The following is a 56,204-nucleotide window of genomic DNA, read 5'->3' on the forward strand; positions in this document are numbered from 1 at the left end:
CCACCCCGACAATGCGTCTCAAGTCGGGGCTTCCAGAACACAAACCCGCTGAGGAGCTGCCAGAACTATTACAACTTGAGCGTGGTTTCCGATCCGAACGGGTTTGTTCTTACTGCCTCACCCGTCGCTCCCTTTGTCGATCCCGATTGTGGTGATCTTACGCTCGATCAACTCGGCACGAAGGGCATTACCGGGCCCGCCACCATTCGCCGCTGCTGGGGTGAATGAACAAACGTTCCCTCCACGCCAAACAACGTTTTTGAAAACACCGTTTTCAACCGCTTCTTAGCGACGCAAATCCCGCGGCAGAGAAAAGGTGACCGTTTCCCGATACTCGGCGTTTTCCGGGATCACGTCGGCGCCTTCCCGTTGCAGGCGGGCCACAACCGCCCGAACCAGCACTTCCGGTGCCGAGGCGCCGGCGGTGATGCCGATGCGGGTCTTGCCCTCCAGCCATTCGCTCTGAATGTCGTCGGCGCTGTCGATGAGGTGGGCCGGGGTGCCCTGGCGTTCGGCCACTTCCTTGAGGCGGTTGGAGTTTGAGCTGTTGGGGGAGCCGACCACCAGGACCAGGTCGACGTCGCGGGCCAGGCGTTTGACGGCATCCTGGCGGTTCTGGGTGGCGTAGCAGATGTCGTCCTTGCGCGGGCCTTCGATGGCGGGGAAACGCTGGCGCAGGGCGTCGATGACGGCGGCGGTGTCGTCCATGGAGAGGGTGGTCTGGGTGACGAAGGCGAGGTGGGCAGGGTCGCGGACCGCGAGCCGGGCCACGTCTTCGGGGGTTTCCACCAGGTGGATCTCGCCACCGCCGCTGCGCTCGAAGCGGCCCATGGTGCCCTCCACTTCCGGGTGGCCGGCATGGCCGATCAGGATCACTTCGCGGCCTTCCCGGCTGTAACGCAGCACTTCCATGTGCACCTTGGTCACCAGCGGGCAGGTGGCGTCGAACACCCGCAGGCCGCGGCGGTGAGCCTCTTCTTCCACGGCGCGGGAGACGCCGTGGGCGCTGAAGATCACGGTGGCCTCGTCCGGCACTTCATCCAGCTCGTCCACGAACACGGCGCCGCGGTTGCGCAGATCCTCGACCACGTAACGGTTGTGCACCACTTCATGGCGGACGTAGATGGGCGGGCCGAACAGTTCCAGGGCCCGGTCGACGATCTCGATGGCCCGATCCACGCCGGCGCAGAAGCCGCGCGGGTTGGCGAGCAGCACGTCCATCAGTTTTCCCCCTCCCCTTGCGGCGCTTCGATGGCCAGGATTTCCACGTCGAAACGGATCTCGTGACCGGCTAGGGGGTGGTTGAAGTCCACCGTCACTTCCCGCTCGTTTACCGACACGATTGCGCCGGGGACGTCCTCTCCCGACGGGGTGCTGAAGGCCACGATCTGGCCTTCTTGCGGGGTCATGTCCGCGGGAAATTCGCTGCGCGGCAAGGTGTGGACGTTTTCGGGATCGGGGAAGCCGAAGGTCTGGCGCGGCTCGAGGGTCACGGCCTGTTGCTCGCCGGCCTTGAGGCCGTAGAGGGCCAGCTCCAGGCCCTCGACGAGGGTGCCGTCGCCCATGGTGAACTCGATGGGCTCGACCTCGCGGGTGCTGTCGGCCACGGTGCCGTCGGCGAGGGTGATGGTGTAGTGCATCTTCACCCGGCAGCCGGGGGAGATGGTGAGGGCTTCGATTTCGGCGGTCATGTCGTTGATGCCTTTCCGGTTTTCAGTGGATGTCGGTGGATGTCGGCCTGAAGGCCGACCTGCGGGGGGCTTTAGCGACGCGGGCGCAGGCTGTCGATCAGCAACAATACCACACCGACGGTGATGGCCGAATCGGCGATGTTGAAGGCCGGCCAGTGGCATTCGCCGCCCACCGGCACGAACAGGGGCAGGCAGGTGTCGGCGCGGTAGTAGAAGTCCAGAAAGTCGATCACGTGGCCGTGCAGGAGGCGGTCGATCACGTTGCCCACCGCACCGCCCAGCACCAGCGACAGGCCCGCCGCTTCCAGGCGCTGGGCGGGCCCCAGACGCCGCAGCCAGAGGACGATGAACACGGAGATCCCGATGGCCAGGATCGTGAACAGCCAGCGCTGCCAGCCGCCGGCATCGCCCAGGAAGCTGAAGGCCGCGCCCTCGTTGAACATGAGGGTGAGGTTGAACAGGGGGAACAGCGGCCGCGGATGATGGGGCTGCAGGAGGGCATTGGCGAAGCCCTTGGTGAGCTGGTCCAGCAGGACGACGGTGGCGGAGAACCAGAGCCATTTCAGCATGGGGCGGGCACCATCGGGCAGGGGGGTATCGCGGCTTGCGCCGCTCCTACAGGGGTGCCGCCGGGCAGGGAGTTATCGCGGCTGGCGCCGCTCCTGCGGGGGGGAGGAGCGAGCGAGGGGAAGCAGCGGGCATGGGGTATCGCGGCTTGCGCCGCTCCTACAGCGGGGGTGCCGGGCAGGGGTCGCGGCGGGGGCGCCGCTCCTACGGGGGAGGTGCCGGTTCCCGGCGCGGGCTTGCCTCTTTTCACTTGCCGCTTTCCTCTGCCGTCTCGTCAGGCGTGTTGCCGGGTTTCGCCCGGGCCTTCCACGTTCTCGACGCAGCGGCCGCACAGTTCCGGGTGCTTCGGGTTGGCGCCGACGTCGGGGCGGTGGTGCCAGCAGCGGATGCACTTGGGATGGGGCGAGGGGGCGACGGCGACCCAGATCTCGTCGTTGCTGGAGAGGGTGTAGTGCTGGGCCTCCGGCGGCGGGGTGTCCACCAGGTACAGGCGGACGTCGGAAGTGATGAGCACGAAGCGCAGTTCGTCCCCCAGGGTTTCGAGCAGGTCGAGGATTTCGCGGCCGCAGTGCAGATCCACTTCGGCGTCGAGGCTGGAGCCGATGCCGCCGGCCACCCGCAGGGCTTCCAGTTCCTTGTTCACTGCATCGCGCACTTCGATGATCCGGTCCCAGTCGGCCAGGGCCCGATCGGCCTCTGCGGCATCGGCGAACACCGTGGGCAGCTCGTGCCAGGTGTTGAGCAGCACCGATTCGTTGCGCTTGCCGGGCAGGAACTGCCAGATGTCCTCGGCGGTGAAGCTGAGGATGGGCGCCAGCCAGCGCACCAGGGCCTCGGCCACGTGGTACAGAGCGGTCTGGGCCGAGCGCCGGGCACGGCTGTCGCGCTGGGTGGTGTACTGGCGATCCTTGATGATGTCCAGGTAGAAGCTGCCGAGTTCCACGGCGCAGAAGTTGTGCAGCTCCTGGTAGATGACGTGGAACTCGTAATCGGCATAGGCCAGGACGATCCGCTCCTGCAGGCGGCGGGTCTTCTCGAGGATCCAGCGATCCAGATCCAGCAGATCGGCGGGCGCCACGGCGTGCTTGCGGGGATCGAAGCCGTTGAGGTTGGCCAGCAGATAGCGGGCCGTGTTGCGGATCCGGCGGTAGGCGTCGGCGGTGCGCTTGAGGATCTCGTCGGAGACGGCCATCTCGGCCCGGTAGTCGGTAGCCGCCACCCACAGGCGCAGGATGTCGGCGCCCAGGCGATCCACCACCTTCTGCGGCGCCACCACGTTGCCGCGGGACTTGGACATCTTCTGCCCCTTGGCGTCCACGGTGAAGCCGTGGGTGAGCACGGAGCGGTAGGGCGCGCGGTCGTACATGGCCACGGCGGTCAGCAGGGAGGACTGGAACCAGCCCCGGTGCTGATCGGAGCCTTCCAGATAGAGGTTGGCCACCGGGTAGTGCGCCACGCCCTCGCGCCGGTGCAGCACGGCGTAGTGGCTGACGCCCGAATCGAACCACACGTCGAGGGTGTCGGTGATCTTGTCGTAGTCCGGCGCCTCGGGGCCCAGCAGTTCGGCCGGATCCAGCTCGAACCAGGCATCCACGCCGCCCTGCTCGATCCGCTGCGCCACCTGTTCGACGAGTTCCGCGGTGCGCGGATGCAGCTTGCCGCTCTCGCGATGCACGAACAGGGGAATGGGCACGCCCCAGGTGCGCTGGCGGGAGATGCACCAGTCGGGCCGGTTCTCGAGCATGGCGCGGATCCGCGCCTCGCCCCACTCGGGCAGCCAGCGGGTGCGGCCGACCTCGCGCAGGGCGGCGTCGCGCAGCCCCTGCTGATCCATGCTGATGAACCACTGGGGGGTGGCGCGGAAGATGATGGGCGTCTTGTGCCGCCAGCAGTGGGGATAGCTGTGGCGGATGCTCTCGGCATGCACGAGCTGGTTGCGGGCCTTGAGCACGTCGATGATCTCGTCGTTGGCGGTGAACACGCTCATGCCGGCGAACAGCGGGGTGTCGGGCAGAAACTTCCCGTCGGGCCCCACCGGGTTGTCCACCTTGAGGCGGTAGCGGTTGCCCACCGTGAAGTCTTCCTGGCCGTGGCCGGGGGCGGTGTGCACGGCGCCGGTGCCGGCCTCGGTGGTGACGTGCTCGCCGAGGATGATCGGTACCTCCCGCTCGTAGAAGGGGTGCATGAGTTTCAACCCTTCCAGATCGGCGCCCTTGCAGTAGGCCACCACACGGTAGTCCTGCACGTCCCAGCGGTTCATGGCATCGGCGAGCAGGGCCTCGGCCAGGATCAGGCGCTCGGGCACGTGATCGCCCACGCCCTCGCACTGTACCACGGCGTATTCCAGGTTGGGATTGACGGCCACGGCCTGATTGGCCGGCAGGGTCCAGGGCGTGGTGGTCCAGATCACCACCGAGACGGGGCCGTTGCCTTCGTGGCCTTCCACGTGATGACAGCGGGCCATCAGGGCCTCTTCGTCGAGCACCGCGAAACGCACGTCGATGGCGGGGGAGGTCTTGTCCTCGTATTCCACTTCGGCCTCGGCCAGGGCCGAGCCGCAGTCCACGCACCAGTGCACGGGCTTGGCGCCCTTGTGCAGATGGCCGCGTTCGATGATCCGCCCCAGGGCCCGCACGATGTCGGCCTCGTAGCGGAAGTCCATGGTCAGGTAGGGACGCTGCCAGTCCCCCAGCACGCCCAGGCGCAGGAAGTCCTGCTTCTGGGCCTCTACCTGGCTGGCGGCGTACTTGCGGCACTGGGCACGGAACTCGGCCGGCGTGAGATCCACGCCCGGCTTGCCGAAGGTCTTCTCCACCTGCAGCTCGATGGGCAGGCCGTGGCAGTCCCAGCCGGGGATGTAGGGGGCGTCGAACCCGCTCAGCCACTTGGACTTGACGATGAAGTCCTTGAGCACCTTGTTGACCGCATGGCCGATGTGGATCTCGCCATTGGCGTAGGGCGGGCCGTCGTGCAGCTCGAACACCGGCCGCCCTTCCTTGCGGGCCAGCTTGCGCAGCTTTCCATAGAGATCCAGCTTCGCCCAGCGGGCGAGAAATTCCGGCTCCCGCTTCGGCAGGTTGCCGCGCATGGGGAACTCGGTATGGGGAAGATTGAGGGTGTCTTTGTAGTCTGCCACGATGGTCCCTTGGGTTGTGCGTTGCTTGCGTCTCAGGCGGCCCTGGCGAACCAGGCGCGGGCCGCGTCCACGTCCCGTTCGATCTGCGCGACCAGGGCCTCGAGGGAATCGAACTTCGCCTGATCCCGCAGCTTGTGCAGGAAGCTCACCTGCAGGTGGCGGCCGTAGATCTGCTGGTCGAAATCGAAAATATACACCTCCAGCAGGGTGCGCGTGCCCTCCACCGTGGGCCGGTTGCCGAGGCTGGCCACCCCTTGCAGGGGCTCCTCGTCCAGGCCGTAGATCTCCACCACGAAGATCCCTTCCAGCGGCGTGGCCCGGCGGTGCAGAAACAGGTTGGCGGTAGGAAAGCCCAGTTGCCGGCCCAGCTTCTCGCCATGGGCCACCCGGCCGCTCATGCGGTAGTCGCGTCCCAGCAGGCGGCTGGCCTCCTCCATCTTACCCTGTTCCAGGGCCTGGCGGATGCGGGTGCTGCTGACCCGCGCGCCGTCAACATGGAAGGTGTGCATGTGCGCCACCTGAAAACCGTGGGCCTGGCCGGCGGCCTGAAGGGTGCCGAAGCTGCCCTCACGCCCCCGGCCGAAGCGGAAATCGTCGCCGACCACCAGGTATTTCACGCCCAGCCCCTGCACCAGCACCGTCTGCACGAATTCCTCCGCCGGCATCCGGGCCAACCGGTCGTTGAACGGCAGCACCAGCACCCGGCGCACGCCGTAGCGGCGCAGGGCCTCGAGCTTCTCGCGGAAGCGGGTCAGGCGCGGCGGCGCGGTGTCGGGCGCGAAATACTCCCGCGGCTGGGGCTCGAAGGTGATCACCACCGCCGGCAGACCGAGGGCGTCCGCCTTCTCGTTGAGCTGGCCGAGCACCGCCTGGTGGCCGAGATGCACGCCGTCGAAATTGCCGATGGTGGCCACGCAGCCGTGATGCTCGGGGCGCAGGTTGTGCAGGCCGCGGATCAGTTCCATGGGTTTGTCGGAGGCGTAAAATGACAGTATATCAGGAAGGCCGGGCGAAGCGCCGCCAGCGCCAGCCCAGCAGCACCAGCAGGCCGAAGTAACTGCTCACCCCTGCCGCCACCACGCCGGCCAGGCGAAGGGCCCGCTCGAAGGTGCCGGCGGCCAGCCACGATTCGATGCCGCCGGCCAGCCACCACAGCAGCAGGCCCATGCCCAGGGCCGCAAGGATCACCTGAACCAGCAGCGCGCCCCAGCCGGCGGCGGGCCGGTAGATGCCGCTGCGCCGCAGCCCCATCCACAACAGCAGGGCGTTGACGAAGGACGACAGTGCCGTGGCGATGGCCAGCCCCATGTGGGGACCGGGAAAGTCGATGGCCAGAAGCAGCAGCACCGCCAGGACGTTGAAAATCATGTTGGCGGCCATGGCCACCAGCGAGATGCGGACCGGGGTCTTCGTATCCTGGCGGGCGAAATAGCCGGGCACCAGGACCTTCACCAGCATGAAGCCGAGCAGGCCGAAGGCGTAGGCGAACAGGCTGTAGCCGGCCATGCTCACATCCGTGGGGGTGAAGGCGCCGCGATAGAACAGGGTCGCCAGCAGCGGGCCGGCCAGCACCCCGAGGGCCACCGCCGCCGGCAGGCCGATGATCACCACCCAGCGCACCGCCCAGTCGAGCATGCGGGTGAAGGCCTCGGGGCGGGTACGGGCATGCTGCTCGGAGAGCCCCGGCAGGATCACCGTAGCCAGGGCGATGCCGAACACGCCGAGGGGAAACTCCATCAGCCGATCCGAGTAATACAGCCAGGAGATGCTGCCCTCGGCCAGGAAGGAGGCGATGACGATGTCGAACAGCAGATTGATCTGCATGGCCGAGGAGCCGAGGATCCCCGGCAGCATCAGCCGGCCGATGCGCCGCACGCCCGGATCGCGGAAGCCCCAGCGCGGCCAGCGCAACAGGCCCAGGCGGGCCACGAAGGGCAACTGGAAGGCCAGCTGCGCCACGCCGGCGATGAACACCCCCCAGGCCAGGGCCATCACCGGCCGTTCCAGATGGGGCGAGAGCCACAGGGCGCAGCCGATGAGGCTCAGGTTGAGCAGCACCGGGGTGAAGGCCGGCACCGCAAACCGGCCCCAGGTGTTGAGGATGCCCCCGGCCAGGGCGGTGAGTGAGATGAACAGGATGTAGGGAAAGGTGATGCGCAGCATGTCGCTGGTCAGGGCGATCTTCTCCGGCTCGCCGATGTAGCCCCAGGCGATGAGCATCACGAACAGCGGCGTGGCCACCACCACCAGCAGCGTGAGACAAAACAGGACGGTGGCCAGGGTGCCGGCCACCCGCGCCACCAGCGCGGCGGTGGCCTCGGGATCCCCCTTGACCTTGTATTCGGCCAGCACCGGCACGAAGGCCTGGGAGAAGGCCCCCTCGGCGAACAGCCGGCGCAGGAAGTTGGGCAGCTTGAAGGCGATGAAGAAGGCATCGGTCCCCGCCCCCACCGGAAACACCCAGGCGAAGACCATGTCGCGGACCAGGCCGAAGACCCGCGACACCAGGGTCATGCCGCTGACCACGGCGGTGGATCTCAAAAGGCCCATCCGGCCCTCGCCTCGCAGGTTGCAAGCATTTGTTTTTGTTCGATTATTGCCCGGAAAGGGCGCAGCATAGCACGAGCCGCCAGGCCCTGCGGGAAAACCGCTCCGGATATTGACAAACGGGCCGGAAAGCCTGATTATACGCGGCTTTCCGAATCCACGCCGTCAGGAGAAACGACTTGGCCAACTCAGCTCAATCCCGCAAGCGCGCCCGCCAGGCGGAACGGCACCGCCAGCGCAACGCCAGCTACCGCTCCATGTTCCGCACCTTCATCAAGAAGGTGATTGCCGCCATCAACGAAGGCGACAGGGAAAAGGCGCAGAGCGCGTACCAGCAGGCCGTCTCCATCATCGACAAGACGGCCAACAAGGGCCTGATCCACAAGAACAAGGCCGCCCGCCACAAGAGCCGCCTGAACGCCCGCATCCGCGCGATGCAGTAAGGGCGCGCTTCGCGACCAGACCAAAAAGCCGGCCCCTGGGCCGGCTTTTTTGTGGCGCCTCTGCTTGACCAACCATGGTGGAAAAAACGCAGCCCCGTAGGCCGCGTTCGAATCCGGAGGTAGGTCGGCCTTCAGGCCGACGAACGTGTCGGGCTGAAGCCCGACCTGCTTTCCCTTTTCAGAACACCACCATGTCGTCCCGATGGATGAGTTCCGGCTCGGCCACGTAGCCGAGGATCTCCTCGATCCGGCCGCTGGGCTGGCCGAGGATCTGGCGGACTTCGTCGGCGTTGTAGTTGACCAGGCCGCGGGCGATTTCGTGGCCGGCTTCGTCCACGCAGGCGACCACTTCACCGCGGCGGAATTCGCCCGTCACGGCCTTCACGCCCACCGGCAGGAGGCTGCTGCCCTGCTCCCGGAGGGCCCGTACGGCGCCGGGATCGCAGGTGAGCCGGCCCTTGAGCTGCAGGTGGCCGGCCAGCCACTGCTTGTGGGCGGCGATGGGGGCCTGGTTGGCCCTGAGCAGGGTGCCCAGTTCCTCGCCCCGGCGCAGGCGCAGCAGCACGTCGGCCTCGCGGCCGGGGGCGATGAGGGTGCAGGTGCCGGAGCGGGCGGCCAGGCGGGCGGCGCGGATCTTGGTGGCCATGCCCCCCCGGCCCAGGGCGCCGCCGCGGGCCGCGGCCATGGCGTCCAGTTCGCGGTCGGCGGCGTTGGCTTCCGGGATCAGGCGGGCCTCGGGATCCTGGCGGGGATCGCGTTCGTAGAGCCCGGCCTGATCGGTGAGCAGGATCAGGTGATCGGCCTCCACCAGGTTGGCGGCCAGGGCGGCCAGGGTGTCGTTGTCGCCGAAGCGGATCTCGTCGGTGACCACCGTGTCGTTCTCGTTGATCACCGGCACCACGCCCAGCTCGAGGAGGCTGCGCACGGTGCTGCGGGCGTTCAGGTAGCGCTGGCGATCGGAGAGATCCTCATGGGTGAGGAGGATCTGGGCGGTGTGCAGGCCGTGCCGGCCGAAGGCCGACTCCCAGGCCTCCACCAGCCCCATCTGCCCCACCGCGGCGGCCGCCTGGAGCTGGTGCAGCGCATGGGGCCGTTGCGTCCAGCCGAGCCGGGCCATGCCCTCGGCCACCGCGCCCGAGGAGACCAGCAACAGTTCCATGCCCTCCTCCCGCAAACGGGCCATCTGCGCCACCCAGGCGGCGATGGCGTCGCGGTCGAGCCCCACCCCGTCGTTGGTCAACAGGGCGCTGCCGATCTTCACGACCCAGCGTCTGGCGGTGGTGAGGCGTTGGCGTTTGCTCATTGCAGATGAGGCTATTCGAACTCGGAACGGGGCAACCCCGATTGGCGGATGATGGACAGTAACGTGCCGGTTCGCAGCTCGGCATGATCGGGAACCGGCACGGTGATCGTGGTATCCGGCAATTTCTTCTGCATGACCATGTGGCTGCCTCGGCGGCGGACTTCGCGAAAACCGTGTTTCTCCGGAATCCGGCAGACCGCCTTTCCGGAGAGCACACCGAGCCTACCCAATCGCAACCTCCACCTGGGTGATCCAGATTTCGCCGTGCAGTCGCTGGCGGATTTCCTCGGGACTTGCCGTTTCGAAGAACAGCTCCAGGGCTTCCTTGAGGTTGTTCCGGGCCTCGTCCACCGTGGCGCCCTGGCTGGCCACGTCCACTTCCGGACACAGGGCAACATAGCCCCCGTCTTCCTTTTCGATGATGGCCGTCAGTTGTCTGTTCATGTGGTGGTCTCCTCCTCAGTCGCTTCCCGTTCCCCGGCCCTTCGCTCGTCGAGCGCATCCATGATCCGGCCGCACAGTTCGCGGGTGCCTTCCTGGCGGATGGCGCTGATCCGGAACACCGGCCCTTCCCAGCCGAGGCGGCGCACGATGTCGTCGCAACGGGCCTCCCGCTCGGCCGCCGGCAGCAGGTCGATCTTGTTCAGCACCAGCCAGCGTTCGTAGTCCAGCAGCGCGGGATCGAAGCGCTCCAGTTCCCGCTCGATGGTGCGCACATCTTCCACCGGATCCGCGCTCTCGTCCAGCGGCGCGGCGTCCACCAGGTGCAGCAGCAGGCGGGTGCGGGCGATGTGCTTGAGGAAGCGGATGCCGAGGCCGGCGCCCTCGGCGGCACCTTCGATGATGCCGGGGATGTCGGCCACCACGAAGCTGCGGTGGGACTCCACGCTCACCACGCCTAGGTTGGGATGCAGGGTGGTGAAGGGGTAGTCGGCCACCCTGGGCCGCGCGCCCGAGACGGCGCGGATGAAGGTCGACTTGCCGGCGTTGGGCAGGCCCAGCAGGCCCACGTCGGCCAGCACCTTGAGTTCCAGGCGCAGCTCGCGGGACTCGCCGGGGGTGCCCGGGGTGGACTGGCGCGGGGTGCGGTTGGTGCTGGACTTGAAACGGGTGTTGCCCACCCCGTGGGTGCCGCCCTTCGCCACCAGCAGGCGCTGGCCGTCTTCCACCACATCGCCGATCAGCTCGCCGGTATCCACGTCGTGGACGGTGGTGCCGAGGGGCACCTTGACGAACAGATCCGCCCCGCGCTTGCCGGTCTGGTTGCGGCCGCGGCCCGGCTCGCCGTTCTCGGCCCGGTAACGGCGGGTGAAGCGGAAGTCGGCCAGGGTATTGAGATTGCCGTCGCCCACCAGCCAGACGCTGCCGCCGTCGCCGCCGTCGCCACCGTCGGGGCCGCCGAACTCGATGTACTTCTCGCGCCGGAAGCTGACGCAGCCGTTGCCGCCCTTGCCGGCGTGGACCTGGATGGTGGCTTCATCGACGAATTTCATGGGAACGGGCGGCGGGGAAATCGCGGGGATGGCATTATATAAGGTGTGGGCGGACTGGCTTCAACCGCCACAAACGAAAAACCCCGTCGGTGACGGGGCTTCGGTGAGGCGGTGCGGCCGGCGGGGTCAGGCCGCCGGAATCACGCTCACCTGCTTGCGCTTCTTCGGGCCCTTGACCTCGAAGACCACGGTGCCGTCCACCTTGGCGAACAGGGTGTCGTCACCGCCACGCCCGACGTTGACGCCGGGATGCACGTGGGTGCCCCGCTGCCGGACCAGGATGTTGCCGGCGCGGACCTGCTCGCCGCCGTAGCGCTTGACGCCGAGGCGCTTGGAATGGGAATCGCGGCCGTTGCGCGTGCTGCCGCCTGCCTTCTTGTGTGCCATGAGTCTGTACCCTCTGTGCCGGGACGATCAGGCGTTGATCGCCGTGATTTCCAGTTCGGTGTAGGCCTGACGGTGGCCCTGGACCTTCTGATGGTGCTTGCGGCGGCGGAACTTGATGATCCGGATCTTCTTGCCGCGGCCATGGGCCCTGACGGTGGCGGTGACCTTGCCGCCCTCCACGTAGGGCTGGCCGATCTTGATGTCCTCGCCGTCGGCGATCATCAGCACCTTGTCCAGATCCAGGGAGGCGCCCTCCTCGGCGTCGAGCTTCTCGACCCGAATGCGCTGGCCGGGCTCCACCCGGTACTGCTTGCCGCCTGTTTCGATAACCGCGTACATGTTCTGTTTCTCCGAGATTCGGGTCGCCGGCACGGCCGACGAACCTGCTTGTGGCGTGAAAGGCCGGCAATTTTAGCCGCTCGGACGCCGTCGGTCAAAGGCTTTTTGACGCAGATCAGGAGGTTGTCCCGCCATTTCTTGACAGCCGGGGCGCTGCCCCCCTAGCATTCACAGCCCTTTGCCGGAGCCGTCCCCCGCCCCATGACCGCCGACGAGATCTACAGCCTCATCCAGCCCGACATGGACCGGGTCAACGCCCGAATCCAGGAGAAGCTGCACTCGGAGGTGGTGCTGATCAACCAGATCGGGGCCTATATCGTCAACAGCGGCGGCAAGCGCCTGCGGCCCATCATCCACCTGATCAGCGCCCGGGCCTTCGACTACGACGGGGACCGGCACATCGACCTGGCCGCCATCGTCGAGTTCATCCACACCGCCACCCTGCTCCACGACGACGTGGTGGACGCCTCCGAGCTGCGCCGGGGCGAGGCCACCGCCAACCACCTGTGGGGCAACGAGGCCAGCGTGCTGGTGGGGGATTTTCTCTACTCCCGGGCCTTCCAGATGATGGTGGACATCGGCAGCATGAAGGTCATGGACATCCTGGCCGACGCCACCAACACCATCGCCGAGGGCGAGGTGCTGCAACTGCTCAACTGCCACGATCCGGACACCACCGAGGAACGCTACCTGGAGGTGATCCACAACAAGACCGCCAAGCTGTTCGAGTCGGCGGCCCGGCTGGGCGCGGTGATCAGCGGCCGCGGCGAGGCCGAGGAAGCGGCCATGACCGCCTACGGCATGCACCTGGGCTGCGCCTTCCAGCTCATCGACGACGTGCTCGACTACACCGCCGAGAGCAGCGAACTGGGCAAGAACGTGGGCGACGATCTGGCCGAGGGCAAACCCACCCTGCCGCTGATCCACGCCATGCGCGAGGGCAGCCCCGCACAGCGGGATCTGATCCGCGGGGCCATCGAGGAAGGCGGGCTGGAACGGATCGACGACATCCTCGCGGCCATTGAATCCACGGGAGCCATCGACTACACTGCGCGCTGCGCGCGGGCGGAGGCGGACCAGGCCATCGAGGCCATCGCCGATCTGCCCGGTTCCCGGTACCGGGACGCGCTGGTCGGTCTGGCCCGTTTCGCCGTGGACCGGACCTACTGACAATCCATTCCAGCCCGGAAACGCCCACCTCCCGTCTGGGGTCGCTTCCATCCACGGGCAGATTCGCTCATCGGCGTGTAGCGCAGTCTGGTAGCGCACTTCCTTCGGGAGGAAGGGGTCGGGGGTTCGAATCCCTCCACGCCGACCAATTGTAAGGCAGAGGAAAGGGACAAGAGACAAGAGGAAAGCCCCTTGTATCTTGCCTCTTTTATCCCTGTTCCAGCAGATTGCGCAGGTCGATGACGGCGGCGTTGGCGCGGGAGATGTAGGAGGCCATGACCAGGGAGTGGTTGGCGACGAAGCCGAAGCCGCTGCCGTTGAGGATCATCGGGCTCCAGACGGTCTGCTGGGTGCCTTCCAGTTCGCGAATGATCTGGCGCAGGCTGGCGTGGGCGTTCTTCTTGGTCAGCACGCCGTCAAAATCCTTTTCCACCGCGCGCATCAGGTGAATCAGCGCCCAGGTGGCGCCGCGGGCCTCGTAGAAGACGTCGTCGATCTGCAGCCAGGGCGTGCGCACCACCTGGCGGCCAGCAGTCCGGGTGGACTGGGCAGCGCCGGGATCGCCGGCCAGATCGGTGTTCTCGCGCAACTGGCCCACGCTGGCTGAGAGCCGCTGGGAGAGGGAGCCGAGACGCTTTTCCACCATCGCCAGCCATTCGCGCAGGTTGTCGGCGCGGGCGTAGAACTGGGCGTCGGGCTGCTGCGGATCGCTCAGGCGCAACAGGTAGCGGCGCAGGGCCTCGATGGCCTGGCGGTATTCCCGCTCAGTGGGCGGGAACAGCCAGGATTCGGTATCGAAGTTGAGCTTGGGCTCGGCGACGATGAGATCCGGATCCTCGACCGACTGGGACTGGGAGCGGCTGAAATCGTTGCGCAGGGCGCGGGCCATGTCACGCAACTGGACGACCACCCCGAATTCCCAGTTGGGGATGTTGTCGAGCAGCACGCCGGGCGGGAACACGTCGTTGCTCAGATAGCCGCCGGGCTTGTCGAGCAGCACCTCGGCCTCGTGGATGGTGGTGGCCACCGTGTAGACCCCGGTCACCAAGCGCTGCGCGTCGTCCCCGACCGCCTGGCGGGCCACGGCGCTCACATCGAACAGATCCGGCTCCCGGCTCCAGTACCAGCCCAGGACCAGATTGAGGATCAGCAAGGTCAACAGCGCGACCCCGGTGCTCCACAGCAGACCCTTCTCCTTCCAGGTGCGGGGATGGTAGAGCGCCAGCAACTGCCGCCCCAGGCGCTGCAGCCGGCTGCCGCGGCGTGATTCGTTTGCGTCCATTGGCTTGCGTCTCTCCTCTCGTCTCTGTCCAGTGTACTCCATTCGCCGCAGGCGGATCGGCTGGCACTTCCCCGCGGGGCGAGTATACTTTGGCCATGCGCCGACAACCTCCCCTGTTCCGCCCCTTTCTCGCGCTGCTGGTCGCGGCCCTGCTCGTGGCCTGCGCCACCTCGCCCACCGGGCGCCGGCAGCTGATGCTGGTCTCCCCCCAGGAGGCCGTCAACGCCTCGAAACAGGCCTACGTGCAGATGCTGGCCCCGCTGGAGAAGGAAGGGAAGATCGACACCGATCCCGAACTCACCGCCCGAGTGCGGCGCATCACCCACCGGTTGGTGGCGGTGGCCGTGAAAAGGTTCCCCCAGACCCGCAACTGGGAATGGTCGGTGAAGGTGATCGACGATCCGAAGACGGTCAATGCCTGGTGCATGGCTGGCGGGCGGATGGCCGTGTACACCGGCCTCATCGAACGGATCAAACCCACCGACGACGAACTGGCCCAGGTGATGGGCCATGAAATCGCCCATGCCCTGGCCAACCACACGGCGGAGAAGATGTCGGTGGCCCTGGCGACCATGCTCGGCGTCACTGCCGTGGGCGTGGCCGCCGGCGAGGAGCACCGCGGCACGGCGCTGGCCGGTGCCGCCCTGGCCGCCAAGCTGGCGGTGGAACTGCCCAACAGCCGCACCGCCGAGGCCGAGGCCGACCGGATCGGGATCGAGCTGGCGGCCCGCGCTGGCTACGATCCGCGCGCGGCGATCACGTTGTGGCGGAAGATGGGCCGGCTCGGCGGCGGACGCCCTCCGGAATTCCTCAGCACCCATCCGGCGCCGGAAAACCGCAGCCGGGCGCTGCAGGCCCTGGTGCCGAAGATGCTGCCGCTGTACGAGACGGCACGCAAGCATCCCCCGGCCTCCTGAATCGGCGGATGCGGTTCACCGCGGGGAGGATCATGCCATGAACGTCTCTCCGGATCTGCCCCATCTCTATACGCTTGGCGTCTCCCTGGCGCTGGGGCTGCTCATCGGTCTGGAGCGGGGCTGGGAGACGCGGGAACGGGGCGAAGGCCGGCGCATCGCCGGCCTGCGCACCTATGGCCTCATCGGCCTGCTGGGCGGGGTCTGCGCGCTGCTCGCCGACAGGCTCGGCGCGGCGGTGCTCGGCTTCGGCTTCCTCGGGCTGGCGGCGTTGCTGGTGCCGGCCTGGTACCGGCGGTTCCGGATCTCCGGTGATCTTGGCACCACCAGCCTGGTGGCGGCCCTGCTGACCTTCGGCTTCGGCGCGCTGGCGGTCATGGAACACCTGTTCCTGGCCACCGCCGCGGCCGTGGTCACGGCCCTGCTGCTGGATCTGAAGCCGCAACTGCACGCCTGGCTGCGCAAGCTCACCCCCCAGGAACTCAATGCGTCCTTCGAGCTGCTGCTCATCTCGGTCGTGCTGCTGCCCATCCTGCCCAACCAGGGCTACGGCCCCTGGCAGGCGCTCAACCCCTACGCCATCTGGTGGATGGTGGTGCTGATCACCGGCATCGGCTTCGTCGGCTACTTCGCCATGAAGATCGGCGGGGCCCGCCATGGGGCCGTGCTCACCGGCGTCACCGGCGGACTGGTCTCCTCCACCGCGGTGACCCTGACCCTGTCGCGCTTCGCCCGGGAACAGCCCGCCCACCGGGCGGCCATGGCCAGCGGCATCCTCGCCGCCTGCGGCACCATGTTTCCCCGTATCCTGCTGCTGGCCACCGTCATCAATCCGGCCCTGTTCGCCCCCCTGGCGGCGCCCATCACCGTGGCCACCGTCATCATCTACGTGGCGGCCTGGGGGCTGTGGCGGGGCGCGGGGACGCAGCCCGGCCATGAACCGCCGCCGCTGAGCAACCCGTTCCAGATCGGCATGGCGATCCGCTTCAGCCTGCTGCTGGCGGCCATCCTGCTGCTCTCGGAAGCCCTGCGCGAGTGGCTGGGCGATGCCGGCCTCTATCTGCTGGCCGCCATCTCCGGCCTGACCGACGTGGACGCCATCACCCTCTCCGTCTCCCGTCTCGGCACCCAGGATCTGCCCTTGCACGTGGCGGTGCTGGCCATCTTCATCGCCGCGGCCAGCAATTCGATCGTCAAGAGCCTGCTGGCCCTGTACGTGGGCGGCCCGCGCCTGGGCTGGCAGGTGGGACTGCCCCAACTGCTCGCCATCACCCTGGGAGGGCTGGCGGCCTTCTGGCTCGGCAGTTGAAATCCCCCGATGCCGGCTCCATCTCGTTTCCGGGATGGCAGTTGAGAATTCCGGGGCAAGGGGCATTGACTTCGTCCCGACCACGCCCTTGAGGTCGGGGGTACGTTCCGTGACACGCCGTGAATACTTCCCTGTAGGCTCGACGGCCGCATCCCTGCGGCCGACGGTCACGGAACGTACCCCCGACCTCAAGGGCTCTGTGCCAAACCCGCACAATTGGCCAGCAACCCGGAACCGCCATTTCGCCGCAGGAGAATCAGAACGCAACAGCCTTTCAAGCATCACGGGGAAACATGAAATTCAGGGATTATTATGAAATCCTGGGGGTGTCGCGTGACGCCACCCAGGACGAGATCAAGCGTGCCTATCGCAAGCTGGCGCGCAAGTACCATCCGGACGTGAGCACCGAAGCCGATGCCGAGGCCAAGTTCAAGGAACTGGGCGAGGCCTACGAAGTGCTCAAGGATCCGGAAAAGCGCGCGGCCTACGATCAGTTCGGCGAGAACTGGAAACACGGCCAGGACTTCACCCCGCCGCCGGGCTGGGATGCCGGCTTCGAGTTCTCCGGGGGCGGCTTCACCGGGGCCGAGGCGGAACAGTTCAGCGATTTCTTCGAAAGCCTGTTCGGCGGGGGCGGTTTCCATCGCGCCGGCGCCGGCGGGCGCCGTTCGGGCTGGCGCATGAAAGGCGAGGATCACCACGCCAAGATCCTCATCGATCTGGAAGACGCCTACCACGGCACCGAGAAGTCCCTGACCCTGAAGGTGCCGGAGGTGGACGAATCGGGCCATGTGGTGACCCGCACCAAGACCCTGCACGTGAAGATCCCCAAGGGCATCACCCGCGGCAAGCGCATCCGCCTGCGCGGCCAGGGCGCGCCGGGCATCGGCGGCGGCGAGGCGGGCGATCTCTATCTGGAGGTGGACTTCAAGCCCCATCCCTTCTACCGCATCGAGGGCAGGGATCTGTACCTGGATCTGCCGGTTACGCCCTGGGAGGCGGCGCTCGGCGCCACCGTCAAGGTGCCCACGCCGGGGGGCATCGTGGATCTGAAGATCCCGCCCGGCTCGCAGAGCGGACGCAAGCTGCGCCTCAAGGGCCGCGGCCTGCCCGGCAATCCGCCCGGCGACGAATACGTGGTGCTGAAAATCGAGACGCCGGAGGCGAAGACCGACGAGCAGCGCCAGCTCTATGAGCGCATGGCCGAAGCGATGCCCTTCAACCCCCGCAGCCGGCTGGGAGTGTGACGATGAAGACGCCCTGTGACGAGATCATGGACATCCTGGACGAGGAATTCGAATTCACCCTCGGGGAACTGTGCCGGGCCAGCGCCACGCCCGCCGAGGTGATCATGGAGATGGTGGAGGAAGGCCTGCTCGAACCCCGGGGCCCGACCCCGCCCGAGTGGCGCTTCAGCGGGCCGGCCCTGCGCCGGGTGCAGGTGGCCCTGCATCTGCAACGGGATCTGCATGTGAACCTGGCCGGCGCGGCGCTGGTGCTGGATCTACTGGACGAGATCGCCCGCCTGCGGGAACGCCTGTCGCGGCTGGAATGACGGGGGCTCGAGGCGTTCGGCGGCGCCCGGCGCCGGGCGCCACAACAGCAGCACGGCATGCCCTTCGAGGGCATCCCAGGCCGGCGCGCTGATCAGCCGGGCACCGCACTGCAGCCACGCCTGCAGACGCGAGGGCAGCACCACGTCATCCACCGGCACCGGTGCGACCTGGCGCAACGGCACCCGCGGCCGGGCCCGTTCCCGGAACCCGTCCTGGCGCAGGGCATGAACGAGAGTCTGCACATAGCGATCCCCGCCGGCCAGCGGCAGGCGCAGCCGCACCAGCATGCCCGCGGCCGCCGCGTGGGGCGCGTCCAGCCACTCCAGAAAGCGCTGCAGCACCCGGGAGGCGGAGACGCCGGCCAGGGTGCAGGGACCGTCCACTTCCAGGCAGTAGCCATCCGGCGGCAGCAGGGCCGCGATATCGAACTCTTCGTCCAGCGCCCGGGGCAGGGATGCTCCCGCCAGCGCCGGCACGCGCCGAAAGGCCACGGTGGCCTGGGGCTGGCCGCTCAGCGCGTCCTCCAGCAGCAGATGCCGGAACCCCGCCGCCCGCAGACCGGGATGCCAGTCGGGGATCCGGTGCGCCATCGCGGAACGCTCCCGCAGGCGCAGGCAGGCAGCGCGATCGACCGGGCGCCGGGCCTCCCGCACCGTGGTGCGCCGTTGCGTTCGGTAATGATGTTCCTGTTTCATCAGCCTCTCCTCCACTGTCGTGCGCCGGTGGCCACGGGCAGCACGGCCGGCGCCTCTTCGGTGATGCCGCCGCCCGCCGCCTCGTCGGGCCGCATGGCGGCATAGATTTCGATCAGCCGCTCGGCCATGCGCGGGGCCGCCCACTCGCGCGCATAACGGCGACCACTGTCGGCCAGCTGGCGGCGCAGGCGGTTGTCCGCCAGGACCCGCTCCACCTTGCGGGCGAAGTCCGCCACGTCGTCACAAGCGATGCGGCAACCCTGCCCTTCCCGCAGCACGTCGCGGGTGCCCATCTCGGCCAGGGCCACCACCGGCAGGCCGGCGGCCATGGCCTCCAGCAGCACCAGGCCCTGGGTTTCGGTCTTCGAGGCGAACACGAACACGTCGGCCGCCTGGTAGCAGTCGGTCAGATCCCGCTCCCGATCCAGGTAGCCGAGAAACCGCACGTGCGCCGACAATCCTTCGGCGGCTACCCGCCGGGTCAGGTGCCGGCGCATGGGCCCTTCGCCGGCCATCAGGAACAGCACCCGGGGAATGCGCCGCCGCACCCGGGCCAGCACGTCGAGCAGGAAGTCCAGGTTCTTCTCGAAGGCCATGCGGCTGACGGTGAGCATCACGGGCCGATCCGGATCGATGCCCAGACGCCGCCGGAAGGCATGGCCGTCGCCCCGGCCGAAGCGTTCCAGGGGAATGCCGGTGGGCAGCACCGACAGGGGCGCCTCGACCCCGTAATCCCGCAGCACGTCGGCCATCGCCCGTGAGGGCACGATCACCCGATCCATCTGGTTGCACTGGCGGCGACTGATCCGCCGGGCCAGGGCCCGGGTGACGGCGGCCGGCACCAGGGGCAGGTAATGATGCAGATATTCCTCGAAGAAGGTGTGATAGGTGGCAAGCACCGGCACGCCCAGCGCGTCGGCCAGGTGGCGTCCCGCCCCGTGGGCCACGAAGGGGGTCTGCACGTGCACCCGATCCACGGCCTGCCCACGCAGCCACGGCAGCAGCCGGTCAATGGCCCAGCGGGACATGAAGCGATCTTCCGGATCGAAGGGCACCCGGCGCGCCGGAACCCGGATCAGGGCGTCCTCCGCTTCGCGGATCACCGCACGCCGGCCCCGGTAGTCGGGCACCACCAGGGTGAGGCGATGGCCCATCGCCAGCAGCGCCTCGCGAAAGGTCTCGATGGAGGTGGAAACGCCATTGACCCGGGGAAAGAAGACATCGGAAACCATCAGCACGTGCATGACAGGCGCCTTCAGAAGACCAGCACCAGGCCGGCCAGGGCGGCACCGAGGGCGGCGCCCGCCAGCACGTCGCTGGGGTAATGCAGCCCCAGCACCAGGCGCGAGAGCGCCACGCAGACGGCGAAGGGCACCGTGAGCCAGAACAGCCCGGGCAGGCTGGCGACGGCAACCAGGCTGAAGGCCGTGGCATGCAGGGTGTGCCCGGAAGGGAAGCTGTACTGATCGAGGGGCGGCATGCCGGGGGCGATCTGGTGACTGCGGGTGAAGGGCCGGGGCCGGGCAGTCCGGGCCTTGATCCACTTGTAGGCCAGCAGCCCCAACGCGCCCGTGACGGCCATGCGCAGGCTCACGGTCCAGGCCCCCGGGCCATACACGAAGGGGATGGCCAGGATCAGGGCATACCACCAGAGACCATCGCCCAGACGGCTCACCAGGGCGAAGAAGCGCCGCACCGGCCAGGCCCGGCACAGGCGGTTGCAGGCCCGGGTGATCTGCAGGTCCTGCAGACTGATCCATTCGATGAAGGGGGTTTGCGGATGCAGGCGTTGCATGGCGTCCTCCTCAGGCGGCATCCCGGCGGGGGGCGGTGGCGGAGGGCGCGAGACCGCCGAGCGCCGCTTGGCGATCGGACCAGTGCAGCAGCTCGAGGCGCCCGTCGACATGCTCCACCAGGGCGGTGCAGTTCTCCACCCAGTCGCCGGTGTTGGCGTAGAGCACCCCGCCGATGTGGCGCACACCGGGGTGGTGGATGTGGCCGCAGATCACGCCGTCGTAGCCACGGCTGCCGGCATCGTGGGCCACCAGATCCTCGAACTTCTCGATGTGGCGGCGGGCGTTGGGCACCTTGCGCTTGAGGAAAGCGGCCAGCGACCAGTGTCCGAACCCGAAACGCCGCCGCCAGGCGTGCACGTGCCGGTTCAGATACATGAGCAGGTCGTAGAGAAAGTTGCCCACCACATGCTGCAGACGGCCGCAGGCCATGAGGGCGTCGTAGCGATCGCCATGCACGATCCACAGGCGGCGGCCATCGGCGGTCACGTGCTCGGCCTCGCTCACCAGCCCCAGGCCGGCCAGGGCCCCGGTGTCGCGGCGCAGAGGGGCATCGTGGTTGCCCACCACGTACACCAGCCGGGTGCCGGCCTGCAGCTTGTCCAGCAGCAGGGTGACCACCCGCGTATGGGCCGCCGACCAGAAGGCCGAGCGCTGCAGCGCCCACAGATCGAGGATGTCGCCCACCAGGTAGATCACCTCCGCCTCCACCGTGGCGAGAAATTCGCCCAGGTCATCGGCCCGGCTGCCGGCATAGCCCAGGTGCACGTCCGACAGCCACAGGGCCCGGTAGTGGCGGGGCGGAAGCGAAGGGCAGGCGGGGCGGCGGTTTTCCATGGCATCAGCCTGCCCGCGGCGCATGACAGGACGAGGACGGGACGGTGAAAGGTTCATGACAGGGCCACCGCCGGCAGCACGCTCTCGAGCAGCCGCTCGAAGCGGATCACGATGCGCTGCCAGTCCAGATCGGCCGTGCCGAGCCGGGCCTGCGCGCGCACCCCGGCCAGATCGTCCAGGCCGCGGGCGGCCAGGGCCACGGCGGCTTCGAGGAAGGCGGCGCGGTCGCCGAACGGCACGACAAAGCCGTTCTCGCCATTGCGGATGTGCCGGTGAGCGGCGGCATAATCGAAGGCCAGTACCGCCAGGCCCGAGGCCAGGGCCTCGAGCACCACGTTGCCGAAGGTCTCGGTGAGGCTGGGAAACAGGAACAGATCCGCACTGGCGAAATGGGCCGCCAGATCCTCGCCGGTGCGGGCGCCGGCGAAATGCAGCCAGGGGTGGCGCCGCTGCAGCGCGGCCCGCAACGGCCCGTCGCCCACCACCACCGCGCGCAGATCCGGCACCGCCCGGCGCATGGCCTGCACCGCGGCGACGAACAGTTCCAGGTTCTTCTCGGGCGCGACGCGGCCCACGCAGAGCGCCACCGGATCCGCCGGCCCGGCCCCCCACTTCACGCGCAGCGCCGGATCGCGCCGCCGGGGGTCGAACAGCCTGGCGTCCACGCCCCGCGGCAGCACGGCAAGCCGGCCGAAGCCCTCGGCCTCGAGCCGGCGGCACAGATCGGCGTCGGGCACCAGGGTCAGCGCCGTGCGGCGGTGGAAGCGGCGCAGCCAGGCCATCACCAGCGGTTGCAGGAACCCGATCCGGTAATGGCGCGCATACTGCTGAAACTGGGTGTGGAAACCGCTGAGCACGGGGATCCCCCGGCGGCGCGCCGCCGTCAGCGCCGAGGCCCCGAGCGGCCCTTCGGTGGCCACGTAGAGCACATCGGGCCGGTACTGGTCGAAGTGCCGGCCCAGCCGGCGGCGGGCCGGCAGGCCGAAGCGCAATTCCGCATAGCCCGGAATCGGCAGGGAGGGCACCGCCAGCGCCGCCTCCCCTTCCCCGCCGCCCGCCAGGCGGGGGCGAATCACCGCCACCTCATGGCCGCGTGCGCACAGGCCGCCGACCAGCCGCTGCAGGGTCATGGCCACGCCGTTGATCTCCGGCGCATAGGTTTCGGTGACCAGGGCGATGCGCAGCACCCGGGCGGGCGGAGCGAGATCGTGGCGGATGTCCATGCGCGCCGAGTCTGGGCACCCCTGATGACAGCCACATCACGGTTGCATGACGCTTTCGTGACCTGAGCGGGATTGCCACCCCCATCGCAGGTCGTCTCCAGACAGCGAAACCGGCGAAACGCGTCATCCTGAAATGCCGGCTCCGCTGCGCTTGAGCCGGCCTACCGACTGGGCTGTGATATTCTGCCTTCATCGAATCCAGACCCAAGGGAATCCGTCCGTCATGTTGCGCCGAATCCGCCTGCTGCTGTGCCTGCTCGCCCTCCTGCCCCTTGCCACCGCCGCGGCCGAGACGCTGAAGATCGCCGGCAGCGCCTGGCCGCCCTACGTGGACGCCACCCGCGCCGACAAGGGCGTGGCCATGGATCTGGTGCGCCACGTCTTCACCCGGGCCGGTTACGACACCGAAGCGTATATCGCCAGCTGGCCGCGGACCCTCGAAGGCGCCAGCATCGGCGTGGTGGATGTGATCGCCGCCGCCTGGAAGACCCCCGAACGGGCGCAGACCCTGCACTTCACCGATCCCTACTTCACCAACGTGATCCGTTTCGTCAAGCGCAAGGACGCGCCGATCCGCTTTCGCAACTACGGGGATCTCAAAGGACTGCTGATCGCGCAGGTGAACGGCTACGCCTACGGCCCGGAATTCGACACCGCCACAGGGTTCATGCGGGTGCCGGTCAACCACGTGGCGCAGGGCCTCATGCTGCTCGAGCGCAAGCGGATCGATCTGCTCATCGGCGACGAATGGGTGATTCGCAACGAACTGATCCAGTACCTGCCCCATGCCATTCGCCAGTACGAATTCCTCACCCCTTCCGTAGCCCGGCGCACCCTGCACGTGGCCATCAGCCGGGAGAATCCCCGGCATGCGAAGATCGTGGCCGACTTCAACCACGCCCTCAAGGCCATGCGCGCCGACGGCAGTTACGATCGGCTCATCGAAGGCTATCGCAAGGAATTGGTTGCCCTCACCGAAGCGCCGCTTTGACGGCGGGCGTGGAGGCAACGAGACATCGAGGGCTCGCGGCGAGGGCGCCGCGCCTACAGTTCATTGCGTTTCCGTAGGCGCGGTGCAAGCCGCGGCATTCAGGGAGGCGGCTGGTACCAGCCCGGCGGCGGTGGAGCGTAGCCGTATGGCCCCCAGCCCGGATAAGGGGGCGGCGCGGACCAGCGGGGCGACGGGGGCGGCCAGCCGTAGGCCGGCGCGGGGCGTCCCCAGGCCGGCGGGGGCGCCCCGCGCGGGGGAATGTCGGACGGGAGGGTGGCCGTGTCGTGGCCGGAGGACGGGGTTTCGACACCGTTCACCGGCGGCGTTGCCGGAACGTAACCGGGGTTTGCGGCAGCCGGCGGCATGCCGGCCACCGGCGCGGGAGATGAGGCCTGCCAGGGGGTAGGCGATGCCGCCATCTGGGAAGGGGTTTCCGGCCCGCTTGCCGGTGGGGTTCCCGGCGAGGCATCTGCCGTCACCCCGGTTCCGGCCGTCTCGCCCCGCTCGTGCCACCCGTAGATACCGGCGATGGTGAGCGCCAGCAATACCACGCCGGCGACGAGCGTGCGGGTGAGACGGCGCGGGGTGATCTCCGGCATCTCCTCCGGCCGGGGCATCACGCCCATGTCATGCAGCTTCGCCTGCAGTTCGGCCTGGCGCTGCTGCTCCGCCGTTTTCTCGTGCGCTTCCTTGCCGTCTTCGGGTTTTTCTTGCGCTTCGCTCATCGTGCTGCCTCCTCTTGCACGCCGCCTGGCTGTTCCTCACTGGCAGGCGGTGTTTCGGTCTCGGTCTTGGCCTTCTCCTCCCCCGCGGACAGTGGGGGCTCGCCCGTTTCCCCGGAGGGGCGGGTGAAGCGATCGTTCAGCGCCTGGATCTGCCGATCCGCAGCGGCGATGATCCGCTCCAGCCGCCGCCGGGCGCGCCGGCTCCAGCCCACCGGACGCGGCCGGAACACGCTGTGCCACCAGCGGGTGTTGCGGGCAAAGGCCCGCGCCAGTTGCTCGGCCTCTTCGGGCGAGGCGGCCGCCTGGCGCAGATGGCGCAGCACGCTGGCCGCAGCCCAGCGCCGGGCCAGGCCGTGCACGCCCAGAATGAGGAACAGCAACAGCCCCCCGCCGGTGATCCAGGCAAGCGGCTCGTCCCGGTACGGCATGAGCGCGGAGGGGAGGCGCAGGCCGTCCTGCCACCCGCCAAGGGCCATGCCGCCGCCACCCAGCAGCGCGAACACCAGTAGCCAGAGAAAGCCGTCTCGCCAGAGGGTCGCCCGCAGCCAGCGATCACGGAGCTGCTGCAGGCGTGGCACCTTCACCTCCAGCAGATCCCGCGCCCGTTTCTCCAGGCTGTCGATGATCCGGTAGGCCCGCTCCACCCGCACGTCGGCCATGCGGGCATGAACGGCGGCCCGATCCTGTTCGGCCTTGCGGGCATAGCGTGCCTGCAGGGCCGGATCGGCGATGGGCACGGCCGCGTCCGGATCGTAGAGCGTGTAGAAACGGCCCGCGGTGAGGCCTTCCTGGGCCAGGGCCCGCTGCCAGGCGCCCACCACGTCTTCGGGGTTGTCTTCTCCCGCGGTGGTGTCGATCTGGTTGAGAATGTAGAGAAACTTGCTCGAATCGTGACGATGGATGGTGCCGCCCACCAGGTGCCGGAGGGTGTCCTGCATGGCGCCCGGCTCGGGATGCCGGGCATCGAAGAAGACCAGCACCAGATCCGAGAGATCGATGATGTAGTCGGTCAGGCGCAGGATGGCCGTGCGCTGGGAGTCGGCATCGAAGCCGGGCGAGTCGATGAGGATCTGGCCCTTGAGCCGCTCGTGGTTGCCGGTCTTGAGCTGCAGGTAGGCATCCACCCGCGCACCTTCCCCCGGGGCGACCTTCTCCAGCTCTTCGCTGATCTGGTAGAAGGGAAAGCGCGGATCCGCATCCAGTGCCACACCCGGCAGCACCCGGGGCTCGCTTTCCGGCGAATAGCAGATCACCGTGAACTTGTCGTCCACCGCCTGGTTGCCGGTGGCCTGCAGGGCCTGTTCGAGATACTGATTGATGAAGGTGGACTTGCCGGCCGAGAAAGTGCCGAGCACGGCGATCAGCGGCCACCAGGGGATCTGGGCGGCGTAGGATTGATCCCGTGGCAGCAGGCCCAGCTTCCAGGCCACCCGATCGAGCTGGCGAAAATGCCGCACGGCATCGACCAGCAGGGGATTCTCCTCACGCAGATGCTGCTCGAGCTGGCGCAGGCGCAAACGCAATTCCGGGTTCTTTGCAAACATGGGTCTCGATCTCCGGGCGGGACGGAAAACTCACCAGGGCATGAAACTGTTCATGAACGACATGGGCCGCGACACGCTCTGGTTCATGATCGACATGTCGTAGCGCATCTGGTTGATGGACGCGTTCATGCCGCGCACGTTGAAGGCCATGTCGGCCATGGTCCGGTTCTGGGCATCCATGGTCTGGGCGATGATCACCATGTTCTGCGAGATGGTTTCCATCTGCCGGCTCATGGTGATCATCTGCTCGCTGATGGCATGGGCATCCTGGCTGAGGCTGTAGATCAGAAAGAAGCCGTAGCCGGCCAGGATGATGAACGCGAACAGGGAGGGATAGACGATCATCTCCCAGCGCCGGGCGCTGACCATGAAGGCGGTGGACAGGCGTTCCAGTTGCCGGACGCCGCAATCCTCCGTGTGGGGACAGTCTTCCGGCAGCCCGCTGAGGGGGGTGATGGCAGCGGCAGGATTCTTGGGTTTGCTCACGGCGGTTTTTCCTGATCAGGTGGAGGGATCCGGTTGGGTCTGGACCGGGGCGGCGCGCAGTTTTGCGGCCTTCTCGGGCGCCAGGCCTTCGATGAGCCGCAGCAGGTAACCGAGCTGTCGCGCGTCTCCCCGCGCCTGCAGACGCCGCGCGGCTTCGTAATAGGCTTCGCCGGCCTCGCTCCAGCGGCCCTGGGCGTAGTACACGTTGCCCAGCTCGCCCCAGACGTCCGGATCGGCCGGGTCCCGGTCCAGCAGTGCCTGGTAGGCTTGCACGGCCGCCGGCAGATCGCCGACCCAGTAGGCGCGACGGGCCCGATCGAGCAGCGTGGCCTCCACGCTGGCCGCCGTGCCATCCGGCGTTTCGGCCGCCTGCAGGCGGGGTTGCGCGGATTCGGCGGTCGGCGCCGATTCGGCCGACGTTTCTTCCGCCAGGGCCACGATGCTCGCGGGCGCGGGACCGGCTTCGGGGGCGTCCGCCTGGGGGGCTGCCGGCGCGGAAGTCTCCGACTCCACCCGAGTGGCGCCTGCCTCGTCAGCGCCCTCGGCCGCCGCGGCGTGCTCGGCGAGGGGCGCCTTCTCCGTCGGCGGGAAAGCCGCTTCCGCCGTTGCCGGTTCGGCGGCGGCAGACGGGCTCGCCGTCTCTGCCACCGCCGCAGCTTCACCGGCCGTCGCCGTTGGGGCTTGGCCGACCCGGCTGTCTTGTGCCGCCTGTGGCTGGTCGGCAACCTCGCCGAAACGGGTTTCGAGCTGTCCGATTGCCGCGTCCAGCTCCGGCTTCAGGTCATCGCGATAGACCCAGGCCGCGGCCAGGGCGGTCACCAGCAGCAACAGCAGGCTGTAGCTCAGCAGGGTGCGAATGATGTACATGTCGTCTGTCCTCGATAGTGACTGCCGTGATCAGGCGGCGGCGCGCCGGCGCCGGCCCGGACGGTATTCGGGATAGAGGGTGCCGGCAAAGTCGTGAAACTCTGCCGCGGCCTTGCTGCGCGGCGCCAGCTCGAACACGGCCAGGCCCTCGCTCAGGGAGCGGCGGTAGAGCGTGCGCTGGCAAAGCCGCTTGTCCAGCACCGTGATGCCTTCGAGCAAACCGAGCGCCTCCTGCGTTTCGTCCGACTCGCGCACGGCACGATGGGTATCGGCGCGGTTGACGAAGGCCTGCACGGGCGGCCGTGCCCGGCCGGCCAGGGCCTCGTCGATGATCGACAGGAAACGCTGGGTGGCCCACACGTCGGGCTGGCTCGGCGGCACCGGAATCAGGATCCGATCCGCCACCGTGAGCGCATCACGCATCCCGGGCATGTTGGCTGCGCCCACGTCCACCAGCACTTCCCCCGGGTGATAGGCGAGCTGTTCGGGCAGCGCCGTGTCCTGCTGGTAGACCTGCAGCGGCGGGGTGTAGCCCTCTTCCTGCCGCACCGCACCCACGTCGGCCAGGGTGCACTGGGGATCGAGATCGTAGGTCACCACCGGCCGGGCGCAGGACTGCAGCCACAAGGCCAGGTTGAAGACCACGGTGCTCTTGCCCGAACCGCCCTTGAGATTGGCCACGACGGTAATCATGCCTTGCGCCTCCTCACCGCCCCGGCGCCGCGGCCGGTGGCGTCAGCAGCCGATAGCCGGCCGGAATGCGAAACAGCGCCGGATCCTGGTGGCCGACGCGGATGTGCTTCAGCTCGCGCACGAACCCGCCGGGCAACTCTTCCCGGATGGCGATATGCAGCTGCGGATCGTGCCATTGCCAGGAGATCCGGCTCTGACCGTCGGGGCGGGTCTGGCGCACCTCCCACTTCTCCACCTTGCGCCCGTCGAGGGTTTCGCTGCCCACCAGACGCATTTCCACCAGACTGCCGTCGGGAAACAGCTGACGCACGGGAAAGCGTTTCTCCACATCGATCCAGTGCAGGCTGCGTACTTCGCGGCCGTTGGCCTGAGCCACGAACTCCCATTTCTCGGCCGCGCGACCGTTGACCGTCTCCTTGCCGAGCAGGTGACAGGTCACGCCGGGCACGCCCTGGCAGGGATTGGTGCCCGGCGGCGCCGGCGCCTGCCGCTGGGGCAGCGGCGCACCGCCACCGGGCTGGATCAGGTATTCCTTGCGGGCCGGGTTGATCAGCACCCGCTCCCCTTCCCGGACGATCTCGACGAAACGCTGACCGTCCATCTCGTATTCGCTGCGCACGGCATCCGCGCCCACGTGAATGCGGGCCTGCATGGGGGGCCGATCCGGCGTGCGCTGGATCGCATCGGCCGAAAACTGGATGATTCCATCGGCGGCCTGGGCGCCCGGCACCAGCAGCCATCCGACCAGCAGCACGAGACTGCACCATGGGGTCGATGGTTTCATTCCGAAATCTCTCCTTCCACTATCCAACTGGCGCTGGCGGCGCCGGTAACGGGAGATGCACATCCCTGTGCCTTCTCCCCTAGCACGGGAGGCGTTACTTCTTGCCACCCTGGTTCTGCGGCTGGGCGGGCGGCGGCGCACCATAGCCGTAGCCCGGATAGGCGCCATAGGCCGGCGGCGGGGGCGGCGGCGGATAGCCGTAGCCCGGACCATAGTAGGGCCCATAGCCATAGCCGGGTCCCCAGTAGCCGGGACCGTAGCCGTAATAGCCCGGATAGCCGTAGCCATTGCCGTAACCGCTGCCGCGGCCACTGATGTTGAACGACATGTTGCCGTCACCCCAGCCGTTGCCCCAGCCGTCCCAGGGGCCACCGCCCCACCAGGCATTGGCCGAGGAGATCGGCAGAGCAATGGCACCTGCGAGCGCCAGCGCGCCCAGGGCTTTCTTCATCTTGCTCATGGTCTTTTCCTTCCGTTTCGTTGACGTCTTGACTCACAACATGGCATGACCATGTCACCTGCTCCCTGAAGGGTTTCCGGAGCCGAACGCAGGGAGCCACGTCCGATCCCGTCTTGCCCGTGTCCCGCCCCAAACGGCGAAGACCGTGCCCGTTGCCGCAATCGCTACCAGTACCCTGGCCAGTACCCGGGCAGCATGCCCGGTGCAACCCAGGGTCCGGCGGGGCCGGCCAGCCCCGGCAGGTAGAGGCCACCCAGATAGGGATCGGCGGCCAGCGCCGGGGTCGGGGTTGGCAGCAGCAGCGGATCCAGCGGATCACCGGCGGCACCGGGCAGCGGGCCCACCGGCGGCGGATAGTTGTAATAGGCGGGGCGGAAGAATTCGGCCTTGCCGCTGCCCTGCCGGCCGGCCACGCGCTGGACGTAGTCGCCGCCCGTCCAGGGATTGGCGCTGTCCACCCCCCGCGGCAGGGGGGTGGGCCGGGCCGGGCGATAGCCGTCACGGCGGGCGAAACCGTAGGGCGAGAAATGCCGCCCCTTGGTGCTCCAGCCCGTCTCGTTGCTGGTGCGGCGCCAGATCCGGTCTTCCGAATAGCAGCAGGTGGGCGAACCATTGCCGCTGGCGTAGACCGGCTCCTGCGGGATCGGCTCCGGCCATTCGGCCGCCGCCGCGGTCAGGGCCGCCGCGAGCCCGGCAGCGGTGATCACGATGCGCGGATGTGCCTTCATCTGTTCAATCTCCCGTTCCGGTTTTCCGAATGCCTCAGCGACGCGGCCCCCAGGGCGCAGGCGGTTGACGATAACCGCCACCCGGCTGCGCCCATTCGGGCCGCTGGGGTGGCATGGGTCGCTGGCCCGGCTGCGCCCACTCGGGCCGTTGAGGCGGCATGGGCCGCTGGCCCGGCTGCGCCCACTCGGGCCGCTGGGACGGCATGGGCCGCTGGCCCGGCTGCGCCCACTCGGGCCGTTGGGGCGGCATGGGCCGCTGGCCCGGCTGCGCCCACTCGGGCCGCTGGGGCGGCATGGGCCGCTGGCCCGGCTGCGCCCACCCAGGCCGTTGGGGCGGCATGGGGCGCTGGCCCGGCTGCGCCCACTCGGGCCGCTGGGGCGGCATGGGCCGCTGGCCCGGCTGCGCCCACCCAGGCCGTTGGGGCGGCATGGGCCGCGGGGCCGCCTGTCCGGCCCATGCGGGGTGCTGCGGCGATTGCACGCGGTAGGGACCGGGAGGCGGCGGGACATGGCTGCCCGCTCCTGCAGCGGGATTGTCGGCAGCCGCGGCCAGGCCGGAGGCCAGTGCCAGAAGGACCAGCGCGAGGAAGCCGGCAGGTGCGCTGCCCGGCAGGGATTTGCGGCGGAATGGTTTCATGGAAGGATGCCTCTCGGTTGGTTCAGTCGGTCTTGATCCGGATCCCGCGGCGCTTCTTCTTGCCGGCGGGTTTCCGGGCGGGGTTGTCGGTGACTCTCGCCACGGTCTTCTTCTTCGCCCGCTTGCGGGGCGTCTTCTTGCGCACGGGTTTCGATTCGGCTTCGGCTTTCTTCTTCGCCGCGCCCGGTTGCTTTACCGCAGCCGTTTCTGCCTGCGCCGGCGTTTCGGTGCTGCTGCCTGCCGGGGAAGACGGCGGGGTCTGGGGCCCAGGCGCCGAAGGCGGCGTGTCCCCGCCGCCCGACGAAGGCGGGGGCGAGGGCGGTGGAGAACGGAAGCGGCCCAGCCAGCCCTGCACGAGGGAGGAGAGCAGCAGCCAGATCCCGCGCACGATGTAGAAAAGCCACATCAGGGCACCGATCACGCGTCGGTAGATCCGCATCCACAGGGGCATGGACGGGGCCGGCTCGGCACCACGCTCGCAGGTTCCGTTGGCACAGGTGTCGTCGGCGGGCGGCTCGACGGCATGCCCGTCGGCCGCGGCCAGGCGATAGAACCGGTTGCGGGCGCTGATGCAGCCCAGCGGCACCACCACCAGGGTGAGAATGGTGGCCACGCCGGTGCCGAACAGCAGGCTCACCGCCATGCCTTCGAAGATGGGATCGGTGATGATGGCCGCGGCGCCGGCCATGAGGGTCAGGGCGGTGATGAAGATCGGCCGCATGCGTACCTGGCCGGCGGCAATCACGGCATCACGTATGGGTTGTCCCTTCTCCACCTCCACCTTGACGAACTCCACCAGCAGGATGGAATTGCGCACGATGATCCCGGCCAGGGCGATGAAGCCGATCATGGAGGTGGCGGTGAATTCGGCGCCGAGCAGCCAGTGGCCGGGGATGATCCCGATCAGGGTCAGCGGAATGGGCGCCATGATCAGGCCCGCAAGGGCGAAGTTGCGGAACTCCCAGACGATGAGGCCGTAGATGAGCACCAGCGCGGCCATGAAGGCGATGCCCATGTCACGGAAGGTTTCGTAGGTCACGGTCCACTCGCCGGTCCATTCGATGTCGGAACGGCTGTCGTCGGCGGGCGGGCCGATGAGCCCGTCGGGCATGCCGGAGAAGGTCACGCCATCGGGCGCCGTGTAATTCTTCAGACGATCCTCCACCTCGAACATGCCGTAGATGGGCGCGCCCAGACGGCCTTCCATCTCGCCGGTGACGTATTCGATGGGTCGCAGATCCTTGTGATAGATGACGGGATCTTCCCATTCCGGCACGAACCGCCCGAGCTCGGCCAGGGGCACCTGGGTGCCGGCGGCCGAGGGAATCGGCAGGCTGCCGAGCCGGTCGAGCCGGGCGCGGATGGGCAGCGGCACCTGGATGACGATATAGGTGGGCTCGCGCACCACGCCGCGCTTGACATCGCCCAGCCGGTGGCCGCCAAGGGCCATGCTCAGGTTGCGGTTGATGGTGTCCACGGTGATGCCGCGCCGGGTGGCCTTGTCCATGTCCACCTCGAACCGCCAGTACTGGTAGGGCATGGCCATGTAGTTGTCCACGTCGACGATGTTCGGCGCATCCCGGAACATGGCGGTGAGATCCCGCGCCACCTGGCGGCGGGTGTCGGCGGTGGGGCCGTAGACCTCGGCCACCACGGTCTGCAGCACCGGCGGCCCCGGCGGCATCTCCACCACCTGAATGCTGCGCACCCCTAGCCGTTCGGCCAGCGGCGTGAGGCGGTGACGGGCATCCACGGCAATGGCGTGACTGCCCCGCTCGCGATCGTTCTTGTTGAGCAGCATCACCTGGATGTCGGCCTGCCAGGGGTGCTGGCGCAGGTAGTAGTGCCGCACCATGCCATTGAAATTGAACGGCGAGGCGGTGCCCACGTAACTCTGCAGGGCAGTCACTTCCGGTATCTTGCGCAGCTCCTCCACCAGTTGTCGGGTGACGTTGGCGGTGACCGGCAGGGCCGTGCCCTCGGGCAGGTTGACCACCACGTTGAACTCGGGCTTGTTGTCGAAGGGCAGCATCTTCACCGCCACCGCGGTGGTATAGAACATCAGGCAGGAGAGGATCGTCGCGGCAATCAGGCCGAACAGGAACAGGAGGCCCAGTTTGCGGTTGGTGCACAGGGGCAACATGCACGGCCGGTAGAAACGGCCGATCCGCTCGCGCACCCGGGCCTCGCGTTCCTCGGCCTTCTGCAGGGCGCCCAGGCGGGGCCGCACCCGCAGCGCCATCCAGGGCGCGAACACGAAGGCGGCGATCAGGGAGAAGAACATGGCCGAGGAACCGAGCACCGGGATCGGCCGCATGTAGGGCCCCATCATCCCGGAGACGAAGCCCATGGGCAGCATGGCGGAGATGATGGTGAGGGTGGCCAGCACCGTGGGGTTGCCCACCTCGCGCACCGCATCGATGGCGATGCCCATGCTGGTCTTTCCCGCCTCGAGCCAGCGGCGGAAGATGTTCTCCACCACCACCGTGGCGTCGTCCACCAGGATGCCGATGGCGAAGACCAGGGCGAACAGGCTCACGCGATCGATGGTGTAGTCGAGCACCCAGGCCGACCAGACGGTGACCAAGATCACGATGGGGATGATGATGATCACCACCGAAGCGGCGCGCAGGCCGAGACCGATGAGGCAGAGGATGCTCACCGCCACCGCCGCCTCGAACAGGGCTTCGAGGAGTTCGTTGACCTTCTGGTTGGCGGTGGCCCCGTAGTTGCGGGTGATCTCCACGTGCACGTTGTCGGGGATCAGGCGGCCCTTGAGGGAATCGAGCTTGTCGAGGATGGCGTTGGCCACGGTCACGCCGTTGCTGCCGATCTTCTTGGCCACGGCCACGGTCACTGCCGGTGCCCCACTGACGTGGGTGGTGGCCGCCGTGCCGCTGAACTGGTTGACCATGTGACGGGTCTCTTCCGGTGCCAGAAAGACCCGCGCCACATCGCGCACGTAGATCGGCATGCCCTGGCGCACGCCCACCACCAGCCGCGCCACGTCTTCGGCGTTGTGGATGAAACGTCCCGTCTGCACGCGGAACACCCTGTCGCCGCTTTCCACCTGGCCGGCAGGCTGCTCGGCGTTGGCCGCGCGGATGGTGGCGGCGATCTGCGCCGCCGCGATGCCGTAACCGGCCAGGCGTTCGGGCAGGATTTCCACCCGGATCTGCTCGGCCCGCCCACCGACCACGAAGCCCTTGCCGGTGTTGGGCACTTCCTCGAGATGCTGCAGGACATCGAGCCCCAGGGTGCGCAGCGTGGCATCGTCCACGTCTTCCGACCACAGGGTGAGGGTGACGACCGGCACATCGTCGATGCCGATGGGCTTCACCAGGGGACGCGACACGTCGGGCGGAATGCGATCCAGGTTCGACTGGATCTTGTCATGCACCTTGACGATGGACGGCCCCAGTTCTTCGCCCACCTTGAACTGCACGGTCACGAGGCTGGATCCGCGCTGGGTGGCCGAATAGACGTGGCGGACCCCGGGGATCTCGCTCATGAGCAGCTCCAGGGGCTCGGTGACTAGGCTTGAGACCTGCTCGGCGGAGGCGCCGGGATACTGCAGGAATATGTCCACCATCGGCACGGAAATCTTGGGATCCTCCTGCCGGGGCGTGAAAAACAGGCCCAGCATGCCGATGGCCAGAAAGGCCATCATCAGCAGGGGCGTGACCGGCGAATTGATGAACTGGCTGGCCAGGCGGCCGGCGATGCCGAGATCCGCCGGCTTGCCGGGCGTGGTGTCGGTGGCGTCTTCGGCCTTGGAGGGGATTTGGCTGCTCACGTCGTCTCGTCCTGCCCGATTCGCACGCTTCAGAAACGGCCCGCGGGTCGCGGCACCCAGTTGGAGTTCATGCCCGGCGGGGGGCTGGCGAGAATGCGTTCGCCGGCGCGCAGGCCGGAGAGCACCGCCACCAGATCGGTGCCCAGTTTCTGCCCCAGGCGCACCAGCCGCAGGGAAGGCTTGCCGCTGTCATCGACGGCGAACACGGCGGGCAGACTGCCACGCCAAACGATGGCCGTGGACGGCACCACGGGGACGTTCGTCTCGGGCACGCTGCCGTCGGGGATCGCCACTTCGGCATACATGCCCGGCCCGCCCGGTACGCCCTGGGGCAGATCCAGTTTCACGGTAACCGTGTGCCGCAGGGCATCGGCCACGGGGAAGATCTGGGCCACCCGGGCGTTGACCTCGAGATCGCCCACGTCGAGCGTGGCGGGCAGAATCATGTCCTGATGCAGGCCGGGCATGAGCCGGGCCGGCACGTCGAGCCGGATCTGCAAATCGTTGGTATCGGCGTACTTGAGCAGCGGCTGGCCGGGCTGCACCGTGTCGCCGACTTCCACCAGTTTCTTGAGGATCACGCCGTCGAAGGGCGCGATGGAACGGGTATCGATGAGCCTGGCGTCGATCTCGTCGATCTTCGCGCGCATGGCCATGACCTGGCTGCTGGCCTGGCCCACGCGGCTGCCGCGGGAATAGAGATCCACCTGCCGTTCGATCCAGGGATTGCCGTAACGCCAGGCACGCCAGGTATCGTTGTAACCCCCGCCCCCACCGAAGAATCGCTCGAACATGGAGGGAAACAGGCCCATGCTGGCGCTGCGCCGGGGCTCGAAATAGCGGGCCAGCTTCTCCCCCGGCGCCCAGAACTCGCGGGCGTACTGGAGGCGGGCATCGGTATAGCCGTAAGTGGTGGCCTGCAACTGGGCGAGGATCTGGCGCCGCCTGGCCAGCAGGTCATCGTCGTCCAGCGCCACCAGCACCTGGTTGATGCGGAAGCGATCCCCCTCCTCGCCGGCGATGAACTGCACGCGGCCCGGCAACTGGGCGGTGAGGGTCACCTCCCGATAGGGGATCACCGTGCCCCCGATGACCACCTCGGCGCCAAGCGGTCGGCTGACGACGGTGATGACGCCCCCCGGTCCGCTCGGCAGACCATAGTGCCGGTTCTGCGGGTTCGGCGGTGCGAATCCATACGGATTGGCCGTCGAGCGACCCATCTGGGCCCCACGCTGCGTCTCGTTCCCTGTCCATCCACGGCCGTAGGGCGTATCGGCGAATGCGGCCGGCCCCGTCTGGGCCGCCAGCAGCAAGGCGCCGAAGGCAGCGCCGCGGAGGCGAATCGAGCCGAGTCTCATCATCATGCCTGCTGTCCTTCCTGCACGGTTGGGGACATATGCCGGGGAAAGGCGGATGCCGTCTGCGAAGGCGCGGCTATTGCACGCGCCCCATGACGGCGAAGCTCTTGATGAAGGGGCCGGCCATGCGCGGATCCTTGATCATCGCGGCATAGTCGCCCTGCTTGAACTTGAGCTTGCGGGCGGTGTAGGCCATGCCCAGGCCGACCATGCCCGGCGGTTTCTGAGCCCACTTCTGCCAGTCGGCCAGACTGGCCCGCAGATCCCAGTTGAGGGGCTGGCCGTCATAGGTGCCGGCCTCGGTCACCTGGCCGTTCTCGACCTTGACGTAGCCCCGCGGGGCCTCTTCGTCGTCGAAGCCGTAACCGATGGTGGAATTGAATCCGATCTGGGACAGGGCGCCGGCCAGCTCCGGCTCGGCGTTCCAGGCCTCCCGGAATCCGGCCATCCATTCGGCGGAAAACATCTCGGACATGGTCTCTCCCCTTGCTAGGTCTTGTGTTTTTTTTCAGGATGCCCAGGGCCAAAACCCTGCGTGGCATGACCAGAACAGGGGCAAGTGCCGTGCCAGAATGCAAGTTATTGTTTTATCGTGATTTATTGTTGAAGTGTTGCACAACGAATACCGGCATTCGTCGTACGTTTATAATCAGTTTATTTGAATATATTCAATTACTTATACATAATCGCGACCGTTGCAACCTGTTGCGCAACATCCGCACAGCTGCAACACTGTGAACCCGTTCACGATTCTTCGGCGCAGCTCCCATGTCCGACTCCATCCAGTTCGCCCCCCTGCTCGAAGCCGTGGTTTCCTACATCGACGAAGGCGTGATCATCGCCGACCCCCGCGGCCACGTGATTTACCAGAACCCCGCCGCGGGCTGGCTGCTCGGGCTGCCCGGCAACGAACCGGTGGAACGGCTCAACGACATCGGCCGCTTCAACCTGCAGCGGGCCCTGTTGCGCGCCGCCATCGATGCGGGCGAAGTGGACGCCGCCGGCATGCCCAGCGGCAACTTCGTCAGTTTCGAGGAATGTCTGCGGATCGGCGACGAGCGCCGCTATCTGGAATTCCACAGCGGACTGGTGAACAACCCCGGCACCCGGGAGCGCCTGCGTCTGATCCTGATCCGGGATCGCACCGAACAGCGTCGGCTGGAAGCGGTATTCGAATCCGGCAGCTCGGATTTCGAAACCCGGGATCCGCGCATGCTGGAGATCGTCAACCGCATCCAGCAAATCGCTGCCACCAATGCCTTCGTACTGCTGCAGGGCGAATCGGGCACCGGCAAGACCCAGCTGGCGCGGCTGCTGCACCGGGCCAGCGCGCGCGCCCGGCATGCCTTCGTGGAGGTCAATTGCGCCGCCATTCCCGAGTCTCTGCTGGAATCGGAGCTGTTCGGCCATGTGAAGGGCGCCTTCACCGGTGCCAGTCAGAACCGCAGCGGCCGGTTCCAGGCCGCCGATCACGGCACCCTGTTCCTCGACGAGGTGAGCGAGATCCCGTTGCACCTGCAGGCCAAGCTGCTGCGCGCCATTCAGGATCAGGAATTCGAACCGGTGGGTTCCGACAGGACCGTGAAGGTGGACGTGCGGATCATCGCCGCCGCCAACCGCAACCTGCGGGACATGGTGGACGCCGGCCAGTTTCGCGCCGATCTCTACTACCGGCTGGCAGTCATCCCGCTCACGGTCCCGGCCCTGCGCGACCGGCCCGGCGACATCCCCCTGCTGATCCGACACTTCATCCAGCGGCTCGCCAGCCGCGGCTATCCGACCGAGGCGGAAATCAGTCCCGAGGCCATGCGCATGCTCATGAACTATCCCTGGCCGGGCAACGTGCGAGAGCTGGAGAACGCCGTGGAACACGGCCTCATCTGCGCGGTGGACGGCGTGATCCGCCCCGAAAGCCTGCCCCAGGACATCTGCGAATATGCCGGCAACATGCCCGAGACCGCATCACGCGAAGAGTCGGACGAAAACCGGGAAATGCGCGAAGCCATCGAAGAGGCCCTGCAACGCGCCAACGGCAGCAAGGCCATGGCGGCCCGCATCCTGGGCGTGGATCGTTCCACCCTTTGGCGGCGGATGCAGCGGCTGGGCTTGTCGTAAATCGTCATAGCACCGCGTCCCGCAGGCGCGGCGCAAGCCATGATGGTGCGGGAGCGACGTTTTCCTGGCCTCAGGCCGTGGCCAGTTGCCGCTGGAGCAGTTGGAAGACCTCCTGACAGGCGGCCTGCAGGTGGGCCAGTTCGGTGGCGGCGGTGTCGTTGTCCGGATCACGGGCGATCCGTTCCAGGCGTTCGCAGATCGCCTGGACCGGCCGGGCGCCGAGGTTCTGGCTGCTGCCCTTGAGGGCGTGCGCCTCGAAGGCCAGGGTTTCCCGATCGCCTTCCGCCAGGGCCGCTTCCATCCGGGCCAGCCGTCGGGGCGTGTCGTGCAGCCAGGTTTCCAGCAGCGAGGCGTACTCCTCGCCCAAAAGGTCGCGCAATTGCTGCAGCACCTGGTTGTCGACGGCGCCGCTGGGCGCTTCGCCCAGCCAGGCATGCACGGTGCGCTTCAGCGTGGCCAGGTCCACCGGCTTGGTCAGCACCGCGTTCATGCCGGCGGCCAGGCAGCGCTCCCGTTCCGAGTCCAGCACGTCGGCGGTCACGGCCACCACGGGCAGGTCGGCCAGGCCCGGCTGGCGGCGCAGCCGCCGGGTGGTTTCGCAGCCGTCGATGCCCGGCATGTGCACGTCCATCATCACCAGATCGAAGCGCTCCCGGGCCAGCCGCTGCAACGCCGCTTCGCCCGAGGCCGCCACGGTCACCTCCAGTTCCAGGTTTTCCAGCATTCGTGCCAGCACCGTCTGGTTGAAGGCGTTGTCCTCCACCACCAGTACCCGCTTGCCGGCCACCCCTGCGGCGGGCAAAAGTTCCATTGCCGGCGCCTCGGCTTCGGGGGCAGGCGCGGCGTGCGGTTCGAGCGGCAGGGTGAAGGCGAAGCGGCTGCCCTCGCCGGGCGTCGACGCCACCGTGAGCTCGCCGCCCATGCGCTGCACCAGCTTGCGTGACAGGGCCAGCCCCAGGCCGGTGCCGCCAAAGCGGCGGGTGGTGGAGCTGTCCGCCTGCTCGAAGGCATTGAAAATCCGTTCCCGGGCTTCGGGGGCGATGCCGATGCCCGTATCTTCCACCTCGAAACGCAGGGCCGCCGTGCCTTCCCCGATGACCGTGCGCTGGACCCGCAGCAGCACGTGCCCCCGCTCCGTGAACTTGATGGCGTTGCTCATCAGGTTGATGAGCACCTGCAGCAGCCGGGTGCGATCGGCCACCAGGCGCTCCGGCAAATCCGGTGCCAGTTCCAGCAACAGCTCCCGCTCTCCGGGCCGCGCATCCGTGGCGAACATGGCGAACAGATCGTCGATCAGCGCCGGCAGGGAGAAGCGGGTATATTCCAGCGCCAGTTGGGGCGAATCGGCCCGGGACAGATCGAGAATGGCATTGAGGATGTTCAGGAGGTGACGGCCACAGGTGCGCGCCTTGGCCACGTAGTCCTGCTGTTCGGGTGCCAGTTCGGTCTGTTCCAGCAGTTCCAGCATGCCCAGCACGCCGTTCATGGGCGTGCGGATCTCGTGGCTCATGTTGGCCAGGAAGGCCGACTTGGCCCGGGCCAGGGAAAGCGCCTCGTCCCGCGCCCTGGCCTGTTCGCGGATATCGAAGGCCACGGCCAGCAGGCCGGAGACGGTATCGGTCCCGTCGTGCAGGGCGGTGAACGAAAGCAGGAAGGGTGCTTCCCCTTGCGCCGCCGGCAACCGCACTTCCAGCTCGGCCCGTCCCTGGCGGACCGCCTCGCCCAGGGCCCGTTCGATGGCCGCCCGGTCGGCCTCGGCGAACAGGCTCACCAGCGGGCGGTATTGCAGATCCCAGTCCTCGCGGGCCGTGATTTCGCCCACCTGGGGGTTGCACCAGTAGATCCGCCCTTCGGGGTCGAGCCGGAACACCATGCCGTTGATCGACTCGGCCACGACCCGGAACTCGTCCAGCAGGGCGTTGATCTTCTGCTCGTGCTCGCGCCGCTCGGTCACGTCGTAGAGATGACATTGCAGCCGCGTCTCGCCATCGATTTCGATGGGCCCGCCCAGCACGTCGAGGATGCGGATCTGGCCGGCGGCCCGGCGGGCCCGCAACTCCAGGTGCACCCGTTCCCGCTCCCGGAAGGTGTCGAGCAGGGCATCACGCTCTTCCTTGTCCGGAAACAGCCGCGCCAGCGGCATGTTCGCCAGTTCCCCCTCGCGATAACCGAAGTGCCGCTCTGCAGCCGGATTGGCCGAATGGATGACGGCCCGCGCCGGATCCACGACGATCTGCCGGGACAGGCTGTCCCGGAACAGGCGCCGGTAACGGCTTTCGCTCTCCCGCTGGCGGGCTTCCAGCAGCAGGGTGCGATCGAACTCGGTGGCCACCTTGGCCGCCATGACGATGTGGAACAGACTGTAGACCGCAATCACCAGCGCCAGAGGCTGACGATCGCCACCCCAGTACAGGATCAGCAGGAAGGTGGGCAGCAGGATCAGAAGCTGGTAGGTGACGCTCAGCCAGCGCACCGGCGCCATGGTCTGAACCGAGGTGGCGACGATGCCGGCCGAGCCCATGAACATGGCCAGGGTGGCCACGTCATAGACCTCTTCGGTCATCAGCCAGACGAACAACAGGCCCCAGACCGTGCCCTGCACGAGATAGAGAAAAAAGAAGGCGTGGCGCAGCCCCCGGGACGGCAGGCCGGGTGAGCGAACCAGCCGCCGCGACACCCATAAGCGGACCAGCGACAGCGCACCGAGCAGGCCCACCACGCTCAGGCGGCTGTCGCGCACCTCGGGTTCGGTCGCCACCACGGTCACCACCAGCCACACCAGCGGGTAGGAGAAAATTCCCACCAGCGAACGCCGGCCGAACTCGTGGAAGCGCCGGATCTCGATCGCCTCCCGCAGGCCCGCGCTGAGATCCGCGGAGTCGCTGTCGGCGCGCGTGCGGGTGGCCATGCCCGGTCTCACACCCGGTACACGGCTTCGACCCGGTTCCCGGGCGGGTGCACGCGGAGGGACTCGCACAGCCGCTCCACCAGCAACAGGCCCCGCCCGCACAATTCCGTGCCGGCCTGGCGTTGCAGGCGGGCGCGGACCTCGGAATAGTCGAAGCCCTCGCCACTGTCCTCGACGAGGAGGATCAGGCGCACCCCGCCCGCCTCGGCGGGCCGGGCGCTCACCGAGATCTGCACATGCCCGTGCTGCAGCGCGGCCAGCCGCGTCTCCCGCTCGAGCAGGTAGTTGGCAAACCCGTCGGCATTGCCCTTCTGGGCCGAGTCCAGCCGCAGCAGGCCGTGATCCACGGCATTGTTGTACAGCTCGGAGAGCACGGTGAACAGGTGCGGATCGGGTTCCCGGCAGCACAGTTCCTTGATCTGGTGGAGGATCATCGGCACCGGATCGATCTCCCGCAGCATGTGCCCCTCGAAGCGGTAGCTCAGCGACCAGTGTCTTCCCTCGGTCTGACCCGTGGGCGCGTGCGGCGATGGTCCGGCTGCCGCCTCCACCGGCATGGCGATGGTGGCGTCACAGGGCACGCAGATCAGGCTGATGTCGTCCTGCTGCGCCTGGCCGTCGGTGAAGGCTTCCAGCTCGATATAGAGGCGGGCGAAAGGCGAGTTGCGCGGCGTGCCACCCTGCACGGCCGCCTCCACCCGCTGGCTGCCGAACATCTCACCGGCGGCATTGCGGGCCTCGGTCACGCCATCGGTCATCAGCAGCAGCCGATCGCCGGCTTCCAGGGGCAGATGGCGCATCTCGCTGTCGAGCAGGTTTTCGGTGATCCCCAGCGGCAGGGAGGAGGAGGCGAACCGCGCCTGGATGCGATCGTCCCGCACCAGCAGGGCGTCGGGCAGCCCGCCGTTCCAGATCTGCAGGGTCTTCACGTCGGGCGAGATGGTGGCCAGGCAGGCGGCGCAGAACATCTCGGCCGGCAGCATCTCGTACAGCTTGCGGTTCATTTCGGCAAGAATGCTGAGCGGGCCGTAGCCCTTGGCGGTCATGGAGTGGAAGATCTGCGACAGGGGCATGGCGCCGATGGCCGCATAGAGGCCGTGGCCGGTGAAATCGCCCAGCAGCACGTGCAACTCGCCTGTGGGGCGGCGGGCGCTGAGGATCAGATCGCCGCTGAAAGTCATGGCCGGGAGATGGATCACGCCGAACTTTTCCATCTCGTCGTTCTGCGCGGTGATCACGCCCGAGAACAGCTCTTCGGCCAGTTGTTCATCGCGGCGCATGAGTTCGGCCTGTTGCGCCAGGGCATGATTCAGGCGACGCACCCGCTCCACGGCGTTGAGGCGGGCCTGCAACATGGCATAGCTGACCGGCTTGATCAGGAAGTCGTCGCCGCCGACGTCGAGTCCCCGGATCATGTCCTCCTCCGCGCTCAGGGCGGTGAGGAAGATCACAGGCAGATAGCGGTTGCGGGCCTCGGCCTTGATCCGGCGGGTGGCCTCGTAACCGTCCATTTCCGGCATCATGATGTCCATGAACACGATGTCCGGTCGTTCACGGCGCACCTGCTCCACCGCCGCGCGGCCATCTGCCGCCTCGACGGTCTCGTAACCCAGGTGCCGGAGCTGGGCGCCGAGGATCACCCGGTTGGTCGGCTCGTCATCGACGATGAGGATCTTGCCGCGGGACATGGCCCGGCCTAGCGGAGGGTGAATATCTTGTGAAAATTGGCCACCTCCAGCACTTCGCGGATTTCCCCGGGCACCTCTTCGAGAATGACATCGGCGGCATCGCCCCCGGCGTGCTTCTTCAGCAGCAACAGCATGCCCAGCGCCGAACTGTCCAGATGCCGCGCCCGGGCCATGTTGATCCGGTAACGCAGGTTGGCCGGTTCGTTGCGGTAGGCTTCGCGAAAATCCTTGTGGTGGGCAAAGTCGAACTGCTCGTCCAGATAGATGATCAGCTCCTTGCCGTCGCTGGATTTCTTTACCTCGATGCTCATGCGCTCGTCCCCTGGTGCCTTGAAAGTGCCTTCCCGGATTTCCGACTTCAGAACAGCTCCACGTCGCCGCTGTCCATGCCTTCCTGGGCCACGGCCTTGTGCCGTCCCGTGCGCCACCGGTCGCGGGCCGCCTGCAACCGGGATGCCACGTCGCCGTCGCCGCTGGCGGCATCGCGCAGCAGGGAAACCATCTCCCGCATGCGTTCGAGGTTGGTCTCGGCCGCTTCCAGGGACTGGCGGCAAATATCCTCGAACTGCAGACCCCGCACGGCCGTGGCCACGGCCTGTGCCTGCTCCTCGCCCAGCGCCGACACCTCGCCGATCTTGGCGGCGAAGAAGAGGTTCATGTCTTCGACCGCCCGCAGGGTGCGCTGCACCCGGTTGCGGGCCTCGATGGTCACCTGCAGATCCCGGGAGGCCATGGCATTGACCGTTTCGTTGACATGAGCGATGGCGCTCTTGGCCTTGTCCACCTGTTCCTTGATCTGATCGTTGAAGGCGGTGGAGCGGGCCGAAAGATTGCGCACCTCGTCGGCCACCACGGCAAAACCGCGCCCGGCCTCGCCGGCCCGGGCCGCTTCGATGGCCGCATTCAGGGCCAGCAGGTTGGTCTGATCGGCAATCGACTTGGCATCGTCCAGCAGGCTGAATATCCCGTCCAGGTGTTCCACCATGTCGTCGATGTGGTGGGCCGTCTCCACGCTCTGCTCGCTGACGCTGGTGAGGATGCCGATGAATTCTTCCATGAGATGCGAGGTGTCCTCGGCGAACTGCCGCACGTTGACGCCGCCTTCGCTGGCGCCGCTGTTGTGCTCCAGGATCTCGGTGACGATGGCTTCCTGACGCTGGGAGACACGGGACATGTTCTCGAATTCGTTGGCCAGCCCCGTGACCGCTTCGTGCAGCAGGGCCTGCACCCGCCGGACCTCCTCGGCGGTGCTGGCGCTCTCGTCCTGCAGTTCCCCTTCAAGCGCCAGGAGCAGATCGCCATGCGCTGCCGGCGGCGGAGACGCCGCCGCCTCCGCCCGCGGCGTCGGGGTTGCCTGCGGCGCGTTGCGGAAGCCTCCCGCCCGCATGGCCAGCAGGAGCACCACGACCAATGCGCCCTCGAGTGTCCAGCGCCAGGGCGCCGCGAGGCCGGCCATGTCCATGCCCAGCAGTCCCAGTGCCCCCGGCAGGGCGACGAACAGCGGTTTCATGTCACAGGTGTTCCTTGGGTGGATTGGGTATTGCGGCCCCGCCACCCGGGCGCAGACAGCACGTCCCTGGTGCGGGTGTTCCTGACTCCAATAACGGCCGCCGCGGCCGGATCTTTAGCCATCGCAAGGGGGACACCGGCCCGCGAACCGCGCGCCGGCGATGCCGGGAAGAGGTTACCTCGCCTCCCTGCGAGGATTTTGCCGGCGCACCAGGAGCGGCGCCGTCGGCCTCCCTGCCCTGACGGATCATCCGGGATCCGCCGTTGAAAAATCGTCCGTGCGGGTCTGCCGCGGGTCAGTGCTCACCCTTGGTGCGCAGCAGCCCGGCCAGGCGGTTACCCTGCTTCTGCGGGCCGCCGCGGGGGAAAATCTTGTGCAGATAGCGGCTGCTGCCGCGCTCGGGCCCCCACACCTGGCGGAAATGCTTGACCATCTTGCGCACCTCGCACTGCACGCCATGCTCGGCGTAGTAGTCACGCAGAAAACGCACCACTTCCCAGTGCTCGTCGGTCAGCGCCAGGCCTTCCGCGGCCGCCTGGGCGCGCACGAAATCCTCGCTCCATTCGTCCAGATTGACGATGTAGCCTTCGCTGTCGGTCAGAACCTCCCGGCCGTTGACCAGGAGGGTTTTGGTCTGCATGTTGGGGTACATCTGTCGGTTACCTCTGTTCGTTTCCTGTTTCTTTCGCCAGCCAGTCCCGGTAGGAGCGGCGCGAGCCGCGATGCGACAGTAGCAGGTTGCGGGTAGCGGGTTGCCGGGAACAGCGGTGTCTTTATTCGCCATCCATCCCCGGCCACCCGTAACCGTGGCATCGCGGCTTGCGCCGCTCCTACACAAACACACAAAAATCTTTTCGCCCTTGACGCCTTTGCGTTGAAATCTCAATCACCCAGCACCTCCTCGATGATGGCGCGGATCTCCGGCACGCAGGAACCGCAGTTGGTGCCGGCGCGCAGCACCTCGCCCACGGCTTCGGGGCTGGTCAGGTGCTGCTGGCGGATGGTGTTGACCAGCACGTTGCGGCCAACGCCGAAGCAGGCGCAGACCACCGGGCCGGCATCATGCTGGCCGGAGGCCGGCTTGCCGGTGAGGATGGCCATGCGATCCCGCTCTGCGAGCGTCTCGTCGGCGAACAGCTTGAGCAGCCAGTCCCGCTCCGGCAGCGTCGGATCGGGGCCGATGAAGATCACGCTCTCGAGGCGCCCGTTCTCGATCCGCGCCGCCCGATAGCGGTGCTGGCCCTTGTCGTGATACTCGATCCACTCGACCTTCTCGGCCTGCTGGCAGAGCAGGCTGCGGGCGCAGCGCGCCCAGTCGTCCGGCAGCTCCTGGCCGGCCAGTTCGTAGCGCCACAGCCCCTTGCCGCGCGACAGGGCCCAGTAGCCGGTGGTGACCATGGCCAGGCGCCGGCGGCTGAGCAGGAAGCCGTACCAGGCCGCCGGCCAGCGGGCGATGCGCACCGGCGTGTGCTTGAATTCGGGCTGGCCGGAGAGGGGATCGGTGAAGGCACCGGTCAGGGTGTCCACCGCCGCGCAGGCGGCGAACTGATCGTTCCAGTGCATGGGCACGAAGACGCTGCCGGGGCGCTGGCCCGCGTCGATCCGCGCCCGCACCACGATGCGCCCGCGCCGGCTCTCCACCTGCACCAGATCGCCCTCGGCGATCCCCTGCGCTTCGGCATCCTCCGGATGGATCTGGGCGAACGGTTCGACGATGTGACCCGAGAGGCGCGCCGACTTGCCGGTGCGGGTCATGGTGTGCCACTGGTCACGGATCCGGCCGGTATTGAGCACCAGGGGATAGTCTCCGCCGGGCGCCTCGGCGGGGGCATGGGCCCCCACGGCCACGAAGCGGGCGCGGCCGTCCGCGGTGAAGAAGCGGCCGTCCTCGAAGGGCCGGCGGCCGGGCGTGCCGCCGGCGGGCACCGGCCACTGTACCGGCTGCAGGCGATCGTATTCGGCATCACTCAGATCGGCGAGGGCGCCGATGTCGAAGTCGCGCGAACCGCCGTTCTCCGCCGCCGACAGGGCCGCGTGCTCGCGGAAGATGTCGGCCGCATTGCGCCATGCAAAGGCCTCGCCGAAACCCAGGCGGCGGGCGATCTGCTGGATCATCCACCAGTCGGGCCGGGCCTGTCCCGGCGTGGGCAGGAAGGCCCGCTGGCGGCTGATCCGCCGCTCCGAGTTGGTCACCGTGCCTTCCCGCTCGCCCCAGGTCTGGGCCGGGAACAGCACGTTGGCATGACGGGTGGTGTCGGTATCGCGCACGCAGTCGGAGACCACCACGAACTCGCATTTTTCCAGCGCCCGGCGCATGCGCCCGGCATCGGGCAGGCTCACCGCGGGATTGGTGGCCATGATCCACACCGCCTTCACCCGCCCCGCCTCGATGGCCTCGAACAGTTCCACCGCCTTGAGCCCGGCTTTTTCGGGCAGCGCCGGCGCCTTCCAGAAATCCCGCACGATGCGCCGGTGCTCGGGATCGTCCAGCGCCATGTGCGCGGCGAGCTGGTTGGCCAGCCCGCCCACCTCGCGCCCGCCCATGGCGTTGGGCTGGCCAGTGAAGGAGAACGGCCCCATGCCGGGGCGGCCGATGCGGCCGGTGAGCAGATGGCAATTGATCAGGCTGTTGATCTTGTCGGTGCCGAAGGACCACTGGTTCATCCCCTGGGAGAAGATGCTCACCACCCGCTCGGTGCGGGCGAACAGCTTGTAGAAGGCGCGCACCTGGTCGAGAGGCAAATCGCAGGCCTGCGCCACCGCTTCGAGGGAACCGGCACACTCGCGGGCCGCGGCCAGGGCGGCCTCCAGGCCTTCGGTACAGTTGTTCACGAACAGGGCGTTGCGCTCCTCCTGGGCCTCGAGGTGCAGCAGCAGGCCGTTGAACAGGAGATGATCGGTTCCGGGCCGCAGGGCCAGGTGCATGTCGGCGATGTCGCAGGTGGCGGTGACGCGGGGATCGATCACCACCACCATCAGATCCGGATTCTCCTTCTTCGCCCGCACGATGCGCTGGTAGAGCACCGGATGACACCAGGCGGCGTTGGAGCCGGCCAGCACGATCAGCTTGGCCCGCTCCAGATCCGTGTAGCTGCAGGGCACCGTGTCGCTGCCGAAGGCCCGCTTGTGGGCGGCCACCGCCGAGGACATGCACAGCCGCGAGTTGGTGTCGATGTTGGCCGATCCGAGGAAGCCCTTCATCAGCTTGTTGGCCGCGTAGTAGTCCTCGGTCAGGAGCTGGCCGGAGACGTAGAAGGCGATGGCCTCGGGGCCGTGGGCGGCGAGGATCTCGCGCAGGCGGGTGGCGGTGTAGTCCAGCGCGTTGTCCCAGCCGTGCGCGGTGCCCTCGATCTCGGGATACAGCAGCCGCCCTTCCATGCCGATGGTGTCGGCCAGGGCCGCGCCCTTGGAACACAGCCGCCCCAGATTGGCCGGATGGGCCGGATCGCCCTTCACCGCGACGTTGCCCGCCTCGTCGATGGACGCCAGCACCCCGCAGCCGACGCCGCAGTAGGGACAGGTGGTCTGGACTTCGAAGGCCATTCAGCAATACTCCGGGGGCACGACTTCGACCGGCCCGGTGGAAGGAACACGGAAGGCACGGAGGCACGGAGGGCACGGAGAAATCTGTTGATTACGTTCGCTCATGTTCTCCTCGTGTGCAGTCGTCTTTGTCGTGCTTTGCCATCGGTCACGCCGGCCGGTTCTGAAAAACCGCCATAAACGCCATATCTCCGTGCCCTCCGTGTTCTCTTCCACACCTCTCAGGCGTAGGCCGGCTCAAGCGCAGCGGAGCCGGCGAAAGGCGTGTCATCCGGCCATGGCGGCTCCGCTGCGCTTGAGCCGCCCTACGGGGCGTGTCGTAAAACAATTTTGAGATGATGAATAAAAACCCTTTCGCTCTGCGAACTCTGCGTCTCTGCGCCCTCTGCGTTCCTTCCACCCTGCTCAGTTCAGCAACAGCTTGCGGCAGTCGCCCCGCTCCAGGAGGCGCCCCCGGATCCGCTGCGCGTAGTCGCGGCGCACGCCGCGCAGGTAGATGAGCAGCCAGCCCAGCACGCCCGGCATGAGCGCGGCCAGATACCACCAGCGTTCGGCCACCCCCGGCACCAGCGCCAGAGCGAGCAGCACCACATAGGCCGGCCAGATCATCACCAGCCCCCGGCCCAGGTGCTTGACCACCAGTACCGCCACCGCCAGCCGCCGCCGGCGCTTCTGCACGGGCGAATCATACACTGCCCGAAACACGGCCCGGGCCAGATCGTCGTCAATCTCTTCCAGTGTGCGAGGCATGAGGTTTCACTGCAAATAACGCAGAGGTCGCAGAGACGCAGAGATCGCGGAGATTGTTATTGCATCCTGGAAGCGGATCGAAACGGCCCCGCACACTCACACAATGCAACTTTCCTCTCAATGTCACGCTCTGCGTTCTCTGCGTCTCTGCGCCCTCTGCGTTCCTTCCACCCCGGCCCGGTTCAATGCGTGTCGGGCAGCACGCCGACCTGGGGCATTTCGGCCAGGCCCGATTCGCGGGCGTGTTCCTGGAAGCCCCGATTGCGCCAGAAGAAGGCGCCGGGCATGGTGGTGGGGATCACCAGCACGTAGAACAGGGCGCGGCCGATCACGGCGGCGCCGAGCACGGCGAGCGCCGTGACGAGCCACAGGGCATAGGTGAGCACGCCGCTGCCGCCGAACAGGGCCAGCAGCAGGGCGCCCAGGGCGCCCGTGACCAGCAGGGCGTTGCGCAGGCGCCAGGTCTTGCCGAAGGTGGTGCGCTGCTCGTAGTGGGCGGCGGCGCCCTCGCCATCGGCGGCCTGCATGTCGCGGGCGTGGCGCCACAGGCCGAAACCTTCCAGGAGCAGGCCCGCGAAGAGCAGGCTGCCGAAGACGTTGAGCAGGGGCGAAAGCGGCTCGCCCGCCGCCAGCAGCACGCCGCCGAAGATCAGGATCACGAACAGGCTGCCCAGGGCCAGCATGTTGCCATAGAAGCTGGTGAGCACCTGCCAGTGGTTCCAGAAGGGCCGCGCCGGGATGCGGTAGATCCGGTGCATGAACCAGATGGCCAGGGGCCCGGCCGCCACGGCGCCCCAGCCGGTGATGGCCAGCAGGCCCTCATGCCAGCCGCTCGGCAGCCAGCCGAACAGGCCGGGGAAGGCCTCGAGCAGCGTGTAGGCGGCCAGCAGGTTGAAGAACACGGCGATCCCCGCCACCTCGCGGCTCACCGGCGAATGGCGCAGGTTGTTGAAGGCCCGGTAGAAACGGTGCGGCCGCCCCAGGTGCATGGTGGAAAGCGCCAGGGCGAAGGTCTCCAGGCCCAGCAGCACGAACAGGCTCAGGGAACGGGCCAGCGGGTGGCTCTCGGCCGACAGGGCCTCGAGGCCGAACAGCGGGCCGAGGAACAGGGCCAGGAAGGCGCCGATCACGCCCTGGGAGATCAGGGTGAAGATCACCAGGGGATCTTCCCGCGAACGCAGCTTGCGCAGGTTCCAGCGGGGCTGGCGGCCCGTGTCCCGCACCTTGGGCTTGTACGGCCCCTTGCCCGGCTCGTCCTGCTCGTAACGCAGGGGCATGGCATCGGTACGCAGCATCTCCCGCGGCAGGGAGCGGATCTGCTGGAAGCGGATATTGGGATGGGTGATGTCCGGCGTGGGGAAGCCGGGGATCCGCGTCTCGAGCTGCTCGCGGTTCTCCGGCGTGGTCTCGATGGGCCCGAAGTCCAGCGCGCCCCCCAGACAGGCGGCCACGCAGGCCGGCTTGAGCCCCGCCTCCAGGCGGTCGATGCACATGTTGCACTTGTGCACGTGACCGCGCTGCATGTCCAGTTGCGGCGCGTTGTAGGGGCAGACCCAGGTGCAGTAACCGCAGCCGAAACAGATGTCCGGGTCCTGCAGCACCGCGCCATATTCGGCGAACTTGGTATAGGCCCGGGTGGGACAGCCCTTGAGGCACACCGGGTCGTCGCAGTGGTTGCAGGCCATGGAGATGTTGATCCGCGTGGTGTTCGGGTACACGCCCCCCTCCACGTAACCCACCGCCCGGTAGGCCAGATAGGGCGGCAGATCGTTCTTCAGCGAACAGGCCGACTCGCAGGCATGACAGGCGATGCAGTTGTCGGCGTTGAAATAGAAGCCGTGCTGCTTGTAGCGGTTGGGATTGTCCGGCTTGCTGCGCTCGCCGTTGATCACCAGACCATCGGCCACCAGCGGATCGTCGGGCGAATCCACCAGATCGATGGGCTTGCCGTAACGGTTCTTCTCCGGCGGCTGCACATCGGGCAGAAAGGCGTAATCGGGCTCGTCGTCGCGTACTTTATACATTGTCGTCACTATTCGGGTTCACTGTAAACAACGCAGAGGTCGCAGAGGCGCTGAGATCGCGGAGAAATGCCGGCATGGTCAAACGACTCATCATCTTCCGTATATACACATTCACTCACAATCCGACAGAAAATCTCTGAGTTCTCTGCGTCTCTGCGCCCTCTGCGTTCCTTCCACCGAGTCTAATACGTCCGCGCGGCACGGTTGCGCACCGCGGCGGCCTGTTGGTCTTCCACCGGTTCGATGCGCACGGCCGCCTGTTTGAAGGCCGGCTGGCGGGAGTGGGGATCCAGCAGGCCGAGGGTCAGGCGGTTGACGCATTCGTGGAAGTGGAAGGGGATGAACACCATGTTGTAGGGCACCCGCTGGGTGGTCTGCACCAGCACCACGGCATCGCCGCGCTTCGACACCAGGCGGGCGTAACTGCCGTGTTCGATACCGAGATCGCGGGCGGCGTCGGGGTTCATCTCCATGTAGGGAGTGGGACTGAACTTGTTCAGGTTGCCCACCTTGCCGGTGCGGGTGCGGGAGTGGAAGTGTTCCACCACCCGGCCGCTGTTGAGCCAGAAGGGGTATTCGTCGTCGGGCCGCTCGTTGTTGTCCACGAAAGGCAGCGGGATCAGCTTGGCCTTGCCGTCGGCGTGCTGGAACTTGCCGTCCGTGTACAGGCGCGGGGTGCCGGTCTCGGCGCCTTCCGGACAAGGCCACTGGATGCCCCGCTGCTGTTCGATCTTCTCGTGGGTCATGCCAGAATAGTCGAGCATGCGCCCCCTGGACAGCTCGCGCATCTCGTCGAACACGCCGGCGGCGGTTTCGGGGAAGCGCATCTTGCGCCCCTGCTCGAAGCGGGTGGCCATCTGGTTGAAGATCCACAGATCCGGTTTGGAGTCGGCATAGGGCGGCACCACGTTGCGGATCAGGTTCACCCGCCGCTCGGTGTTGGTGAAGCAGCCTTCCTTTTCGGCCCACAGGGCCGCGGGCAGATAGACGTGGCTGTATTCGTTGGTCTCCACGTCCTCGTAGGCGTCCTGCACCACCAGGAACTCCAGCTTCTCCAGGGTCTTGCGGATCCGCGCCGTGTTGGGCATGGAAGTCATGGGATTGGTGGCGATGATCCACAGGCCCTTGATCTGCCCGGTCTCGATGGCCGGGAAGATGTCGGTCTGGAACAGGCCGCGCTTCTTGGGGAAGAACTCGGGATCGATGCCCCAGAAGTTGGCGATGTCGATGCGATCCTGCTCGTTCTCCAGGGCACGGTAGCCCGGCAGGCCCGAGCAGGAAGACCATTCGCGGGTGCCCATGGCGTTGCACTGGCCGGTGATGGAGAGGCTGCTGCCACCGGGCTTGCCGATGTTGCCGGTGATCAGGTTGAGGTTGTTGATCCCCACCACGCCGTCGGAGCCATGGGTGGACTGGTTGATGCCCATGGTCCAGATGGTCATGGCCGCGCCGGCCTTGGCGTAGGTGCGCGCCACGTTGCGGATGGTGTCTTCGTCGATGCCGCAGATCCGCGAGGCGGTGAGCGGATCGTATTCCTTCACCAGGGCGGCGAATTCGTCGTAGCCGGAGGTGTGGGCCTCGATGTAGGCCCGATCCTCCAGCCCTTCCTCGAGGATCACGTGGGCCAGGGCGTTGAGCAGCACCACGTCGGTGCCCGGCTTGATGGGCAGGTGGATGTCGGCCATCTGGGCGAACATGGTGACCCGGGGATCGACCACGATCACCGGAAACTTGCGCTTCTCCAGCGCCTGCTTGAGGCGCCAGAAGATCACCGGGTGCTGCTCCGGCAGGTTGGAGCCGATGGCCAGCAGGCATTCGGTATGCTCGAAATCCTCGTAACAACCGGGCGGGCCATCGGAGCCGAAGGAGCGCTTGTAGCCCGAGACCGCCGACGACATGCACAGGGTGGTGTTGCCGTCGTAGTTGTTGGTGCCGATCACGCCCCGGGCCAGCTTGCCCAGGGTATAGAACTCCTCAGTCATGATCTGGCCGGTGGAGACGATGGCGAAGGCGTCACGGCCGTACTGTCCCTGGATCCGCTTGATCTCGTCGGCCACCTTGTCCAAGGCCGTGTCCCAGTCCACCTCGCGGAAGGGCTCGAAGCGCTTCTCGCGCAGCAGGGGGACCCGTCCCCGGCCGCTGGTGCGGAACAGTTCGTGCTCGAAGATCCCCTTGAGGCAGAGCTTGCCGCGGTTCACGTCGGCGTTGCCCACGCCCCGGGTGGCCACCGCCTCGCCCTTGTCGTTCACGCCCACCTCGATGGAACAGCCGGTGGAGCAGTAACCGCAGGTGGTGTATTTCCATTCCTTCACGCCGGGATCGGCGAGCTTGATGGGGTTCTTCTTTTTTCGACCAAAGAGCATGGCTTCCAGACCTGATTCAGGGTGTTGTGATTGTCCCGCAGGCGCGGCGCAAGCCGCGACCAGTCTTCATGCGGTAATTCGCGGCTTGCGCCGCTCCTACAGTGGGAAGGTCATCAACTGTTGGGGCAACCTTCGTTCGGCTTGGCCGACAGGTAGATGGTCTGCCCCTCCAGCTTCACCGGGAAGGTGGCGGCACAGCCCTCGTCGGGGGCCACCGCTTCGCCGGTATCGAGCTGGATCTTCCAGTCGTGCAGCGGGCAGGCCACCTTCGTGTCGTGCACGATGCCCTGCGACAGGGGGCCGCCCTTGTGCGGGCACTTGTCACGCAGGGCAAAGATCCGATCGTCGGCGGTGCGAAACACCGCGATGTCCCCCTCCGCCGTGCGCACCACGCGGGCGCCCTTGCGGGGAATGTCCTCGATACAGCCTACTTCAATCCACTCGTTGCTCATCGTTCGTTACCGTTGTGTTCGTTCTTCCGATACCTTGCTGCAAATAACGCAGAGGGCGCAGAGACGCAGAGGTCGCCGAGGTTTGTTGATGTTGCTGATGAAGAGTGATATGGACTCTTTGCACATCAACCCCTTCAGCACGAAACTCTGTGATCTCTGCGTCTCTGCGCCCTCTGCGTTCCTTCCACCATATCCTTTACGAAGCCACCACCTTGAGCGGTTCGAATTCGACCCGCTTGGCTTCGTTTTCGGCCATTTCCTTCCAGGGGTCCTGCTGGGCGTATTTCTGGGCTTCCCGGAAGCGTTCGGCGAGGGCCTTGCGCTTGGCTTCGTCCTCGACGATCTGTTCCTTGACCCAGGCCAGGCCGACCCGTTCGATCCAGGGGGCGGTGCGTTCCAGATAGTGGGCATGCTCGCGGTAGAGCTGCATGAAGGCGGCCACGTATTCGAGCACTTCTTCCTCGGTCTTGACGTGCACCAGGAAGTCGGTGGCACGAACCTTCACGCCGCCGTTGCCGCCCACGTGGATCTCGTAACCGGAATCCACGCAGACCACGCCCAGGTCCTTGATGGTGGCCTCGGCGCAGTTGCGCGGGCAGCCGGAGGCGGCCATCTTGAACTTGTGCGGCGTCCAGGAACCCCAGGTGAGCTTCTCCATCTCGATGCCGAGGTGGGTGGAGTCCTGGGTGCCGAAACGGCACCATTCCTTGCCCACGCAGGTCTTGACCGTGCGCAGGGCCTTGCCGTAGGCATGGCCCGAGACGAAGCCGGCCTCTTCCAGATCCTTCCAGATGTGCGGCAACTGCTCCTTCTTCAGGCCATACAGGCCGATGCGCTGGCCGCCGGTGACGTGCACGTACTTGACGCCGTACTTCTCCGCCACCTCGGCGATCTTCATCAGCTCCTTCGGGCTGGTGCCGCCACCCCACATGCGCGGGATCACCGAGTAGGTGCCGTCCTTCTGGATGTTGGCGTGGGCACGCTCGTTGATGAAGCGCGACTGGCTGTCGTCCTGGTATTCGCCCGGCCATTCGCACAGCAGGTAGTAGTTGAGGGCGGTGCGGCACTTGGGACAGCCGTCGGGCGTCTTCCAGTCCAGGGCCTGCATCACGGCCGGGATGTCCTTGAGCTGCTGCTTGCGGATCTGCTCGCGCACCTCGTCGTGGGTCTTGTCGGTGCAGCCACACAGGGGCTTGAGGTGCGGCGCGGTGGAATAGTCGCCGCCCACCACGTGGGCCAGCAGGGCCTCCACCAGGCCGGTGCAGGAGCCGCAGGAGCTGGACGCCTTGGTGTGGGCGCGCACGTCCTCCAGGGTGAAGAGCTTCTTCTCGGTGATGGCCTTGACGATGTCGCCCTTGCACACGCCGTTGCAGCCGCAGATCTCGGCATCGTCGGGCATGGCGGCCACCCGGTTCTGCTCGCCGTGCCCCGAATCGCCCAGATGCGCCTGACCGAACAGGATGTGCTCGCGCATCTCGGAGATGTCGGTGCCGTCGCGCATCAGATCGAAGTACCAGGAACCGTCGATGGTGTCGCCGTACATGACGGCGCCCTTGATCCGGTTGTCCTGCACCACCAGCTTGCGATACACGCCGCGCGAGGCATCCTGGAAGACCAATTCCTCGGTGTTGTCGTCGCCGAGGAAGTCGCCGGCCGAGAACAGATCGATGCCGGTGACCTTGAGCTTGGTGGAGGTGACCGTGCCCTCGTAACGGCCGATGCCGTACTGGGCCAGGTGGTTGGCGCAAACCTTGGCCATCTCGAACAGGGGCGCCACCAGGCCGTAGGTGACGCCACGATGCTGTACGCATTCGCCCACGGCATAGATCCGCGGGTCGAAGGTCTGCAGGGTGTCGTTGACCACGATGCCCCGCTCGCAGTGGATGCCGGCCTCCTTGGCCAGTTCGATGTTGGGGCGGATGCCCACGGCCATCACCACCAGATCGGCATACAGCTCGGTGCCGTCCTTGAAGCGCACCTTCTCCACCCGATCCTTGCCCACGATGGCCTCGGTCTCGGCCGGCATGAGGAAGTTCATGCCCCGCTCCTCGAGGTTCTTGCGCAGCATCTCGGCCGCGGGGCGGTCGAGCTGGCGCTCCATGAGGATGTCCATGATGTGCACCACGGTCACGCTCATGCCCTGCTGCATCAGGCCGTTGGCCGCTTCCAGGCCCAGCAGGCCACCGCCGATGACCACGGCGTGCTTGCCCTGCTTCGCGGCCGCGATCATGCTGTCCACGTCGTGGATGTCGCGGAAGCTCACCACCCCGTCCAGATCCTTGCCCGGGATGGGCAGGATGAAGGGCCGCGAGCCGGTGGCGATGAGCAGGCGATCGTAGTCGGCCTCGGTGCCGTCCTCGGCGATCACCTTGCGTCTGACGCGGTCGATCTTCACCACCTTTTTGCCCTTGTGCAGGGTGATCCCGTTGTCGGCGTACCACTGCTCGTCGTTGAGCATGATCTCGTCGATGGTCTTCTCGCCGGCCAGCACCGGCGAGAGCATGATCCGGTTGTAGTTGCCGTAGGGCTCGTCGCCGAAGACGGTGATGTCGTAGGCATCGGGGGCCACCTTGAGCAGTTCTTCCACGGTGCGGATCCCTGCCATGCCGTTCCCGATGACAACCAGTTTCTCTTTCATGCGTAGCTCCAGATGAATAGCGTGCGTTGCGTGATGCCTGTCAGGTCTGCACCCCTTTCAGCAACTACCGTGCCATTCATTAGAAATTCATAAAACAATCCGTAACCGTTTGTTTTTAATTGAATTATTTTTTACATTCCCCCTCGTTTCGCAGGGACACTCTCCCTGCCCTGCCGGGACGGTTGCACCAAGATGGTGCACACCCTCTTCCTGCCCGCCCTTCACGCCCCAAAGCGCAACGCCGGCGCGCCGGCGGCACCGGCATGGGGCATGCGCCCCTGTCCACCGCCACGGCCGGAGACTGCACCAACATCAGTCACGGCTGATAGAGGCGCCGTCCGGCTGCACTCCGGCTGTGCATGAAAACCACTCGCTCAAACGGGTTTTTCCTTTTTATTCAATGTCTTATGATAATGGCACGCTAATTGCTGTAGAGCCGGCAACATCTTGCAACCCTTT

General features: G+C 67.2%; 50 protein-coding genes and 1 tRNA gene (1 of these 51 cut by a window edge). 11 read left to right on the top strand and 40 right to left on the bottom strand.

Annotated features, from left to right (window positions below; translation table 11 throughout):
* Nucleotides 1-228 carry the final stretch of a type IV pilin protein gene (locus ACZ5BH_RS02625; protein WP_464890368.1) on the top strand. It extends 285 nt beyond the left edge of the window, so only the last 228 of its 513 coding nucleotides appear in the window; its start codon lies beyond the left edge, outside the window; it ends in the stop codon at nt 226-228.
* Between the two features lie 57 nt (nt 229-285).
* On the opposite strand, the gene ispH is transcribed toward ACZ5BH_RS02625, so the two are convergent.
* From ispH to murJ, 6 genes are all read right to left on the bottom strand, one after another.
* Entirely contained in the window at nt 286-1,221 is a 936-nt protein-coding gene (gene ispH / locus ACZ5BH_RS02630; protein WP_464890369.1) for a 4-hydroxy-3-methylbut-2-enyl diphosphate reductase, read from the bottom strand.
* Nucleotides 1,221-1,691, bottom strand: a complete 471-nt coding sequence (gene fkpB, locus ACZ5BH_RS02635; protein WP_464890370.1) for an FKBP-type peptidyl-prolyl cis-trans isomerase — start codon at nt 1,689-1,691, stop codon at nt 1,221-1,223. Before fkpB ends, ispH begins: the two co-directional genes overlap by 1 nt.
* A gap of 71 nt (nt 1,692-1,762) precedes the next feature.
* A complete protein-coding gene (lspA, locus tag ACZ5BH_RS02640; RefSeq protein WP_464890371.1) occupies nt 1,763-2,260 on the bottom strand; it encodes a signal peptidase II in 498 nt (165 codons plus the stop codon).
* Nucleotides 2,261-2,532: 272 nt separating this feature from the next.
* Nucleotides 2,533-5,394, bottom strand: a complete 2,862-nt coding sequence (gene ileS, locus ACZ5BH_RS02645; RefSeq protein ID WP_464890372.1) for an isoleucine--tRNA ligase — start codon at nt 5,392-5,394, stop codon at nt 2,533-2,535.
* Between the two features lie 32 nt (nt 5,395-5,426).
* A complete protein-coding gene (gene ribF, locus ACZ5BH_RS02650; protein ID WP_464890373.1) occupies nt 5,427-6,359 on the bottom strand; it encodes a bifunctional riboflavin kinase/FAD synthetase in 933 nt (310 codons plus the stop codon).
* Between the two features lie 31 nt (nt 6,360-6,390).
* Nucleotides 6,391-7,944: a murein biosynthesis integral membrane protein MurJ gene (gene murJ / locus ACZ5BH_RS02655; RefSeq protein ID WP_464890374.1), complete on the bottom strand. Its 1,554-nt coding sequence runs from the start codon at nt 7,942-7,944 to the stop codon at nt 6,391-6,393.
* 176 nt (nt 7,945-8,120) lie between these two features.
* Between murJ and rpsT the strand changes: the two genes are divergently transcribed.
* Nucleotides 8,121-8,384 carry a 30S ribosomal protein S20 gene (rpsT, locus tag ACZ5BH_RS02660; protein WP_464890375.1) on the top strand — a complete coding sequence of 88 codons (264 nt, stop codon included), beginning with the start codon at nt 8,121-8,123 and terminating at the stop codon, nt 8,382-8,384.
* A 178-nt stretch (nt 8,385-8,562) separates the two neighbouring features.
* On the opposite strand, the gene proB is transcribed toward rpsT, so the two are convergent.
* From proB to rplU, 6 genes are all read right to left on the bottom strand, one after another.
* Nucleotides 8,563-9,687, bottom strand: coding sequence for a glutamate 5-kinase (proB, locus tag ACZ5BH_RS02665; protein WP_464890376.1), 1,125 nt, complete (start codon nt 9,685-9,687; stop codon nt 8,563-8,565).
* A gap of 11 nt (nt 9,688-9,698) precedes the next feature.
* Nucleotides 9,699-9,902 carry a type II toxin-antitoxin system HicA family toxin gene (locus tag ACZ5BH_RS02670; RefSeq protein ID WP_464891185.1) on the bottom strand — a complete coding sequence of 68 codons (204 nt, stop codon included), beginning with the start codon at nt 9,900-9,902 and terminating at the stop codon, nt 9,699-9,701.
* Between the two features lie 7 nt (nt 9,903-9,909).
* The gene (locus ACZ5BH_RS02675; RefSeq protein WP_464890377.1) at nt 9,910-10,131 is read right to left on the bottom strand and encodes a type II toxin-antitoxin system HicB family antitoxin; all 222 of its coding nucleotides are present in this window, start codon (nt 10,129-10,131) and stop codon (nt 9,910-9,912) included.
* The gene (cgtA, locus tag ACZ5BH_RS02680) at nt 10,128-11,180 is read right to left on the bottom strand and encodes an Obg family GTPase CgtA (protein WP_464890378.1); all 1,053 of its coding nucleotides are present in this window, start codon (nt 11,178-11,180) and stop codon (nt 10,128-10,130) included. The genes ACZ5BH_RS02675 and cgtA overlap by 4 nt, the downstream gene beginning before the upstream one ends.
* A gap of 126 nt (nt 11,181-11,306) precedes the next feature.
* On the bottom strand, nt 11,307-11,567 hold the full coding sequence (gene rpmA / locus ACZ5BH_RS02685; protein WP_464890379.1) for a 50S ribosomal protein L27: 261 nt from the start codon (nt 11,565-11,567) through the stop codon (nt 11,307-11,309).
* Between the two features lie 27 nt (nt 11,568-11,594).
* A complete protein-coding gene (rplU, locus tag ACZ5BH_RS02690; protein WP_464890380.1) occupies nt 11,595-11,906 on the bottom strand; it encodes a 50S ribosomal protein L21 in 312 nt (103 codons plus the stop codon).
* A 201-nt stretch (nt 11,907-12,107) separates the two neighbouring features.
* Between rplU and ispB the strand changes: the two genes are divergently transcribed.
* Together ispB and ACZ5BH_RS02700 are read left to right on the top strand one after the other, a co-directional pair.
* The gene (gene ispB / locus ACZ5BH_RS02695; RefSeq protein WP_464890381.1) at nt 12,108-13,076 is read left to right on the top strand and encodes an octaprenyl diphosphate synthase; all 969 of its coding nucleotides are present in this window, start codon (nt 12,108-12,110) and stop codon (nt 13,074-13,076) included.
* Nucleotides 13,077-13,147: 71 nt separating this feature from the next.
* Nucleotides 13,148-13,224: transfer RNA gene (locus tag ACZ5BH_RS02700), tRNA-Pro, on the top strand.
* A 60-nt stretch (nt 13,225-13,284) separates the two neighbouring features.
* On the opposite strand, the gene ACZ5BH_RS02705 is transcribed toward ACZ5BH_RS02700, so the two are convergent.
* Nucleotides 13,285-14,358 carry a DUF2333 family protein gene (locus tag ACZ5BH_RS02705; RefSeq protein ID WP_464890382.1) on the bottom strand — a complete coding sequence of 358 codons (1,074 nt, stop codon included), beginning with the start codon at nt 14,356-14,358 and terminating at the stop codon, nt 13,285-13,287.
* A gap of 95 nt (nt 14,359-14,453) precedes the next feature.
* Here ACZ5BH_RS02705 and ACZ5BH_RS02710 point away from each other — a divergent pair, with 95 nt between their 5' ends.
* The 4 genes from ACZ5BH_RS02710 (at nt 14,454) to ACZ5BH_RS02725 (ending at nt 18,136) form a co-directional block, all read left to right on the top strand.
* On the top strand, nt 14,454-15,275 hold the full coding sequence (locus ACZ5BH_RS02710) for a M48 family metallopeptidase (protein ID WP_464890383.1): 822 nt from the start codon (nt 14,454-14,456) through the stop codon (nt 15,273-15,275).
* 37 nt (nt 15,276-15,312) lie between these two features.
* Nucleotides 15,313-16,581: an MgtC/SapB family protein gene (locus tag ACZ5BH_RS02715; RefSeq protein ID WP_464890384.1), complete on the top strand. Its 1,269-nt coding sequence runs from the start codon at nt 15,313-15,315 to the stop codon at nt 16,579-16,581.
* Nucleotides 16,582-16,874: 293 nt separating this feature from the next.
* The gene (locus ACZ5BH_RS02720) at nt 16,875-17,828 is read left to right on the top strand and encodes a DnaJ C-terminal domain-containing protein (RefSeq protein WP_464890385.1); all 954 of its coding nucleotides are present in this window, start codon (nt 16,875-16,877) and stop codon (nt 17,826-17,828) included.
* 2 nt (nt 17,829-17,830) lie between these two features.
* Nucleotides 17,831-18,136, top strand: coding sequence for a chaperone modulator CbpM (locus ACZ5BH_RS02725; protein WP_464890386.1), 306 nt, complete (start codon nt 17,831-17,833; stop codon nt 18,134-18,136).
* Here the strand turns inward: ACZ5BH_RS02725 and ACZ5BH_RS02730 are convergent.
* The 5 genes from ACZ5BH_RS02730 to ACZ5BH_RS02750 are packed head-to-tail and all read right to left on the bottom strand — an operon-like array spanning nt 18,086 to nt 22,685.
* Nucleotides 18,086-18,832 carry a hypothetical protein gene (locus ACZ5BH_RS02730; protein ID WP_464890387.1) on the bottom strand — a complete coding sequence of 249 codons (747 nt, stop codon included), beginning with the start codon at nt 18,830-18,832 and terminating at the stop codon, nt 18,086-18,088. The two genes, ACZ5BH_RS02725 and ACZ5BH_RS02730, sit on opposite strands and share 51 nt — an antisense overlap.
* Nucleotides 18,832-20,076 (bottom strand): glycosyltransferase, encoded by a 1,245-nt coding sequence (locus ACZ5BH_RS02735; RefSeq protein ID WP_464890388.1) that lies wholly within the window; start codon nt 20,074-20,076, stop codon nt 18,832-18,834. The genes ACZ5BH_RS02730 and ACZ5BH_RS02735 overlap by 1 nt, the downstream gene beginning before the upstream one ends.
* An 11-nt stretch (nt 20,077-20,087) precedes the next feature.
* A complete protein-coding gene (locus tag ACZ5BH_RS02740; protein WP_464890389.1) occupies nt 20,088-20,627 on the bottom strand; it encodes a phosphatase PAP2 family protein in 540 nt (179 codons plus the stop codon).
* 10 nt (nt 20,628-20,637) lie between these two features.
* The gene (locus tag ACZ5BH_RS02745) at nt 20,638-21,462 is read right to left on the bottom strand and encodes a UDP-2,3-diacylglucosamine diphosphatase (RefSeq protein ID WP_464890390.1); all 825 of its coding nucleotides are present in this window, start codon (nt 21,460-21,462) and stop codon (nt 20,638-20,640) included.
* 53 nt (nt 21,463-21,515) lie between these two features.
* Entirely contained in the window at nt 21,516-22,685 is a 1,170-nt protein-coding gene (locus tag ACZ5BH_RS02750; protein WP_464890391.1) for a glycosyltransferase family 4 protein, read from the bottom strand.
* Between the two features lie 223 nt (nt 22,686-22,908).
* On the opposite strand from ACZ5BH_RS02750, the gene ACZ5BH_RS02755 reads away from it, so the two are divergent.
* The gene (locus tag ACZ5BH_RS02755; protein ID WP_464890392.1) at nt 22,909-23,676 is read left to right on the top strand and encodes a substrate-binding periplasmic protein; all 768 of its coding nucleotides are present in this window, start codon (nt 22,909-22,911) and stop codon (nt 23,674-23,676) included.
* A gap of 98 nt (nt 23,677-23,774) precedes the next feature.
* Here the strand turns inward: ACZ5BH_RS02755 and ACZ5BH_RS02760 are convergent, their stop codons facing one another.
* The 8 genes from ACZ5BH_RS02760 to ACZ5BH_RS02795 all read right to left on the bottom strand — a co-directional run bounded on the left by ACZ5BH_RS02760 (nt 23,775) and on the right by ACZ5BH_RS02795 (nt 29,963).
* Nucleotides 23,775-24,401 carry a hypothetical protein gene (locus ACZ5BH_RS02760; protein ID WP_464890393.1) on the bottom strand — a complete coding sequence of 209 codons (627 nt, stop codon included), beginning with the start codon at nt 24,399-24,401 and terminating at the stop codon, nt 23,775-23,777.
* On the bottom strand, nt 24,398-25,945 hold the full coding sequence (locus ACZ5BH_RS02765; protein ID WP_464890394.1) for a dynamin family protein: 1,548 nt from the start codon (nt 25,943-25,945) through the stop codon (nt 24,398-24,400). The genes ACZ5BH_RS02760 and ACZ5BH_RS02765 overlap by 4 nt, the downstream gene beginning before the upstream one ends.
* Nucleotides 25,946-25,975: 30 nt before the next feature.
* A complete protein-coding gene (locus tag ACZ5BH_RS02770; RefSeq protein WP_464890395.1) occupies nt 25,976-26,431 on the bottom strand; it encodes a hypothetical protein in 456 nt (151 codons plus the stop codon).
* A 15-nt stretch (nt 26,432-26,446) separates the two neighbouring features.
* Nucleotides 26,447-27,298 carry a tetratricopeptide repeat protein gene (locus ACZ5BH_RS02775; protein ID WP_464890396.1) on the bottom strand — a complete coding sequence of 284 codons (852 nt, stop codon included), beginning with the start codon at nt 27,296-27,298 and terminating at the stop codon, nt 26,447-26,449.
* Between the two features lie 30 nt (nt 27,299-27,328).
* Nucleotides 27,329-27,991 (bottom strand): nucleotide-binding protein, encoded by a 663-nt coding sequence (locus ACZ5BH_RS02780; RefSeq protein WP_464890397.1) that lies wholly within the window; start codon nt 27,989-27,991, stop codon nt 27,329-27,331.
* Nucleotides 27,992-28,004: 13 nt separating this feature from the next.
* On the bottom strand, nt 28,005-28,775 hold the full coding sequence (locus ACZ5BH_RS02785) for a hypothetical protein (RefSeq protein ID WP_464890398.1): 771 nt from the start codon (nt 28,773-28,775) through the stop codon (nt 28,005-28,007).
* 94 nt (nt 28,776-28,869) lie between these two features.
* Nucleotides 28,870-29,235 carry a sulfur globule family protein gene (locus ACZ5BH_RS02790; protein WP_464890399.1) on the bottom strand — a complete coding sequence of 122 codons (366 nt, stop codon included), beginning with the start codon at nt 29,233-29,235 and terminating at the stop codon, nt 28,870-28,872.
* A gap of 164 nt (nt 29,236-29,399) precedes the next feature.
* Entirely contained in the window at nt 29,400-29,963 is a 564-nt protein-coding gene (locus tag ACZ5BH_RS02795; protein ID WP_464890400.1) for a hypothetical protein, read from the bottom strand.
* 158 nt (nt 29,964-30,121) lie between these two features.
* Here ACZ5BH_RS02795 and ACZ5BH_RS02800 point away from each other — a divergent pair, with 158 nt between their 5' ends.
* Nucleotides 30,122-30,451, top strand: coding sequence for a hypothetical protein (locus tag ACZ5BH_RS02800; protein ID WP_464890401.1), 330 nt, complete (start codon nt 30,122-30,124; stop codon nt 30,449-30,451).
* 171 nt (nt 30,452-30,622) lie between these two features.
* Here the strand turns inward: ACZ5BH_RS02800 and ACZ5BH_RS02805 are convergent, their stop codons facing one another.
* From ACZ5BH_RS02805 to ACZ5BH_RS02815, 3 genes are all read right to left on the bottom strand, one after another.
* Nucleotides 30,623-34,396 carry an efflux RND transporter permease subunit gene (locus ACZ5BH_RS02805; RefSeq protein ID WP_464890402.1) on the bottom strand — a complete coding sequence of 1,258 codons (3,774 nt, stop codon included), beginning with the start codon at nt 34,394-34,396 and terminating at the stop codon, nt 30,623-30,625.
* A gap of 29 nt (nt 34,397-34,425) precedes the next feature.
* A complete protein-coding gene (locus ACZ5BH_RS02810; protein WP_464890403.1) occupies nt 34,426-35,760 on the bottom strand; it encodes an efflux RND transporter periplasmic adaptor subunit in 1,335 nt (444 codons plus the stop codon).
* 70 nt (nt 35,761-35,830) lie between these two features.
* Nucleotides 35,831-36,229, bottom strand: coding sequence for an SCP-2 sterol transfer family protein (locus ACZ5BH_RS02815; protein ID WP_464890404.1), 399 nt, complete (start codon nt 36,227-36,229; stop codon nt 35,831-35,833).
* Between the two features lie 293 nt (nt 36,230-36,522).
* Here ACZ5BH_RS02815 and ACZ5BH_RS02820 point away from each other — a divergent pair, with 293 nt between their 5' ends.
* Nucleotides 36,523-37,869 (top strand): sigma-54 interaction domain-containing protein, encoded by a 1,347-nt coding sequence (locus tag ACZ5BH_RS02820; protein WP_464890405.1) that lies wholly within the window; start codon nt 36,523-36,525, stop codon nt 37,867-37,869.
* 70 nt (nt 37,870-37,939) lie between these two features.
* On the opposite strand, the gene ACZ5BH_RS02825 is transcribed toward ACZ5BH_RS02820, so the two are convergent.
* The 11 genes from ACZ5BH_RS02825 to nirB all read right to left on the bottom strand — a co-directional run bounded on the left by ACZ5BH_RS02825 (nt 37,940) and on the right by nirB (nt 55,745).
* Nucleotides 37,940-40,777, bottom strand: a complete 2,838-nt coding sequence (locus tag ACZ5BH_RS02825; RefSeq protein WP_464890406.1) for a PAS domain-containing hybrid sensor histidine kinase/response regulator — start codon at nt 40,775-40,777, stop codon at nt 37,940-37,942.
* Nucleotides 40,778-40,785: 8 nt separating this feature from the next.
* Nucleotides 40,786-42,465, bottom strand: a complete 1,680-nt coding sequence (locus tag ACZ5BH_RS02830; protein WP_464890407.1) for an ATP-binding SpoIIE family protein phosphatase — start codon at nt 42,463-42,465, stop codon at nt 40,786-40,788.
* Nucleotides 42,466-42,473: 8 nt separating this feature from the next.
* Nucleotides 42,474-42,776 (bottom strand): STAS domain-containing protein, encoded by a 303-nt coding sequence (locus tag ACZ5BH_RS02835; protein ID WP_464890408.1) that lies wholly within the window; start codon nt 42,774-42,776, stop codon nt 42,474-42,476.
* Between the two features lie 47 nt (nt 42,777-42,823).
* Entirely contained in the window at nt 42,824-43,975 is a 1,152-nt protein-coding gene (locus ACZ5BH_RS02840; RefSeq protein ID WP_464890409.1) for a methyl-accepting chemotaxis protein, read from the bottom strand.
* A gap of 295 nt (nt 43,976-44,270) precedes the next feature.
* Complete coding sequence (locus tag ACZ5BH_RS02845; protein ID WP_464890410.1) at nt 44,271-44,615, bottom strand: TusE/DsrC/DsvC family sulfur relay protein; 345 nt, start codon at nt 44,613-44,615, stop codon at nt 44,271-44,273.
* A gap of 242 nt (nt 44,616-44,857) precedes the next feature.
* Nucleotides 44,858-47,518, bottom strand: coding sequence for a molybdopterin-dependent oxidoreductase (locus ACZ5BH_RS02850; RefSeq protein ID WP_464890411.1), 2,661 nt, complete (start codon nt 47,516-47,518; stop codon nt 44,858-44,860).
* A 405-nt stretch (nt 47,519-47,923) separates the two neighbouring features.
* Nucleotides 47,924-48,268 (bottom strand): hypothetical protein, encoded by a 345-nt coding sequence (locus tag ACZ5BH_RS02855; RefSeq protein ID WP_464890412.1) that lies wholly within the window; start codon nt 48,266-48,268, stop codon nt 47,924-47,926.
* A gap of 182 nt (nt 48,269-48,450) precedes the next feature.
* Nucleotides 48,451-50,292 (bottom strand): DmsC/YnfH family molybdoenzyme membrane anchor subunit, encoded by a 1,842-nt coding sequence (locus ACZ5BH_RS02860; protein ID WP_464890413.1) that lies wholly within the window; start codon nt 50,290-50,292, stop codon nt 48,451-48,453.
* Between the two features lie 182 nt (nt 50,293-50,474).
* Nucleotides 50,475-52,655, bottom strand: a complete 2,181-nt coding sequence (locus tag ACZ5BH_RS02865; RefSeq protein ID WP_464890414.1) for a molybdopterin oxidoreductase family protein — start codon at nt 52,653-52,655, stop codon at nt 50,475-50,477.
* 113 nt (nt 52,656-52,768) lie between these two features.
* A complete protein-coding gene (gene nirD, locus ACZ5BH_RS02870) occupies nt 52,769-53,107 on the bottom strand; it encodes a nitrite reductase small subunit NirD (RefSeq protein ID WP_464890415.1) in 339 nt (112 codons plus the stop codon).
* Between the two features lie 196 nt (nt 53,108-53,303).
* Nucleotides 53,304-55,745, bottom strand: a complete 2,442-nt coding sequence (gene nirB / locus ACZ5BH_RS02875) for a nitrite reductase large subunit NirB (RefSeq protein ID WP_464890416.1) — start codon at nt 55,743-55,745, stop codon at nt 53,304-53,306.
* Nucleotides 55,746-56,204 lie beyond the last annotated feature (459 nt).

The sequence above is a fragment of the Thioprofundum lithotrophicum genome (genome assembly GCF_055387065.1).

Coding starts and splice junctions, on each gene's coding strand:
- ispH (WP_464890369.1), bottom strand. CDS start 1,221: ATGGACGTGCTGCTCGCCAACCCGCGCGGCTTCTGCGCCGGCGTGGAT.
- fkpB (WP_464890370.1), bottom strand. CDS start 1,691: ATGACCGCCGAAATCGAAGCCCTCACCATCTCCCCCGGCTGCCGGGTG.
- lspA (WP_464890371.1), bottom strand. CDS start 2,260: ATGCTGAAATGGCTCTGGTTCTCCGCCACCGTCGTCCTGCTGGACCAG.
- ribF (WP_464890373.1), bottom strand. CDS start 6,359: ATGGAACTGATCCGCGGCCTGCACAACCTGCGCCCCGAGCATCACGGC.
- murJ (WP_464890374.1), bottom strand. CDS start 7,944: ATGGGCCTTTTGAGATCCACCGCCGTGGTCAGCGGCATGACCCTGGTG.
- proB (WP_464890376.1), bottom strand. CDS start 9,687: ATGAGCAAACGCCAACGCCTCACCACCGCCAGACGCTGGGTCGTGAAG.
- ACZ5BH_RS02675 (WP_464890377.1), bottom strand. CDS start 10,131: ATGAACAGACAACTGACGGCCATCATCGAAAAGGAAGACGGGGGCTAT.
- cgtA (WP_464890378.1), bottom strand. CDS start 11,180: ATGAAATTCGTCGATGAAGCCACCATCCAGGTCCACGCCGGCAAGGGC.
- rpmA (WP_464890379.1), bottom strand. CDS start 11,567: ATGGCACACAAGAAGGCAGGCGGCAGCACGCGCAACGGCCGCGATTCC.
- rplU (WP_464890380.1), bottom strand. CDS start 11,906: ATGTACGCGGTTATCGAAACAGGCGGCAAGCAGTACCGGGTGGAGCCC.
- ispB (WP_464890381.1), top strand. CDS start 12,108: ATGACCGCCGACGAGATCTACAGCCTCATCCAGCCCGACATGGACCGG.
- ACZ5BH_RS02705 (WP_464890382.1), bottom strand. CDS start 14,358: ATGGACGCAAACGAATCACGCCGCGGCAGCCGGCTGCAGCGCCTGGGG.
- ACZ5BH_RS02710 (WP_464890383.1), top strand. CDS start 14,454: ATGCGCCGACAACCTCCCCTGTTCCGCCCCTTTCTCGCGCTGCTGGTC.
- ACZ5BH_RS02715 (WP_464890384.1), top strand. CDS start 15,313: ATGAACGTCTCTCCGGATCTGCCCCATCTCTATACGCTTGGCGTCTCC.
- ACZ5BH_RS02720 (WP_464890385.1), top strand. CDS start 16,875: ATGAAATTCAGGGATTATTATGAAATCCTGGGGGTGTCGCGTGACGCC.
- ACZ5BH_RS02725 (WP_464890386.1), top strand. CDS start 17,831: ATGAAGACGCCCTGTGACGAGATCATGGACATCCTGGACGAGGAATTC.
- ACZ5BH_RS02730 (WP_464890387.1), bottom strand. CDS start 18,832: ATGAAACAGGAACATCATTACCGAACGCAACGGCGCACCACGGTGCGG.
- ACZ5BH_RS02735 (WP_464890388.1), bottom strand. CDS start 20,076: ATGCACGTGCTGATGGTTTCCGATGTCTTCTTTCCCCGGGTCAATGGC.
- ACZ5BH_RS02740 (WP_464890389.1), bottom strand. CDS start 20,627: ATGCAACGCCTGCATCCGCAAACCCCCTTCATCGAATGGATCAGTCTG.
- ACZ5BH_RS02745 (WP_464890390.1), bottom strand. CDS start 21,462: ATGGAAAACCGCCGCCCCGCCTGCCCTTCGCTTCCGCCCCGCCACTAC.
- ACZ5BH_RS02750 (WP_464890391.1), bottom strand. CDS start 22,685: ATGGACATCCGCCACGATCTCGCTCCGCCCGCCCGGGTGCTGCGCATC.
- ACZ5BH_RS02755 (WP_464890392.1), top strand. CDS start 22,909: ATGTTGCGCCGAATCCGCCTGCTGCTGTGCCTGCTCGCCCTCCTGCCC.
- ACZ5BH_RS02760 (WP_464890393.1), bottom strand. CDS start 24,401: ATGAGCGAAGCGCAAGAAAAACCCGAAGACGGCAAGGAAGCGCACGAG.
- ACZ5BH_RS02765 (WP_464890394.1), bottom strand. CDS start 25,945: ATGTTTGCAAAGAACCCGGAATTGCGTTTGCGCCTGCGCCAGCTCGAG.
- ACZ5BH_RS02775 (WP_464890396.1), bottom strand. CDS start 27,298: ATGTACATCATTCGCACCCTGCTGAGCTACAGCCTGCTGTTGCTGCTG.
- ACZ5BH_RS02780 (WP_464890397.1), bottom strand. CDS start 27,991: ATGATTACCGTCGTGGCCAATCTCAAGGGCGGTTCGGGCAAGAGCACC.
- ACZ5BH_RS02785 (WP_464890398.1), bottom strand. CDS start 28,775: ATGAAACCATCGACCCCATGGTGCAGTCTCGTGCTGCTGGTCGGATGG.
- ACZ5BH_RS02790 (WP_464890399.1), bottom strand. CDS start 29,235: ATGAGCAAGATGAAGAAAGCCCTGGGCGCGCTGGCGCTCGCAGGTGCC.
- ACZ5BH_RS02795 (WP_464890400.1), bottom strand. CDS start 29,963: ATGAAGGCACATCCGCGCATCGTGATCACCGCTGCCGGGCTCGCGGCG.
- ACZ5BH_RS02800 (WP_464890401.1), top strand. CDS start 30,122: ATGGGCCGCTGGCCCGGCTGCGCCCACTCGGGCCGCTGGGACGGCATG.
- ACZ5BH_RS02810 (WP_464890403.1), bottom strand. CDS start 35,760: ATGATGATGAGACTCGGCTCGATTCGCCTCCGCGGCGCTGCCTTCGGC.
- ACZ5BH_RS02815 (WP_464890404.1), bottom strand. CDS start 36,229: ATGTCCGAGATGTTTTCCGCCGAATGGATGGCCGGATTCCGGGAGGCC.
- ACZ5BH_RS02820 (WP_464890405.1), top strand. CDS start 36,523: ATGTCCGACTCCATCCAGTTCGCCCCCCTGCTCGAAGCCGTGGTTTCC.
- ACZ5BH_RS02825 (WP_464890406.1), bottom strand. CDS start 40,777: ATGGCCACCCGCACGCGCGCCGACAGCGACTCCGCGGATCTCAGCGCG.
- ACZ5BH_RS02830 (WP_464890407.1), bottom strand. CDS start 42,465: ATGTCCCGCGGCAAGATCCTCATCGTCGATGACGAGCCGACCAACCGG.
- ACZ5BH_RS02835 (WP_464890408.1), bottom strand. CDS start 42,776: ATGAGCATCGAGGTAAAGAAATCCAGCGACGGCAAGGAGCTGATCATC.
- ACZ5BH_RS02840 (WP_464890409.1), bottom strand. CDS start 43,975: ATGAAACCGCTGTTCGTCGCCCTGCCGGGGGCACTGGGACTGCTGGGC.
- ACZ5BH_RS02845 (WP_464890410.1), bottom strand. CDS start 44,615: ATGCAGACCAAAACCCTCCTGGTCAACGGCCGGGAGGTTCTGACCGAC.
- ACZ5BH_RS02850 (WP_464890411.1), bottom strand. CDS start 47,518: ATGGCCTTCGAAGTCCAGACCACCTGTCCCTACTGCGGCGTCGGCTGC.
- ACZ5BH_RS02855 (WP_464890412.1), bottom strand. CDS start 48,268: ATGCCTCGCACACTGGAAGAGATTGACGACGATCTGGCCCGGGCCGTG.
- ACZ5BH_RS02860 (WP_464890413.1), bottom strand. CDS start 50,292: ATGTATAAAGTACGCGACGACGAGCCCGATTACGCCTTTCTGCCCGAT.
- ACZ5BH_RS02865 (WP_464890414.1), bottom strand. CDS start 52,655: ATGCTCTTTGGTCGAAAAAAGAAGAACCCCATCAAGCTCGCCGATCCC.
- nirD (WP_464890415.1), bottom strand. CDS start 53,107: ATGAGCAACGAGTGGATTGAAGTAGGCTGTATCGAGGACATTCCCCGC.
- nirB (WP_464890416.1), bottom strand. CDS start 55,745: ATGAAAGAGAAACTGGTTGTCATCGGGAACGGCATGGCAGGGATCCGC.